Annotated in this window: 47 protein-coding genes and 3 tRNA genes; 20 read left to right on the plus strand and 30 right to left on the minus strand. The window is 41.2% G+C overall.

The genetic code is table 11. The features are described from left to right. Positions 1-189 precede the first annotated feature (189 nt). From EGC86_RS16130 to zwf, 5 genes are all read right to left on the minus strand, one after another. Positions 190-702 (minus strand): DUF1993 domain-containing protein, encoded by a 513-nt coding sequence (locus EGC86_RS16130; RefSeq protein WP_123778229.1) that lies wholly within the window; start codon positions 700-702, stop codon positions 190-192. Positions 703-970: 268 nt separating this feature from the next. Next, positions 971-1,615, minus strand: coding sequence for a bifunctional 4-hydroxy-2-oxoglutarate aldolase/2-dehydro-3-deoxy-phosphogluconate aldolase (locus EGC86_RS16135; RefSeq protein ID WP_011637357.1), 645 nt, complete (start codon positions 1,613-1,615; stop codon positions 971-973). A gap of 21 nt (positions 1,616-1,636) precedes the next feature. After that, positions 1,637-3,463, minus strand: a complete 1,827-nt coding sequence (gene edd, locus EGC86_RS16140; RefSeq protein WP_011637356.1) for a phosphogluconate dehydratase — start codon at positions 3,461-3,463, stop codon at positions 1,637-1,639. Positions 3,464-3,474: 11 nt separating this feature from the next. Further along, entirely contained in the window at positions 3,475-4,173 is a 699-nt protein-coding gene (gene pgl, locus EGC86_RS16145; RefSeq protein ID WP_123778230.1) for a 6-phosphogluconolactonase, read from the minus strand. A 9-nt stretch (positions 4,174-4,182) separates the two neighbouring features. Beyond that, on the minus strand, positions 4,183-5,652 hold the full coding sequence (gene zwf, locus EGC86_RS16150) for a glucose-6-phosphate dehydrogenase (protein WP_011637354.1): 1,470 nt from the start codon (positions 5,650-5,652) through the stop codon (positions 4,183-4,185). 337 nt (positions 5,653-5,989) lie between these two features. On the opposite strand from zwf, the gene EGC86_RS16155 reads away from it, so the two are divergent. Further along, positions 5,990-6,844, plus strand: coding sequence for a MurR/RpiR family transcriptional regulator (locus tag EGC86_RS16155; RefSeq protein ID WP_011637353.1), 855 nt, complete (start codon positions 5,990-5,992; stop codon positions 6,842-6,844). Between the two features lie 429 nt (positions 6,845-7,273). Then, positions 7,274-8,713, plus strand: coding sequence for a pyruvate kinase (gene pyk / locus EGC86_RS16160; RefSeq protein ID WP_123778231.1), 1,440 nt, complete (start codon positions 7,274-7,276; stop codon positions 8,711-8,713). 277 nt (positions 8,714-8,990) lie between these two features. On the opposite strand, the gene EGC86_RS16165 is transcribed toward pyk, so the two are convergent. Beyond that, positions 8,991-11,267: an acyl-CoA dehydrogenase gene (locus tag EGC86_RS16165; protein ID WP_011637351.1), complete on the minus strand. Its 2,277-nt coding sequence runs from the start codon at positions 11,265-11,267 to the stop codon at positions 8,991-8,993. Between the two features lie 11 nt (positions 11,268-11,278). Further along, complete coding sequence (psrA, locus tag EGC86_RS16170) at positions 11,279-11,920, minus strand: TetR family transcriptional repressor PsrA (RefSeq protein ID WP_059744853.1); 642 nt, start codon at positions 11,918-11,920, stop codon at positions 11,279-11,281. Between the two features lie 195 nt (positions 11,921-12,115). On the opposite strand from psrA, the gene EGC86_RS16175 reads away from it, so the two are divergent. Beyond that, positions 12,116-13,957, plus strand: a complete 1,842-nt coding sequence (locus tag EGC86_RS16175) for a M2 family metallopeptidase (protein ID WP_123778232.1) — start codon at positions 12,116-12,118, stop codon at positions 13,955-13,957. A 210-nt stretch (positions 13,958-14,167) separates the two neighbouring features. On the opposite strand, the gene smrA is transcribed toward EGC86_RS16175, so the two are convergent. Continuing rightward, positions 14,168-14,770: a DNA endonuclease SmrA gene (gene smrA / locus EGC86_RS16180; protein WP_123778233.1), complete on the minus strand. Its 603-nt coding sequence runs from the start codon at positions 14,768-14,770 to the stop codon at positions 14,168-14,170. Between the two features lie 125 nt (positions 14,771-14,895). On the opposite strand from smrA, the gene EGC86_RS16185 reads away from it, so the two are divergent. Together EGC86_RS16185 and EGC86_RS16190 are read left to right on the plus strand one after the other, a co-directional pair. After that, positions 14,896-15,483, plus strand: a complete 588-nt coding sequence (locus EGC86_RS16185) for a YybH family protein (protein WP_243638381.1) — start codon at positions 14,896-14,898, stop codon at positions 15,481-15,483. A 4-nt stretch (positions 15,484-15,487) separates the two neighbouring features. Next, on the plus strand, positions 15,488-15,979 hold the full coding sequence (locus tag EGC86_RS16190; RefSeq protein ID WP_123778234.1) for a YchJ family protein: 492 nt from the start codon (positions 15,488-15,490) through the stop codon (positions 15,977-15,979). 204 nt (positions 15,980-16,183) lie between these two features. Here the strand turns inward: EGC86_RS16190 and EGC86_RS16195 are convergent, their stop codons facing one another. The 4 genes from EGC86_RS16195 to EGC86_RS16210 all read right to left on the minus strand — a co-directional run bounded on the left by EGC86_RS16195 (position 16,184) and on the right by EGC86_RS16210 (position 21,899). Beyond that, positions 16,184-18,388, minus strand: a complete 2,205-nt coding sequence (locus tag EGC86_RS16195; protein ID WP_123778235.1) for a sensor domain-containing phosphodiesterase — start codon at positions 18,386-18,388, stop codon at positions 16,184-16,186. A 339-nt stretch (positions 18,389-18,727) separates the two neighbouring features. Then, complete coding sequence (locus tag EGC86_RS16200) at positions 18,728-19,015, minus strand: DUF406 family protein (RefSeq protein WP_123778236.1); 288 nt, start codon at positions 19,013-19,015, stop codon at positions 18,728-18,730. Between the two features lie 707 nt (positions 19,016-19,722). Further along, positions 19,723-20,682 (minus strand): amino acid ABC transporter substrate-binding protein, encoded by a 960-nt coding sequence (locus EGC86_RS16205; RefSeq protein ID WP_123778237.1) that lies wholly within the window; start codon positions 20,680-20,682, stop codon positions 19,723-19,725. A 728-nt stretch (positions 20,683-21,410) separates the two neighbouring features. Continuing rightward, a complete protein-coding gene (locus EGC86_RS16210) occupies positions 21,411-21,899 on the minus strand; it encodes a VC2046/SO_2500 family protein (RefSeq protein WP_123778238.1) in 489 nt (162 codons plus the stop codon). Between the two features lie 125 nt (positions 21,900-22,024). Here EGC86_RS16210 and EGC86_RS16215 point away from each other — a divergent pair. From EGC86_RS16215 to EGC86_RS16230, 4 genes are all read left to right on the plus strand, one after another. Beyond that, a tRNA-Tyr gene (locus EGC86_RS16215) sits at positions 22,025-22,109 on the plus strand. A gap of 73 nt (positions 22,110-22,182) precedes the next feature. After that, a tRNA-Tyr gene (locus EGC86_RS16220) sits at positions 22,183-22,267 on the plus strand. Positions 22,268-22,297: 30 nt separating this feature from the next. Beyond that, positions 22,298-22,382, plus strand: a tRNA-Tyr gene (locus tag EGC86_RS16225). Positions 22,383-22,729: 347 nt separating this feature from the next. Further along, complete coding sequence (locus tag EGC86_RS16230; protein WP_123778239.1) at positions 22,730-23,791, plus strand: PLP-dependent cysteine synthase family protein; 1,062 nt, start codon at positions 22,730-22,732, stop codon at positions 23,789-23,791. 94 nt (positions 23,792-23,885) lie between these two features. On the opposite strand, the gene queE is transcribed toward EGC86_RS16230, so the two are convergent. Continuing rightward, positions 23,886-24,554, minus strand: a complete 669-nt coding sequence (queE, locus tag EGC86_RS16235; RefSeq protein WP_123778240.1) for a 7-carboxy-7-deazaguanine synthase QueE — start codon at positions 24,552-24,554, stop codon at positions 23,886-23,888. A 210-nt stretch (positions 24,555-24,764) separates the two neighbouring features. On the opposite strand from queE, the gene queC reads away from it, so the two are divergent. Further along, the gene (gene queC / locus EGC86_RS16240; protein WP_123778241.1) at positions 24,765-25,472 is read left to right on the plus strand and encodes a 7-cyano-7-deazaguanine synthase QueC; all 708 of its coding nucleotides are present in this window, start codon (positions 24,765-24,767) and stop codon (positions 25,470-25,472) included. 185 nt (positions 25,473-25,657) lie between these two features. After that, on the plus strand, positions 25,658-26,287 hold the full coding sequence (gene rrtA, locus EGC86_RS16245; RefSeq protein ID WP_011637338.1) for a rhombosortase: 630 nt from the start codon (positions 25,658-25,660) through the stop codon (positions 26,285-26,287). A 122-nt stretch (positions 26,288-26,409) separates the two neighbouring features. On the opposite strand, the gene EGC86_RS16250 is transcribed toward rrtA, so the two are convergent. Then, positions 26,410-26,997, minus strand: a complete 588-nt coding sequence (locus tag EGC86_RS16250; protein WP_123778242.1) for a hypothetical protein — start codon at positions 26,995-26,997, stop codon at positions 26,410-26,412. Between the two features lie 254 nt (positions 26,998-27,251). On the opposite strand from EGC86_RS16250, the gene trhA reads away from it, so the two are divergent. From trhA to EGC86_RS16265, 3 genes are all read left to right on the plus strand, one after another. Beyond that, positions 27,252-27,935, plus strand: a complete 684-nt coding sequence (trhA, locus tag EGC86_RS16255; protein WP_123778243.1) for a PAQR family membrane homeostasis protein TrhA — start codon at positions 27,252-27,254, stop codon at positions 27,933-27,935. 116 nt (positions 27,936-28,051) lie between these two features. Then, entirely contained in the window at positions 28,052-28,396 is a 345-nt protein-coding gene (locus tag EGC86_RS16260; RefSeq protein WP_165872442.1) for an MGMT family protein, read from the plus strand. A gap of 75 nt (positions 28,397-28,471) precedes the next feature. Then, complete coding sequence (locus EGC86_RS16265; protein ID WP_123778358.1) at positions 28,472-29,431, plus strand: DUF3108 domain-containing protein; 960 nt, start codon at positions 28,472-28,474, stop codon at positions 29,429-29,431. Here EGC86_RS16265 and EGC86_RS16270 read toward each other — a convergent pair. Then, positions 29,417-30,193, minus strand: coding sequence for a class II glutamine amidotransferase (locus EGC86_RS16270; protein ID WP_011637333.1), 777 nt, complete (start codon positions 30,191-30,193; stop codon positions 29,417-29,419). The two genes, EGC86_RS16265 and EGC86_RS16270, sit on opposite strands and share 15 nt — an antisense overlap. 248 nt (positions 30,194-30,441) lie before the next feature. On the opposite strand from EGC86_RS16270, the gene fadE reads away from it, so the two are divergent. Then, positions 30,442-32,889, plus strand: a complete 2,448-nt coding sequence (gene fadE / locus EGC86_RS16275) for an acyl-CoA dehydrogenase FadE (RefSeq protein WP_011637332.1) — start codon at positions 30,442-30,444, stop codon at positions 32,887-32,889. 89 nt (positions 32,890-32,978) lie between these two features. Continuing rightward, complete coding sequence (locus EGC86_RS16280) at positions 32,979-33,407, plus strand: PaaI family thioesterase (RefSeq protein ID WP_123778359.1); 429 nt, start codon at positions 32,979-32,981, stop codon at positions 33,405-33,407. A gap of 224 nt (positions 33,408-33,631) precedes the next feature. Here the strand turns inward: EGC86_RS16280 and EGC86_RS16285 are convergent, their stop codons facing one another. The 4 genes from EGC86_RS16285 to dapA form a co-directional block, all read right to left on the minus strand. Continuing rightward, on the minus strand, positions 33,632-36,727 hold the full coding sequence (locus EGC86_RS16285; RefSeq protein ID WP_123778245.1) for an efflux RND transporter permease subunit: 3,096 nt from the start codon (positions 36,725-36,727) through the stop codon (positions 33,632-33,634). Then, entirely contained in the window at positions 36,724-37,806 is a 1,083-nt protein-coding gene (locus EGC86_RS16290) for an efflux RND transporter periplasmic adaptor subunit (protein ID WP_123778246.1), read from the minus strand. The genes EGC86_RS16285 and EGC86_RS16290 overlap by 4 nt, the downstream gene beginning before the upstream one ends. 519 nt (positions 37,807-38,325) lie before the next feature. Then, on the minus strand, positions 38,326-39,423 hold the full coding sequence (gene bamC / locus EGC86_RS16295) for an outer membrane protein assembly factor BamC (protein ID WP_011637329.1): 1,098 nt from the start codon (positions 39,421-39,423) through the stop codon (positions 38,326-38,328). Between the two features lie 4 nt (positions 39,424-39,427). Then, a complete protein-coding gene (dapA, locus tag EGC86_RS16300) occupies positions 39,428-40,312 on the minus strand; it encodes a 4-hydroxy-tetrahydrodipicolinate synthase (RefSeq protein WP_011637328.1) in 885 nt (294 codons plus the stop codon). Between the two features lie 283 nt (positions 40,313-40,595). Between dapA and EGC86_RS16305 the strand changes: the two genes are divergently transcribed. Next, complete coding sequence (locus tag EGC86_RS16305; protein WP_011637327.1) at positions 40,596-41,132, plus strand: glycine cleavage system transcriptional repressor; 537 nt, start codon at positions 40,596-40,598, stop codon at positions 41,130-41,132. Positions 41,133-41,218: 86 nt separating this feature from the next. Further along, positions 41,219-41,686, plus strand: a complete 468-nt coding sequence (bcp, locus tag EGC86_RS16310; RefSeq protein WP_011637326.1) for a thioredoxin-dependent thiol peroxidase — start codon at positions 41,219-41,221, stop codon at positions 41,684-41,686. A gap of 160 nt (positions 41,687-41,846) precedes the next feature. Here bcp and EGC86_RS16315 read toward each other — a convergent pair whose 3' ends face one another. From EGC86_RS16315 to EGC86_RS16340, 6 genes are all read right to left on the minus strand, one after another. Next, entirely contained in the window at positions 41,847-44,006 is a 2,160-nt protein-coding gene (locus EGC86_RS16315) for a cation:proton antiporter domain-containing protein (RefSeq protein WP_123778247.1), read from the minus strand. Between the two features lie 469 nt (positions 44,007-44,475). Next, entirely contained in the window at positions 44,476-45,645 is a 1,170-nt protein-coding gene (prpF, locus tag EGC86_RS16320; RefSeq protein ID WP_123778248.1) for a 2-methylaconitate cis-trans isomerase PrpF, read from the minus strand. 89 nt (positions 45,646-45,734) lie between these two features. After that, positions 45,735-48,326, minus strand: a complete 2,592-nt coding sequence (acnD, locus tag EGC86_RS16325) for a Fe/S-dependent 2-methylisocitrate dehydratase AcnD (RefSeq protein ID WP_165872439.1) — start codon at positions 48,324-48,326, stop codon at positions 45,735-45,737. 87 nt (positions 48,327-48,413) lie between these two features. Further along, on the minus strand, positions 48,414-49,538 hold the full coding sequence (gene prpC, locus EGC86_RS16330) for a bifunctional 2-methylcitrate synthase/citrate synthase (RefSeq protein ID WP_123778250.1): 1,125 nt from the start codon (positions 49,536-49,538) through the stop codon (positions 48,414-48,416). Between the two features lie 104 nt (positions 49,539-49,642). Further along, complete coding sequence (gene prpB, locus EGC86_RS16335) at positions 49,643-50,521, minus strand: methylisocitrate lyase (protein WP_011637321.1); 879 nt, start codon at positions 50,519-50,521, stop codon at positions 49,643-49,645. Between the two features lie 56 nt (positions 50,522-50,577). Further along, positions 50,578-51,222, minus strand: a complete 645-nt coding sequence (locus tag EGC86_RS16340; protein WP_011637320.1) for a GntR family transcriptional regulator — start codon at positions 51,220-51,222, stop codon at positions 50,578-50,580. Positions 51,223-51,574: 352 nt separating this feature from the next. Here EGC86_RS16340 and EGC86_RS16345 point away from each other — a divergent pair, with 352 nt between their 5' ends. Continuing rightward, positions 51,575-52,474: a LysR family transcriptional regulator gene (locus tag EGC86_RS16345; protein WP_123778251.1), complete on the plus strand. Its 900-nt coding sequence runs from the start codon at positions 51,575-51,577 to the stop codon at positions 52,472-52,474. A gap of 260 nt (positions 52,475-52,734) precedes the next feature. Here EGC86_RS16345 and EGC86_RS16350 read toward each other — a convergent pair whose 3' ends face one another. The 3 genes from EGC86_RS16350 to EGC86_RS16360 are packed head-to-tail and all read right to left on the minus strand — an operon-like array spanning position 52,735 to position 55,443. Further along, entirely contained in the window at positions 52,735-53,298 is a 564-nt protein-coding gene (locus EGC86_RS16350) for a LutC/YkgG family protein (RefSeq protein ID WP_123778252.1), read from the minus strand. Position 53,299: 1 nt separating this feature from the next. Further along, on the minus strand, positions 53,300-54,688 hold the full coding sequence (locus EGC86_RS16355) for a lactate utilization protein B (protein WP_011637317.1): 1,389 nt from the start codon (positions 54,686-54,688) through the stop codon (positions 53,300-53,302). Positions 54,689-54,696: 8 nt separating this feature from the next. Further along, entirely contained in the window at positions 54,697-55,443 is a 747-nt protein-coding gene (locus tag EGC86_RS16360; RefSeq protein ID WP_123778253.1) for a (Fe-S)-binding protein, read from the minus strand. A 389-nt stretch (positions 55,444-55,832) separates the two neighbouring features. Between EGC86_RS16360 and EGC86_RS16365 the strand changes: the two genes are divergently transcribed. Then, complete coding sequence (locus EGC86_RS16365) at positions 55,833-56,015, plus strand: hypothetical protein (protein WP_123778254.1); 183 nt, start codon at positions 55,833-55,835, stop codon at positions 56,013-56,015. A gap of 70 nt (positions 56,016-56,085) precedes the next feature. Here the strand turns inward: EGC86_RS16365 and EGC86_RS16370 are convergent, their stop codons facing one another. Next, positions 56,086-56,898, minus strand: coding sequence for a DUF3307 domain-containing protein (locus EGC86_RS16370; protein ID WP_123778255.1), 813 nt, complete (start codon positions 56,896-56,898; stop codon positions 56,086-56,088). Beyond that, a complete protein-coding gene (locus EGC86_RS16375; RefSeq protein WP_059746367.1) occupies positions 56,891-57,541 on the minus strand; it encodes a MarR family transcriptional regulator in 651 nt (216 codons plus the stop codon). The genes EGC86_RS16370 and EGC86_RS16375 overlap by 8 nt, the downstream gene beginning before the upstream one ends. Between the last annotated feature and the right edge of the window lie 130 nt (positions 57,542-57,671).

Genomic DNA, 57,671 nt, shown 5'->3' on the forward strand with positions numbered 1-57,671 from the left:
GAATGCGAAGCAATTTAAGTTGGAGGGTAAGCGAGAAAGAAGTTACCCGCGCTGCTTAAAAGTCAGTAAAAATGGTTATCCGGTCGCAAAAAGAAAAAATGCCGCTCACCTTAAGTGAACGGCATTAAGCTAATGCTGGCTTTATTGTTGCCATAAAATGGTGCTATCAATGCATAAACGTTTGGTTGTTTACGACTTAAATGGCATTGCACCTAAGTAATCTTTTTTACCCACTTCAACACCATTATGGCGCAAAATTGCATAGGTAGTTGTCACATGGAAATAAATATTAGGAATGGCATGTTCCAAAGCAAAATCACGCCCAGTAAGATATTTATCTTCCCAACGACGATGAGTAATTTTGCGAGTTTCTGCACCAGTAAAATCTTCGGCTGTAAACGTGGCTAAATAATCGACAACAGAAGCGATACGAGCTTGTAGCTCCGCTAATGTCGTCTCATTATCTTCATGTTTTGGCGCACTATCTTCTTGGCCAGTTAAACGCGCTACTGCTAATTTGGCTGTATCGCACGCAATTTGCACTTGGCGAGTTAAGTTAAATTGATCTGGGGCTAAACGTGAATTAAGTAGCACCGACATTTCAATTTTTTTAGCTTCTGCAAAGCCTTCACCTTTGACAAGGATTGAACTTAAGTTATTAAGCATTTTACTAAATTGTACAACCGTTAAATCATAAAGCATTGAGAATACCTCTTAATATAAATGGACTTGGTTTGTTATCGACTTAAACCATCAATAAATTCGTGTGAATCATTCATCATCATTTTATGGAATCGCGATGAATGGTGCTGCTAGGAAAAGTTTATCTCACATATCATAGTGATTAGTGAGTATTTTAGTAAGCGGCATCAATGTGCTAAACAGTATACGGTTTATAATAAAACACCAGTAAATGCTTATAAAAAAAACCAGCAGATGCTGGTTTTTGAATTATCACACAATAAAGAGATTACAGTGCAGCAAGCGCTTCTTTACACAGTTGGGTAATGCGATCCCACTCTTCGTTGTCTACTGCATCAGTAGGTGCTATCCAGCTGCCGCCAATACAATCAACATTCGATAGTGCTAAGTAATCTTTATAAGTCGCAGGGCTAATACCGCCTGTTGGACAGAAACGAATATCAGACAATGGTCCAGAGAATGATTTCAGTGCATTAACGCCACCAGAAGCTTCTGCTGGGAAAAACTTGAAGTGAGTGTAACCCAACTCCATACCCACCATGATCTCAGAAATACTAGCCACACCGGGGATCAATGGCACAGTGCCTTTCTTGGCTGCTTTTAGTAAATCAACAGTTGCACCAGGAGTGATAATAAACTGTGAACCAGCAGCAACCGCTTGGTTTAGCTGAGCTTCATTTAAAATAGTGCCTGCACCAACAAGTGCTTCAGGTACTTCTTTAGCAATCTTTGCAATCGCTTCAAGGGCGCAAGGTGTACGAAGCGTAACTTCAAGTACACTAATACCGCCAGCAACTAATGCTCTAGCTAAAGGCACTGCATGCTCAAGTTTATTAATTACCATGACCGGAACAACCGGGCTGCGTTTAAATACGTCTTGAGGTTGAAGCAACCAATTATTAGGCTCAATCATATAACCGACTTCCTTTTATTTTTAATATAATTCATCAATCGCATTAGTACTGCGAGCACCCGTTTCTGGGCTGCTTAAACTGTTACGTAGCGCGCCAAACAATTCACGGCCCATGCCATAACTTGAATGATGTAAATCCACTTTGCCTGCAGTTCGGCTTGCAAGTGTTTTCTCGTCAACAAATAGAGTTAACTCACCGGTTGTAGCATCAACACGAATCACATCGCCGTTTTCAACTTTGGCAATCAGACCACCATCAAGTGCTTCTGGGGTTAAATGAATTGCGGCAGGAACCTTACCAGAGGCTCCAGACATACGGCCATCAGTGACTAATGCCACTTTAAAACCTTTGTCCTGTAAGGTGCCTAAATAGGGTGTGAGCTTATGAAGCTCAGGCATACCATTAGCTTTAGGGCCTTGACCTCTAACAACCACAACACAATCTCTGTCAAGCTCACCAGCCTGAAATAGTGCATCGAGTTTGTTTTGATCATCAATCACAATCGCAGGACCTTCAATCACACGATTAGTATCAGGTACAGCAGACACTTTAATCACCGCACGACCTAAGTTACCTTTCAATAATTTCAAGCCGCCATTGCTTTGGAACGGCGTCGCAAGGTGGGTTAATACTTCTTTATCTAAGCTTTCAGTCACACCGTCAACCCACTTAAGTTCGCCGTCAAGCAAACGAGGTTCTTGGGTATAACGACGTAATCCAAAGCCAGCAACGGTATTGACATCTTCATGCAATAAACCGCCATCTAGTAACTCTTTAATCAACAATGCCATGCCGCCAGCAGCGTGGAAGTGATTAATATCAGCATGTCCATTTGGATATACGCGTGCTAACAATGGCACTGAATCTGACAAATCAGAAAAATCGTCCCAATTAACAATAATGCCAGCAGCACGGGCAGCAGCAACAATGTGCATGGTTAGGTTAGTAGAACCGCCTGTCGCAAGAATACCCACAATGCCGTTAACTACTGACTTTTCAGATACCACTTCACCAATTGGTGTATATTGAGTGCCCATAGACGTTAAACGACAAACTTGTTTAGCGGCCATTTTGCTTAATTCATCACGTAATGGATCGTCAGGATTAACAAACGATGAACCAGGTAGTTGTAAGCCCATGATTTCAAGCATTAACTGGTTAGAGTTAGCCGTACCATAGAAAGTACATGTGCCAGCACTATGGTATGACTTCGCTTCAGCTTCAAGCAGTGCTGCACGGTCAACTTGCCCTTGAGCAAATTGCTGACGAACACGCGCTTTTTCTTTATTCGGAATACCCGATTTCATTGGGCCCGCAGGCACGAATAGCATCGGCAAATGACCAAAGCTTAACGCGCCAATTAATAAACCCGGTACGATTTTGTCACAAATACCCAGCAGTAACGCACCATCAAACATATTGTGCGATAACCCTATCGCAGTAGACATTGCTATGACTTCACGACTCAGTAAGCTTAACTCCATGCCAGGTTGACCTTGGGTCACGCCGTCACACATAGCAGGTACACCGGCAGCAACCTGCGCAACACTGCCTACGTCCACACATGCTTGCTTAAGCATATTCGGGTACGTTTCGTATGGTTGATGCGCTGACAACATGTCGTTAAATGCAGTTACGATACCAATATTAGCTTTCGTTAGTTGACGTAAAGAGTCTTTGTCCGCTGGCTGGCAGGCCGCAAATCCATGAGCCAAATTGCCACAACTTAGGGCGCTGCGATGAACACCTTTTGCTTTGGCATCATTTAACGCTGTTAAATACGTTGAACGAGACTGTTTACTGCGTGCAATAATTCTATCGGTGACGGCTTGTACTACTGAGTGCATGGTAAAACTCCTTACGCGCTATAGAACACATCAACGGGCGTTTTACGCTGCGCTAATACTGCTCTAATGGGCATCTGGGTAACATCATCATTCTCAAGAGCCTGATGATAAACAGTTAATTTTGGTTCTCCAACAAGATGCAAATAAATCTGACGACTATTTAAAATGGCATCTTTAGACAAACTAATACGTGCATGTGGAGCCGTAGTCGGATTGACCGCAACACACAAAGCCTTAGTGGTTAATGCATTATCAAGTTCTGCACTGCAAGGGAACCATGAACAAGTATGTCCATCTGTACCCATTCCCAATATCACCACATCAAAAGGACGTGGGAAATTAGCCAATGATTCACTGGTCATATCGCAACCGGCTTCAGGGGTTGCGAACATATTTTTTAAACCACGAAACTTTCCACTGGCAGCTCTATTTTGCAATAAATGCTCGCGAACCAATCTTTCATTTGAATCTTTTTCATCAGCATTAACCCACCTCTCATCGGCTAAAGTAATATAAACATCACTCCAATCGACAAGTTTATGGCTTAATAGCTCAAATAATTTCAACGGTGTTGAACCGCCCGATACCACCAAGCTGGCTTTACCACGTGTGTCGACAGCATCCTGTAATTGCTTAGCAATTTTGTCGGCTAATTTAGCTTCTAAATCAGCTGGAGTGTCGAACGATTTAAATACAGTATCTTTAATCATGTGAGCTCCCTACTCGTCCCAAGAACGACCATCTTTGGTTATCAATGCAACCGATGCCACAGGTCCCCATGTTCCACAAGGATAAGGCTTAGGTCTTTCGCCACTTTGTTCCCATGACTGAATAATTCCATCAACCCATTTCCATGCTTGTTCAACTTCATCACGACGAACAAACAGGGCTTGATTACCTAACATGGCTTCTAATAACAAACGTTCATATGCATCTGCAATACGTTCATTTTTAAAGGTGTCACTGAAACTTAAATCAAGCTTGGTTGTTTGTAGACGCTGCTTTTGCTCAAGACCAGGAACTTTGTTCATCATCTGAATTTCAACCCCTTCATGAGGTTGCAAGCGGATGGTCAATTTGTTTGGTGGAAGATTACGCAAGCTTGCTCGGTACAAGTTATGCGGTGGGTTTTTAAAATACACCACAATTTCGCTGCTCTTGAACGGCATACGCTTGCCACTACGTAAATAGAATGGCACACCAGCCCAACGCCAATTATCAATATCAACGCGAAGTGCCACAAAGGTTTCAGTGTTCGACTGTGTATTGGCATCGTCTTCTTCAAGGTAACCAGGAACAGGCGAGCCTTTTAAGAAACCCGCACTGTATTGACCACGGACGGTATTTTCATACACATTGTCTTGGTTAATTGGACGCAGTGACTTAAGTACTTTTACTTTTTCATCGCGAATACTATCTGCATCTAAATTGACAGGTGGATCCATCGCAACCAAAGTTAACACTTGTAATAAATGGTTTTGGATCATGTCACGCATTTGGCCTGCGCCATCAAAGTAGCCCCAGCGCCCTTCGATCCCCACTTCTTCAGCTACAGTAATCTGTACATGGTCAATCGTGCGGTTATCCCACTTAGAGGCAAACAATGAGTTAGCAAAACGTAAAGCAATCAGGTTTTGTACTGTTTCTTTACCTAAGTAATGGTCGATACGGTAAACTTGGTTCTCGTTGAAGAATTCAGCCACTTGGTCATTAATCACATGAGATGATTCTAAATCAGTACCAATCGGCTTTTCGAGCACAACACGGGTGTCAGATTGAATAAGGTCTTGTTCATGTAAACAACGACATATGGCACCGAAAATCGAAGGAGGTGTAGCGAAGTAGTTCACCATGACGCGTTTACTTGGTTCAAGTAAATCGTGGAAGGCACTGTAACCTTCAGGTTCTGTAAAATTGGTACCGATATAATGACAACGACTGAGGAAGCGCGCTAACGTGGTTGGGCAAAGTTCATCTTTAACAAATGTATTTAGTGCTTTAGTAACGAGGGCGACAAACTCTTCTTGAGTAAATGCGTCTTTTGCTACACCGATTACCTTGGTTTCTTTATCAAGTAACTCTGCTTTGTCTAGCTGATATAGAGAAGGTAATAATTTACGCCTAGCTAAATCGCCTTTTGTACCGAAAAGTACGAAGTCGCAAGCCTTGGCTCCAATTGATTTGCCCATTGCTGAAAGCTCTCCTAATAATATGTGTGTGTCATGTTCGAATTCGGTCGATGAATAAAAGCACACTTTTGTTGTAATATAACAACAGAATTTAAATATTGCATCTTTAATTTGCATTTATTCTATTGTTGTTAATCTAGTCATGTGTATCTATTATCTGCTATGATTTTCTACCAATTACAAGGCTTGAGAACCATTCTACCGTGATCTATGTCTTGAAAAATAACTACAGATTACTGTCAAAGGTAAATAAATAACTTAAATCACGTAATTCCTGTAAGTTATGATATAAAATTACATTACCTACTTTTAGCTACTTTTTAGCGGATGCTTGCTTATGAATACCCTTGAAAAGGTTCAAAAAAGCCTTACCCAATTTAGTAAATCGGAACGTAAAGTTGCCGAAGTCATATTAGCCTCACCGCAAACAGCTATACATTCAAGTATTGCCACATTAGCAAAGATGGCTGATGTTAGTGAACCAACGGTTAACCGTTTTTGTCGTCGATTAGACACAAAGGGTTTCCCTGATTTTAAGTTACATTTGGCTCAAAGTCTTGCTAACGGCACACCTTATGTTAGTCGCCACGTTGAAGAAGATGACACGCCAGAGTCATACACGACAAAAATCTTCGAATCTTCAATGGCATCGCTCGATACTGCCCGTCAAAGTTTAGATACATCAGCGATAAATAAAGCGGTCGATATTCTCACTCAAGCTAAGACTATTTCGTTTTTTGGCCTTGGCGCATCAGCATCTGTAGCCCACGATGCGCAAAACAAGTTCTTCCGTTTTAATGTACCAGTGATATGTTTCGATGATGTGTTAATGCAGCGTATGAGCTGTATTAACTGTAATGAAGGTGACGTGGTCGTATTGATTTCGCATACAGGTCGCACTAAATCACTGATTGAAATTGCCCGTATTGCGCGTGAAAATGGCGCTGCCGTGATTGGCATTACCGCCCGAAATTCACCATTGTCTTATGAGTGCACTCTGCCTGTAACGATGGAAGTCCCTGAAGACACTGACATGTATTTACCGATGGCATCGCGCTTAGCACAATTGGTTACCATAGATGTGTTGGCAACAGGCTTTACCTTACGTAGAGGCCCTCGTTTCCGTGATAATTTAAAACGTGTGAAGGAAGTGTTGAAAGAATCTCGTGTGAACAAGGATTTGACCATCTAAATTGATGGGCGGTGAAATAAACATCTCTTACTGGATTATTATTAAACTGAGTAAATTGTTCGCTTTAGGCTGTGTAACGATAGAGCCTATACTCTATAAATTGATAGTTTTGCATGAAGCTTTCAAGATAACTGATAAATAATTACACAATTCAGTTATGTTTGATCGCGTAAAATTTCATCGACAGCAATCAAATATTGTTCACGAGGCCAAACGGATTAGTCTGTTTGGTTTTTTTTATTGTAAAAATCGCTGATCTGTCACATAAATTACATATTAAAAACGATCATTTTGTTGGTAACTTTACTACATTTAGTCAGAATGTCTGTTAATATAGTTGCATCATTTAAGTGCTAATATTGTTTGAGTACTTTAAATAACCAAATTCAATTTAACAAAAAATCTTTCTTATCCTTAACGGAGTATCTTATGTTCCGCAGAACTAAAATCGTTACCACACTTGGGCCAGCAACTGACCGCGATGACAATTTACGTAAAATTATCGCAGCAGGTGCTAACGTTGTCAGACTTAACTTCTCACATGGTTCACCAGAAGATCATTTAAAGCGTGCTACGGATACTCGTAGAATTGCTAAAGAATTGGGCAAACACGTTGCTATTTTAGGTGATTTACAAGGTCCTAAAATTCGTGTTTCGACTTTCAAAGATAACAAGAAAATCAAACTTAACTTGGGCGATACTTTCATTCTTGATGCTGACTTAGCAAAAGGCGAAGGCGACGAAACTCAAGTGGGTATTGATTACAAAGAATTGCCTAATGATGTTGTCATTGGCGATATCTTAATGCTTGATGATGGTCGAGTGCAGTTAAGAGTTGACCGTGTTGAAGGCAACAAAGTCTTCACAACGGTTACTGTTGCAGGCCCGTTATCGAATAACAAAGGCATCAATAAGAAAGGCGGCGGTTTAACAGCTCCTGCCCTTACTGAAAAAGACATGGCTGATATTAAAACAGCAGCCATGATTGATGTTGATTATTTAGCAGTATCATTCCCACGTACCGGTGCTGATCTAGATTTAGCTCGTGCATTAGCACTTGAAGCAGGCAGTAAAGCGCTAATCGTTGCTAAAGTTGAACGTGCTGAAGCAGTTGAAAGCGATGAAGCGATGGATGATGTTATCCGTGCATCAGACGTAGTGATGGTAGCACGTGGTGATTTGGGTGTTGAAATTGGTGACGCTGCACTTGTTGCCGTACAAAAACGCTTAATTGAACGTTCTCGCCAACTAAACAAAGCGGTGATCACTGCGACCCAGATGATGGAATCGATGATTACTAGCCCAATGCCAACTCGTGCAGAAGTCATGGACGTGGCTAACGCTGTGTTAGACGGTACTGATGCGGTAATGCTTTCAGCAGAAACCGCTGCTGGTGACTTCCCTGAAGAAACTGTTTTGGCTATGGCTAACGTTTGTTTAGGTGCAGAATTACACCCAAGTGTGAATGTATCTAAGCACCGCATGGATCAACGTTTCTCTTCTGTTGAAGAAACGATTGCGCTTTCTACCATGTATGCGGCTAACCATTTACCTGGTGTTAAAGCGATTATTTCGTTAACTGAATCTGGCGCGACAGCTAAGTTAATGTCACGCATCAGCTCTGGTTTACCTATTTTTGCATTATCTCGTCATCAAAAGACATTGGCCAGCATGGCAATGTACCGTGGTGTACAACCAATTGAGTTTGACTCAACGGCATACCCTGCTGATGAGCTAGCTAAAGAAGCATTAAATTGCATGGTGAACAGAGGTTATTTAGTCAGTGGTGATATGGTACTGATGACTAAAGGTGACGCGATGGAAACCATCGGTGGCACTAACACCTGTAAAGTGTTGATCGTTGCTTAAATAAGCCGAACATAACGAGCAACATTCACTAACGTACATCCAGTGATAATCTCGTTAACGATAAAGCCAATCTTCGGATTGGCTTTTTTATTGGTTATTTTGAACACTAACGATATACCGAAATTAAATGACCTTCAAAGCTGTTACAGTACCCTGCTTATCCGCTTAATCATTCGTCAGCTTACTCGGCTGACCATAAGGTGATGGATAAAAAAAGCCCCGACAGAGTCAGGGCCAATTTGCATCAAAGATTTACATCAAGGTAATCAACTGGAGCTTATAGTTCTTCAAAGTCATTCACGTTGATAGCAGCTAGACGTAATACGTCTGCTTCAACAAGCTGTTTATGTTCAGCTTCAGTAATAATGTCTTTTTCTAATGCCACGTCGAATAACTCAAGCATAGGAAGTTTAGATTTTATATGGCCGCTGCGTTGTGCTTTCTTAAGCTTCTTATACAAATCTTTCGCTGCATATTTAGCTAAGAACGCACTTTCAACTTCAGCAATACCGCTAGTGTCACCGTCAAACTCTCCACAAAGGAAAGTAATGCGGTCACGCGCGGGTCCAGGCTTAAGCATACCTTTGACTAAATCAACTGCATATTTATCACTAGGTGCATTGAAGTGGTTACCTAATGGGAAAATCAACACTCGTAGTAATACAGCAGCGATTTTACTCGGGAAATTACGAATCGCATCATTAAGCGCTTTAGCCGCTAAATGTAAACGTTCAGTCATCACATAATGCACGGCTGGTAAATCATCTTGCTGACGACCGTTATCTTCAAACAGCTTTAACGTAGCAGATGCAAGATATAACTGACTTAGTACATCCCCCATACGTGCAGATATCATTTCTTTACGCTTAAGATCCCCACCCATAATTAACATCGATAAATCAGTCATAATGGCAAGTGACGAAGAGATACGCGTCATGTCACGATAATACTGCTGCGTTGGACCGCTCACTGGTGCACTGGCAAAACGGCTGCCTGTTAGTGCACTACCAAATGAACGTAATGCATTACCCATCGCATAACCAATGTGACCGAGCAATAATGAATCGAAACGATCTAATGCAGAAGTTTCATCTTCCATTGCAGCGGCTTCCATTTCAGCCAAAACATATGGATGACAACGGGTTGCACCTTGACCAAAAATCATCAATGAACGAGTGAGGATGTTTGCACCTTCAACGGTAATTGAAATAGGTGTTGCCATATAAGCATGACCTAAATAGTTTTTAGGTCCTAACTGAATACCTTTACCAGACTGAATGTCCATTGCATCTTCTAACACATCACGGCCTAGCTCTGTCATGTGGTATTTTGCAATTGCAGTCACCACAGAAGGTTTAACTTTTAGGTCGATACCTTGTGTGGTTAAACGTCGTGCAGCTTCAAGCTGGTAAGTATTGGCGATAATACGCGCCATCGCTTCTTGTACACCTTCAAACAGACCAATAGGCATACCAAACTGCTGACGAACATAACTGTAGGCTGTGGTCGTTTTGGTACACACGTGGCCCGATGCGGTTGCCAGAGCAGGTAATGAGATACCACGTCCTGCAGACAAGCATTCAACCAGCATACGCCAGCCTTTACCGGCAAACTGTGGGCCACCAATAATCCAATCTAATGGAATAAATACATCTTCACCACTTGTTGTACCGTTCATAAACGCCATCATTAATGGGTTATGACGACGACCAATCTCAACACCTTTATGGTCAGTTGGGATCAACGCGCACGTTATGCCAATGTTTTTAACGTCACCGAGTAAACCATCTGGATCGCGCATTTGGAACGCTAAACCGAGTACAGTAGCAACTGGCGCTAAGGTAATATAGCGTTTGTTCCACGTTAGGCTTAAGCCTAATGTCTCTTCGCCTTCAAATTCGCGCAGGCAAACAACACCGATATCGGGTATTGCACCAGCGTCACTGCCCGCTTCTGGGCCTGTAAGCGCAAAACAGGGAATGTCTTTACCAACAGCAAGCGAAGGTAACCAACGCTCCTTTTGCTCTTGAGTACCGTAATGTGTCAACAACTCACCAGGGCCTAAAGAGTTAGGTACCATTACAGTCACGGCTGCACTGACACTACGCGTGGCAATTTTGGCTACAATTGTTGAGTTTGCATAAGCTGAAAACTCGCGTCCACCGTACTTTTTAGGAATGATTAATGCGAAGAAGCCTTGTTCTTTAAAATATTGCCATAACTCTGGCGGGAGATCTTTACGGTTATGGACGATATCAAAATCGTCAATCATGGTTAATGCGGTGTTAACTTGATTATCAAGAAAGTCTTGTTCATCTGCACTTAAGGTTGGTTTACCGTAACTATGTAAGGTATTCCAGTTTGGTTTTCCGCGGAATAACTCACCTTCCCACCAAACATCACCCGCTTCCATTGCTTCTTTCTCGGTAGTCGACAAAGGAGGCAACACTTTTTTGAAGAACGAAAATACTGGACGCGTGATAAATTGCATCCTGATATTACGCACGCCAAAGAGGACAATGATCGCTATAACTAGCAATATGACGATACTCATTTTATACCTTCTTAGTTTGTTAACACAGGGACAGCAACACCTGCTGCCATGTAGGGGATAACTTTACGTATAATGGCTTCAATATTGTTGTGTTCGCCATAATCTGCTGCAGCAATTTCATTTAGTGCATCTGCAGAAGCCATAGTGAACACTATAGTTCCTAGAGTAAAATGCAAACGCCAGAACATTTCTGCCGCAGGAATGTGTGGTGCACTTGCCGATACAGCTTGTACGAACGTCGCTAAATGTTCGCCATAATGTGTGGTAATAAACCAGCGTAAATGACCTTGGCTTTCAATATAACCACGACCTAACAACTGCAAGAAAATAATCGTGCCGCCGTTGCGTACTTTATTAAGCTCAAGTAACGGTTTAATTAAAGCAGAAAAAATCTCATTTAGTGACGCATTTTCAGGCGCATGATGTATACGTTTAATCTCTATCGCGGCGCTTGGCATAAACACATCTAAGTATCTTGCTAATACAGCACGAATTAATTCTTTTTTCGAACCAAAATGGTAATTAACAGATGCCAAATTGACTTCAGCTTTGCTGGTGATCAGTCGTAACGACGTTTCAGAAAAACCTCTTTCAGCGAACAACTTTTCAGCTGCATCGAGTATTCTTGTTTTTGTATCAGTACGGCTTGCCATTCCCAGACCCAAATTAATTTAAACACCTGTTTAAATTAATCATTGAGCGCACAGATGTCAATCGAAATTGTCAGCTTTCTTTATTAATCTAGACAACAGAAATCGTAACAACTGCACCAGATTGTTAACTTATATGCAATGATTGCTATTTTTCGGTACACTGACGCCGATAATAAAAACAAGGATGCAACCAATATGAACTTGCCTTTAAAACGACCGTCTCAAATTGCACTAATTGTCTCAATAGCATTAGGATTAAGTGCCTGTAATGACACTCAAGAGCCTGCTCCCGCTCCAGTTGAAAAAATTGATGCCACTGCAGCAATTAATTTCATTAACCAAGCAGAAGCCGATTTAGCGGATTTGTCGATTGAAGCTAATCGTGCGGAATGGATTTATTCCAATTTTATCACTGACGACACCGCGGCTTTATCTGCCGCAATGGGTGAAAAAGTCACTTCAACATCTGTGCGCTATGCAACAGAAGCGGCAAAATATGCCAATGTAGAACTTGATGCCGTTAATGCCAGAAAACTTAACAGCTTACGCAGTAGCCTTGTTTTACCTGCCCCGCTAGACCCAGCTAAGAACGCAGAACTTGCGAGTATCGCATCTGAACTCAACGGTCTATATGGTAAAGGAAAATATTGTTTTGCTGATGGTCGCTGTTTAACTCAACCAGAGCTATCAAACCTTATGGCGGAGTCTAAAGATCCCGCGGTACTTTTAGAAGCTTGGCAAGGTTGGCGTGAAATAGCAAAACCAATGCGTCCACTATTTGAACGTGAAGTCGAATTAGCCAATCAAGGCGCGCAAGATTTAGGTTACGCCGACTTATCTGAATTATGGCGTAGTCAGTATGACATGGAGCCAGAAGCATTCTCTGCCGAATTAGACCGCCTATGGGCACAAATTAAGCCTTTATATGATTCATTACATTGTTATGTGCGTGGTGAATTAAACCAGCAATACGGTGATGATGTTGCGCCTAAGACGGGCCCTATCCCTGCACATTTATTGGGCAACATGTGGGCTCAGCAATGGGGCACGATTTATAACAGCGTAGCACCTAAAGATGCTGATCCCGGATACAACGTTACCGAACTGTTAGCTAAAAATGGCTATGACGAAATTAAAATGGTCAAACAAGCTGAAGGTTTCTTCACTTCACTTGGCTTTGGCGAGCTGCCAGAATCGTTTTGGACTCGCTCAATGTTTGTTCAACCGCAAGACCGTGATGTAGTGTGTCATGCATCTGCGTGGGACTTAGATAATCTGGATGATATCCGCATAAAAATGTGTATCCAGAAAAACGCTGAAGATTTTACCGTCATTCATCACGAATTAGGCCATAACTTCTATCAACGCGCTTATAAAAATCAACCGTTTATCTTTAAAAACTCTGCCAACGATGGTTTCCATGAAGCCATTGGTGACACGATTGCGTTATCAATTACACCTAAATATTTACAAAAAATCGGATTACTCGAAACTGTACCTGATGCATCAAAAGACATTGGTTTATTGTTAAAACAAGCATTAGATAAAATTGCCTTTATGCCTTTTGGTTTAATGATTGACCAATGGCGCTGGCAAGTATTTAACGGCAGCATTAAACCTGATCAATATAATCAAGCTTGGTGGGACTTACGCGAAAAATACCAAGGTGTTAAAGCGCCAATTGAACGTACAGAAGCCGATTTTGATCCTGGTGCTAAATACCATGTACCAGGCAATGTTCCTTATACACGTTATTTCTTAGCACATGTGTTGCAGTTCCAATTCCACAAAGCACTGTGTGATATTGCAGGAGACACCGGCCCAGTTCATCGCTGTAGCATTTATGGAAATAAAGAAGCTGGGGCTAAGTTGAATGAAATGCTCGAAATGGGCGCCAGCAAACCTTGGCCGGAAGCACTGAGTGTTGTGACGGGTTCTGATAAAATGGATGCCAAGGCAGTATTAGATTACTTTGCACCATTGCAAGTGTGGTTAGATGAGCAAAATACCCAAGCTAATCGCCAGTGTGGCTGGTAACGCTAGTGATGACCAATTGTACTAATGATATGTACTAAGGGTTATAGCGATTGGTTGAATTAATAAATGCTGGGGCTGGATCAGTAGCTGACTCAAATAAATGGTCACTCAGAAACTAGCATTTTATCATCTAATTAATTCACCCTTAAAAAGGACGTCAATATAAATTGGCGTCTTTTTATTTATACCGATAATTAATTAGCTTAAAACCTACCTAGAACCGTGACCTTTTCTGTTCAGCTCGCTATTTTCAATTCTTTTTTGCTGTGATTTTTTTAGCATCACAAAGACAGCTCCTACCCCACCACTCTGTTTAGTGGCTGAATGGTATGCGATTACAGGCTCAATAGATCGTAACCAATGACAAACCGCGGATTTCATCAACGCTGGATAAGGTTTACTTTTATAGCCCTTACCATGAATAACCAATATATTACGTTCGCCGCGCTCATAAGCACTCAACACACCATTAACCAAACTATCACGTGCCTGTAAAAGTCGATATTCATGTAAGTCTAGTTCAGTGTGAACACGGTACTTTCCAAGTCTGAGTAGTCTAAAAACTTCGTCTTGAATGCCATCCATTTTGTAACTCACTACATCATCCGGCTTAACTGGAGTAAACAGAAAAGGCTCTGTAGGTAATAATTGTAACAACTCATGTTGTTCAGCAGCCGCTCGCTTTGCTAGTTGTGCATCTGTTAAACTTAATGGATTAAGCCATACTTGAGCGGATGTTGGCTGATGTTCAAACTTTAGAGGGGTCACATCGGCCATTTCTTGTAAAAATAATTCGTCATCACTTAATGACATATGTCACCTCCTACATACTTTGTAAAGATTCAATCCTTTAGCAAAGTTGATGAATAATTTATAGTTATGCTAACGGTATCGCTTGCCATTATTTGATTTACATTAGATAAAAAGAGAATCATTCCTTGAAAAGAATATTGACCATTTTGAATACACCATGGCTATCTTTATTGTTACTTGCTGTGAGTCTATGCGTAAGCACTTTGAATGTTTATGGCGCAGAGCCGATCCCCCACCAAACATTGAATACTAATTTTACAAAATTGACTAACGCTTTTGAACAACTTGATTTATCCGCTATGGAACAAATATACACAGACGATGCTGTGTATATTTCTGAAACACAAGATAGAGGAATTATTAGTGGCAAAGAAAGCATACTCAATCTTTACAGTCGATTTTTTAATAAAATTAAACATAAAAATGCCAAGCTTGAAGTCGATTTCCGTGTACTTGTACGTTATAGCGAGCCAAATAGTGCAACCGATATAGGTTATTATTTAGTACGTTTTCACCCGGGTAAAGAATCAGGCGAACCGGTCAGTGAGTTTGCGGGTAAATTTGTGACTGTGTTTACCAAAGACAGTAAGCAACAGTGGAAAATTAGTGTCGACTCTAATACTCACGCTGCGCCGCATTTTTACTATGATGCTAAACCAGTACCAAATCTTTACTATGGTCGACAATTTATCGCTGCTACATCACAAGAATGACCCGATGAACAAGAATGATTTAATAAACACCAAATCTACACTCTGCCCTTGTGGCAGTAAACAGCTCTACAGCAAATGTTGTAAACCCTATCATTTGAGTCATGCCGTAGCAGAACGACCAGAGCATTTAATGCGTTCGCGATATAGCGCCTTTGTGTTAAGACAATTTCATTACTTGATAACAACGCATCATGCTGACTATTTACACGGTTTGACAGAGCAACAGCTTGCTCAAGGTGATGTTCAGTGGTTAGGGTTGCAGGTGTTGTCGTCTAAACAAGAGTCTGACCATGGTGAAGTAACGTTTAAAGCGTGGTTTATTGAAGATAAACACATTGATGCTATTTATGAATGTTCGTCTTTTATCAAGCAGGATGGTTGTTGGTTTTATACTCACGGGCAACAAATGCAAACTCCATTACCTAGCCGAAATGATGCTTGTATCTGTTCTAGTGGCAAAAAATTTAAGCTATGTTGCGCTAAGCTTATGCGTTAGCATTTCTGCGCAACATGCCTAGGATATTATTGATTATTGATTATTGATGTCATTGCAGGCTCAGGCTTGGTATATCGGTATTGAACAATCACGAAATTCACGATTGTTCAATAAATCGGTTGTAACAGAGTCATGTGAAACAAAGCAAGATGAGCACGACAATGGACTATTATGACTAAACAATGAATCCATCACTGATATAAATTAGTGTTGTATTGTTTCATGTGCATTAATAAACAAGGCAAAATCATTAACGCGAATAGCTGGACTGTACAAAAATCCTTGAGCATGATGACAAGCACTCAATGTTAAAAATTCCTCTTGCTCTTTGGTTTCAACCCCTTCTGCAGTTAACGAAATATTCAATGCTTTTGCCATCGCAATAATCGCACTGACAATCTCACGGCTTTCGTGGCTAGAAGAAATATCCATAATAAATGAGCGATCAATTTTCAATTTCGAAATAGGAAACTGTTTAAGGTATTTCATCGAACTATAACCCGTTCCAAAATCATCAATCGCTAAACCTACGCCTAACTCTGCTAATTCGTGACATAAATTAATAGCATAACGAATGTCACCCATGAGTTCTGTTTCAGTGATTTCAAGGATCAAAGTCTTTGGTTTGATGTGATAACGGGTAATCAACCGCCAAACTTGTTCATACAGATTGCCGCTAAAAAATTGCCGCGCGGCTACATTCACATGCATCGCAATATTAACGTTTTTATGTTGCCACAAATTCAATTGTTTACAGGCCGTTTCTAATACCCACTCACCGATTTGATTAATCATTCCAGTTTGTTCTGCAATTTCAATAAACGCGCCAGGATATAACACGCCTTTTTTAGGATGATTCCAGCGAATTAATGCTTCAGCGCCAATATATTTATTATTTTGCAAATCCATTAAGGGTTGATAATACAACTCAAACTCACGACCACGGATCGCATGGTGTAAGTCTCGCTCTATTTCAGCATTGATAGTGAATGTTTCCAATAGTGCTTCATTAAAAAACTGGTAATGAGTCCCATTTTTCTTTTTTGCATATTGCAAGGTAATATCAGCACAAGATAACGGGGCAAACATCCCGACAACAGACTTAATATCGACCACTGCAATCGCAGGCTTAGGTTCAACTTTTTCTCGTGAGATAACTGATGGAGCGGCTAGATTCATATACAGCCGGCCGATCATTTGTTCTATATCCGTTTCCGGTAACATTGGCGGCAATAATATCGCAAATTCATCGCTACCTATTCTGGCAACATCAATAGCATTGGTTGATACGGCAAAGTGTTTTAGGCGCCGAGCAGTCTCAATTAATAAGCTATCGCCTTGTGCATGACCATTAGTATCGTTAAAGCGTTTGAAGCCTAATAAATCAATAAGAATCAATATCCCATCAGTGGCACGATCTAATTGAGGCGTAAAATGACTGCGATTGTGTAAGCCAGTTAATGAGCAATGCCATGCTAAACGCTCTAATTCTGCTTTGTGTAAATATTCAGCCGAATTGTCATAACTAGACACTAACGCATAATGCTTACCCTGTTCTGTTACGAACGGTGTTATGTGGTAATTCAGCCAATATTCACTGCCATCTATTCGCGCGAGTTTAAGATCACCTTTAACAATCTCACTATTACGTAATTTACTGATGATATGGTCGAGTAATTGCGGGGTATTTCTAAAAATATCAAGACTTGAAGCACTATGATGTTCAACCGTAGCGCGAGGTAACCCTGTCATTTTCTCATGTGCACTATTAACGTACTCGATGATTCGACTATCGGTATTCACCAGCATCACTACATGTTCTGATTGTTCGGTTGCATTGCGTAATAAATAAATTTGCTCATTACTATCATAGGTATAACGTGTAGCTAACGTCAGCGCTAATTGGTCAGCACATTGAATCGCAAACTGAATATCTGATTTTATCCAATTGACATCGGCGCAACTTTCAACCGATAACACACCTTCAATATGACCATTAATTCGGATGGCAATATCAATGCTGGTGATGATGTTATGATGTTGGTAGTAATCAGAAAATGTTTGAACTAGATTTATATGCGGATTGTCAGAAGATAAAATGTAACGGTGAGACCGTAGTTCATTGAAATACTGAGGATCTATTGTGATTTGTCTCAAATGAGATGAATGACTCAACTTTTCGTCAATCTTACTTGCAACTAAAGTATGCTCACAAATGAAATTGTCATCAGCAGTAAAGTCATCGTTATCGGTTTTACTGACCAGAGTCCAAACTGACACAAATGATGCAGTGAAATACTCACGCAGAAGTTGGCACACCAACTCTGCGGTTTTTGTGAAATCACCTTGTTGTTTAGCACTGGAATTTACAATTAATTCCAATAAGTGCTGTTGCTCTTTTCGATTCATTTACATCCCGAAATTGGCTTCATAACCCTAAATTTTTACATTATTAACTCAGTACACTTGTTTTTATTAGTTCTGACATTCAGAATTTGAGTGACAATGTAACAATAATACACAGGGAGTGAAGTTCGCGTAAAAAGCCTCAATAGCATTACATTACCATGAGCTACTATACCTTCAGTTAAGTAAAGCACATTACACGCGATACTCAAAAACAGCAATCCTTTACTAATATATTGTTACGCTTTATTTGGATAGTTGACACGCTCAGCTCACTCCCACAAAAAAGTGTTTAACAACAATTATATGACCGCTTTAATTTATAATACTAATGACTGAAGTCTACAGTTGATTTTCAAGTTGAAAAATCATTTTCTCTACGCTGAACGCAAAATCAAGCTTTAAAGAAATAGCACTATCTTCATCAATAATGTCAGCTTTAGTATCAGGAAAACGATCTTGAGCCACTTGCTGCATAGATTGAGCTTGCAATAAGGAATCGTCTCCTACAAAGCTAAGCTGTAATATCGTATCTTCTGCTTCCACAACAGCGCCAATATCTACATAACTGCCGCATTCAGTACAACTGTCACTGACATTACCTTGCTGCTGTTTAATTTGCTTAATCATTATGTCACCCCATCAGTTTGAACAACGTCAAACGGCAAATATAACTCAGTTTAGGCAGGCTTTTACTTACCATGCTCACAATTATCAAAAATTAATTGATTGTCTCAGGATAATAGACTGATATCTCAGCAGTTAAGCCAGTTGTAAATAATTGGCAGTATTTATAAACCAACGCTTAGTTGGGGCAAACGATCAGCAACAAAAGTGCGTGAATTCATGTCAGTGCGACTTTCATAGAAAAACCTAGGATTCTCAAAAAGTGTCAAGATACACTGGTGGACTTAGACTGCACTCGTGTAGAGCAAGAGTTAGTGAAATTAGCAAAAAATCAGACGAGACATAAGAATTAGATCGCGTAGATTCGCACATTTCAGAGTGTGTAACGGACTTTAAAATGCCGGAACTGTTCCCGTCGTTTAAACTTGATGATGCAAGAATTTAACTGTGAGGCCAAGACACTAAACTCAAAGCAATTAAAACCGATATCACCGGAGCTGTAGTAAAATGCAAAGTGTTAATCGAACAAGTACGCGAATAAGTGCAGAATATAGAGTAATATTCATCAAATTAATCTGACTTTATATTTTAATAGGATTTAAGCTTAGATCTGATTTTCACTAGTTAAACCAATAAAAAAATACAACTTAACATATTGTTTAATAACCGATTAATATTTATAGGCAAGTTTATAAGTGAGCTTAATACCATTATTTGAAATCAGGTTGGTACCATAATGATTTGTTAGATAAAGGTGTTAAAGGAGGAAGCCAAGTATTTTCTATGTTGATAACTCGTCTATTTTCTAGTTTTGCTTTTTTAATATTTTCACTATGATAGCGATAAAAAATCTCATCAAAACTACCATCAATTACCATCATTTCCAGTCCGGTCGTAATACGCTCTGCAAGCCTCGGATGAGTTTGGCTAATAAATAGATAAGATGGCGATGGTAAATAAATCACCAAGTTTGATTCAATGACAATATTAGGAAATTGATCATGATTTTTATCAAATTCAACAAATATTTCATTGATTCCACGTGGGAAATAATCAAATCTACCACGACTGAGCATAGCAAATAGGCCCTTATAGGTATTTCCTTTGACAATGGGGAAGTTGTTGGCTTGCATTAACAAAGTGGTTGTCCACTGTGGTTTGAGTCCGGCTTGTAGCTGCTTAAGCTGCTCTGCATCGATAATTTTATTAAACTTATATTGATCTTTGGCATTAATTAATAATAAACGATAACTAAGCAAACCTTTGAAAATTGGAATACGAATAGGAATAGTTTTACTTTCCCATTCTGAATTGGTTGCGGCTACAAAAGCATTAATTGTTTGCCCTTTTATTAGTTGCCTTAAAACACGATCCCTCGCCATGGGGTTATGAGATTGCTGGATACGATAATCCCCATAAAGCGGTTGGGTTTTCTTTAATGAGAGCTCTATTAATTCAGTAGTATAAAGGTAGCGCAGATCTTCCTTAGGGTGCGGTTGATGAAAACGTACAATATCGATGACCTCAGCATGGGCGTGATTAGTTGCCGCCAGCGCGATGGCAACTAATCCGATAGTAGAAAGCATGAAAGAGAACATTCCTGTCGCGATTAGAAGGCGCTTCAAACAGTAATTGATAACACTCATTGAGAAAAGTAGTAAAAATCCCATTATTGCTCCTTAATTGAGAATAACGATATCTCAGTTTGTTTTACGGAACTTATTGTTTTACGGAACTTAAAAATTATGATTTCGATTTAGGGTTACTGTAATCCGATTAAGGTGAGATCAGAGTTTGTAGGGCAAGGGGAAAAAATGCAAACGGTTATTACCTTATCAACATGTTAATTCAAAGATAAACGATTTTAACCTTACCGTGTAGTCAGTTTTGAAGTAAGAACACCTAGCTCCTGCAACATCGACTAGTAAGTGCTAATTGCTCCAGCTCAATCTCTGAACACTTAATTTAGTTCGATTGGTATTGCATCATCTTCAGCAAATAGAGCATCAGGTTTAGTTCGTAACTACAATGTCAAATAATTGGGATATACGCCCTAACCGAATACCAAAATAATCAGAAAAATTGTTGCGTATAGAACATAAAACAAAAAATTATTTTATGAAGAACCTTACACTGTTATTACTCTGCGACTAAGTATAGTTCAGACTTCAAAAAGGGTTAAAACGTGAAGTTTTTATGCACCTGAACATTCATTCTTTCGAGGTGATTTTTGAATATATGTTTGTTGGCGATGGTTCTTTTTGATCCAGATCTGCTTATTACCTACATTTATTAGCTGGTCTTTGAGAGTTATTTTTTGAATCTTACATTATACTTTAAAAATCAATAAGTTATCACTTGCATTTTTTTTAGGTGTACATGCGTTTTCTCTGCGATCTTAATTTGATAAAATTTTAGATATCTTACGTTGCGTGCTCAGTTGTTCTAAAAAGTGCATATCTTCTAACGGGGTATGTTGTTGGTAGGCATTAATCGCTTTATTTTTAGTTAGGTAGTCGCAGTTACTTAATACTTCAACCATAGAATCTGATTGAGAACCTCTAATCACTAATGCTTCGGGCGTTAATGCTTGTTGAAGTTGAAACTGACGTGCACCTTGTTCCTGAAATATCATCGCGTTATCGATAGTGTCTGGGTGAACAGAAATATCATCGACTAATAATTGAGGTTGAGGTACAGAAAATCGTTGTCGCAGTTTTTGTGTGCTATCTACATCATTATCTAATTGAAATTGAGCCATATCGCGAGCATCAATTGACAGCATAGCCAACAGCAAACCAAATTCACCGCGACGATTGTTTTCAATCGCAACGTTTAATCGGCTCCCTATTTGTAACTCATTGACTAATGTTGACTCAATTTGCATATAAAAACATCACCACTACTGCTCGATGCTATTTTATCGACCAAACAGTCATAAACTTTAGTAAAATATTCAATTATGTACTTTACATATAAAAGGTTTCTGACTACTATGGCGACCGCAATTGAGGAGGGGTTCCCGAGTGGCCAAAGGGATCAGACTGTAAATCTGACGGCTCAGCCTTCGAAGGTTCGAATCCTTCTCCCTCCACCATTTGCGTTGCTACAAAGTGTAAATTTAAAAGTGTTAAAGATGTAAAAAGATAGTAAGAAAAAAGAAAATATGTGGAGGGGTTCCCGAGTGGCCAAAGGGATCAGACTGTAAATCTGACGGCTCAGCCTTCGAAGGTTCGAATCCTTCTCCCTCCACCATCTTTCTTTTAATCTTATTTATCTTGCTGTGGAGGGGTTCCCGAGTGGCCAAAGGGATCAGACTGTAAATCTGACGGCTCAGCCTTCGAAGGTTCGAATCCTTCTCCCTCCACCATTTTACATCTCGAGCTTAGTTTATTGCTGCTTAGTTCAATTACTGAATGTTATTTCTATTGATTCATCTGACACAAAATCCTCGTTTATATTCTACAAACAACCTTTTCTTTGTTACAAAAAAACAAACCCACTAATACAAGCCGTAAACCTTATGTTATCCTTTTAATTCATTGGTATTTCTCACTAAATCATTTTCCGTACTACCTCGTTCTTCCACTTATTTTTATTAATGCAACTCAACATCAGCAATTTTAAAAATATATGTTGCTGATAGCGATAAACACTACTCTTAACTTTACATTTTAGTTATTATTTATTCCTTTTTGGAATAACGAGTATCATTGCATGTCATCTACTTGGGTCAATCAGGCCATCGCAAAAATAGAAGCCGATTATCAACGTTCCGCAGATACACATCTTATAAAATTAGATCTTCCGCAACTTGATGGTATAGACATTTATTTAAAAGACGAAAGTACTCATCCAACAGGTAGCTTAAAACATCGCTTAGCTCGATCACTATTTCTGTATGCGCTATGTAATGGCTGGATAAAAAAAGACACTCCCATTATTGAGTCTTCATCTGGGAGCACCGCTGTATCTGAAGCCTATTTTGCGCGATTACTTGGATTGCCCTTTATCGCTGTAATGCCAAAAACGACTGCTAAAAAGAAGATTCAACAAATTGAATTTTATGGTGCGCGATGTCATTTTGTCGATAATGGTAGCCAAATGTATGCTGAATCAGAAAAATTAGCCGCTGAGTTGCAAGGCCATTATATGGACCAATTTACGTATGCTGAGCGAGCCACCGATTGGCGAGGTAATAACAATATTGCTGATTCTATATTTATCCAAATGGAAAAAGAGCCCCATCCTATTCCAAGCTGGATTGTAATGAGTCCTGGTACTGGTGGCACCAGCGCTACCATTGGCCGCTATATTCGTTATCAGCAGCAACAAACGCAGTTGTGCGTCGTCGACCCCGAAAATTCTGTATTCTACGATTACTTTCACAATGGTGACGCGAGCATCATTAGCGATAAGAGCAGTAAAATAGAGGGAATTGGTCGGCCACGTGTTGAACCGTCATTTATTGCTGGTGTAGTTGACTCTATGATTAAGATCCCTGATGCCGCCTCAATCGCAACGATTCAGTGGTTAGAGCAACTCATAGGGCGTAAAACAGGCGCATCTACTGGTACTAACTTATATGGGGCGTTGCTGTTAGCAACACAAATGCGTAACGAAGGTCAAACAGGTTCTATTGTGACCTTAATTTGTGATGCGGGTGAGCGCTATCTTGATACCTATTACAACCCCCAATGGATAGAAGACAATATTGGCTGTTTCGAACACTACCGAGAAAAACTCGTCGCGTTTAATCAATCAGGTTTACTTCGTTAACCTGTTAAAATTAAAAAGCCGTTGAATATTGATTCAACGGCTTTTTTTGTTTCGTAAAAAACAAGTGGTCATAATGAACACTAAATAAACGCTTTTAGTCAATATTCAGATACTTATGTGTTTGTATCGATAAACGCCAGTTACGGCTAATACACACCTTCATGGCAAGTTCTGTTGCACGCGCCTTTTGACTAATAGGTTGTAAGCAAATGGTTTTATCGCTGACATCAATATTCAGTAATAATTTATCTAATTCATCGATATGGTGTTCTGTGGCGATAGGATGTTTAATTTCATTAGCACGATTTAATGCTTGTTCTAGTACCTTGTAGCCACCTTTCATATTGATTTTAGGTGATACAGTAACCCACACATCTGAATGACATTTTACGTCAAACGTGCCACTGGTTTCTATTTGTACCTGATAACCAGCCTCAAAAAAAATCGTGGTTAATTCAGTCAAATCGTACAAACATGGCTCACCACCGGTTAACACAATGTGCTTAGCAGTAAAGCCTTTATCATGAAATGCTTGCAGTAACGTATGGCCAGTATGATCAGCCCATCTGCCGATGGTGCCGTCGACCTGAATCACTTGCTCTGCGGTCACTTTGTTTTCGGGTAACACATCCCAGGTTTGCTTTGTATCACACCATGCACAACCTACAGGACAGCCCTGCAAGCGAACGAACAGTGCAGGAACACCAGTATATGTGCCCTCACCTTGTATTGTTTCAAATACTTCGTTAACGGGATATTTCATCGTTTACCTTACTTCTAGAGACAAGTATTGGCTACCTGGCTTATAACGGGTCGGCATTTATAGAGTATTTTAACGTTAGCTGCAAGTATTTACACCTATGACTTTGCAGTTGGGCCTGGCTTAGGTAACATATCAGTTCTATTTACCTGGACCACTAGGGGTTGATCACTCCGATCTTACCAGTCAGTTCAGTACGTTAAGAGTATATCCATGTCAGATGCAAAGCAAAACACGCCAACTAAAGCCCTTGTTGTTTTCAGTGGCGGTCAAGATTCAACCACTTGCCTTATTCAAGCCTTATCTCAATATGACGAAGTACACGGGATAACATTTGATTATGGCCAACGCCATCGTCAAGAAATCGAAGTGGCAAAATCCTTGGCTACTGAGTTGAAACTAGCTAGCCATAAAGTCATGGATACCACCTTATTAAACGAGTTAGCCATTTCAGCATTAACACGTGATGCTATTCCTGTATCACATGAGCTGATGAATAATGGTTTGCCGAATACTTTTGTGCCTGGACGTAATATTTTATTTTTAACTCTTGCGGGTATATATGCTTACCAATTAGGTTGCGATGCGATTATTACCGGCGTGTGTGAAACCGACTTTTCAGGCTATCCAGATTGCCGTAATGAATTTGTTCAATCAATGCAAAACTCATTAGCACTCGGAATGGATAAACCCCTTAAGATAATTACCCCATTAATGTGGCTCAATAAAGCTGAAACTTGGGCACTGGCTGATAAATATCAGCAATTAGCATTAGTACAACATCAAACGTTAACTTGTTATAACGGTATTGTTGGTAAAGGTTGTGGTGACTGCCCCGCTTGTGTCTTACGTCAACGTGGCCTAGAGGATTACTTGCAAAATAGTCAATCAGTGATGGACTCATTAAACAGTAAGCTATAACAATATCGATAACATACTGTAACTAACTGCAACGGTTTAATGCAGCTCTGCCGCAGCGCTATTTTGATGACGACACCAAAAATGCACACGGGTTAACGCTATGCGGCAATTTTGCGCTACAGTTAAGTTTAGTGTTTTTGGATAAATTAAATTGGCTTGTTTTGACGGTGCGCAAAGAGGATATTTTGCTAAATCATAAATCAAACACTGTTGGACTTTATCACTTTGTTGTTGTCATCAGCCTTATTTGTATTGGGCTGTTTGCAGCAGATATCCCTACGCCAGCATTTTTGCCTATTGATCAGTATTTAAGTTATCAATATAACGCCATTACTGATGGACAAATATGGCGATTAATCACCGGTAACCTGTTGCATACTAATTTATGGCATTTGCTGATGAATTTGGCAGGATTTTGGGTGATTGTATTTTTACATGAAGTCCATTACAAGCGTCATCCAGGCAAGTTGATATTACTGTTTCTCAGTTTATGTTTATTAGAAGGTATTGGTTTATATTTCTTTTATCCTAGTCTAAAAGCTTATGTAGGCTTAAGTGGATTGTTACATGGGTTGTTTGCTTTTGGTGCAGTAATGGACATTCGCAAAGGTTACCGTTCAGGTTATTTACTGTTGCTTGGCGTGATCATTAAAGTCGGATACGAGCAGGTATTTGGTGCGACGAGCAGTATTACCCAGTTAATTAATGCCAGAGTTGCCACTGAATCACATCTGGTTGGTCTTATTTGTGGAATATTGTGCGCGTTGTGCTGGTCAGCGATTGCCCATCGCTTCAAATATCACCACCTGCCTTAACGCTACACGCAAACTGTATTGACTTAAGCGTAGTTGTTTTAGCGCACATACTGGATAAACGGTATGTGCGCTTAATTGATTATAGGTTCTGCAGACTCTGACTCAATCTCTTGTCCATCCATTTACTCAGACATCCCTGGAACAGTCACTTTTTCAGATTCAGATTCGGTAGATAGAACTGTGGCATTTGATTGTGCTCGCTCAACTAATTTATCGTATTCAGCTTGAGTAATAAGATAACTTTTTAATGGCGGTAATGGTTTAGTCGAAGATTCTGTCACAGGAACTTCTGTCATACCACTGATATCAACTCGTCCAAATAGCAACGCAATAGTAATAACGAACACATGTATAAATATCACTATCAATGTTGTGTAACGACTTTTACTGACTACTGCTAAAAAACGTTGCCAAACATTGCCACTCATCATTGATTCGTTTGGCTGTAGTAACGATTCACTACTAGCAGGTTCAGATCCAATCGCACCCGTTAACTGCAACTGAATATTATCAGCGACTTGTTGTTGATGATGTTGTAATTCATTTTCATCTATCACTTCATCTTCTTTCTCAACAAAAGGTGTCACGTCTTTGTTAAATTCAATGTTAGCGTTTTCAACCCGCGGTGATGGCATGTTGCCCCAATGCGGAACAGCGCTATTAGTTGTAGTAGATTGAAGCGAACTCGACTGTTGGTTTTTTTCAGGCATATAGACTAACTCACCAAGAATGATCGGTTAAGTATAACGTTATAAACCTCATTAAGTAGCACCTTTTTATGAGGTTTATGGATGAATTGAATTAACAAATATTTACCCAATCGAGCGTTAAATTAGCATTATAAGTAACATAAATGGACACTTCACTTTCAGCTTACACGTGTTCACCTAAATATAGCTATTAAGTATTGAGACTGATAGACTAGCGGTGCTCAAAATCCAATCAGCACTATTTACAGGATATTATGAATTCATTATCAAACACTCTGGCATCTCAGCAAACAGTTATCGAATCCACTGGATCAGATTACTGTCAAGCGGAAGAAAAAGCCAATGCCCTTTCACATGCATTAGGTATTGTTGCCGGCATCATCGGCTTAATGTTAATGCTGATAAAAGCACCCGATCATTTAACCTTTGTGCAAATTACTGGTGTGGTAATTTATGGTATTAGTATTATCGCTTTGTTTCTTGCCTCTACATTATATCACTCAAGCAAAAGTGCATTGTGGCGCAAACGCTATAAAATGGCAGACCACTGTGCTATTTACACCTTGATTGCAGGCACTTACACGCCAATGATGCTAATCAGTTTACAAAGCACACAAGCCACTGTGGTACTTACTGCCATTTGGTCTTTAGCTTTGGGCGGGGTTATCTTTAAAACATTGTTTATCGGTCGATTTAAGGCCTTTAGTGTAGTGTTGTATTTAGTGATGGGTTGGTTATGTGTCACTGTGATGGGCGACTTAAAAACTCACATGAGTGACTTAGGCTTAAGCTTACTCCTTGTAGGCGGTTTATTTTATAGTCTTGGGGTGATTTTCTATGTTGGAAAACGCATTCCGTTTAATCACGCCATTTGGCATTTATTTGTGCTTGGTGGGGCATTCAGCCATTTTTTATGTATTTATCTCACCGTACTATAACGCTCTAAAGACAATATCACTTCTCAAAAAATTGCGGTTGTACTATGGCCGCAATTTTTCTATTATCTGTTGCTAATACACAGCTAACTCTGCTTAAAGACGCTATATGGAAACACATGACTAAACTGACGCCAATGGAGCGAATATGGTTTATTGTTAATATTATCCCTCAAGGCACTGTACTACTTTATGGAATTGTCGCTGATTTAGCAGGGTTACCTGGTCGTGCGCGTTATGTATCTAGAGCATTGAAATTAGCGCCTGAAACGCTTGCGCTCCCATGGCATAGGGTTATCAATAGTCAAGGTAGGATTTCCTTCGCAAAAAATACCGAACCTTTTCAAACACAGCAAGAATTACTAAGATTAGAAGGTATAACAGTGAACGTAGGCAAGATTTCGTTGTCTCAATATCAATGGAAACCCGATCTAGCCACCTTAGTAATGACATTACCGTTTTAATCTTAGCCTATTCAGAATTCTAAACTTTAAGGTAATTATACATTGGTCAATAAATTAACTCGCTTATTCACTCTGATGTTGTGCACTAGCCCTGTCTTATTCGTACAGGCCTCTGACAACCAACAACTCACTGCAGATACTGAGTCTACGGCTAAATTGACTGTGTCAGAAACTGCTGTGATTGCAGAAAAACTCGAGCAAATTGATGTCCCGGCCTCATTAAGTGCCATTGAACAGGCTGCTATTTTATCGCCATTAACAGCCCACAGTGCAAAATACAATGTGTTTTATGGCAGTTTCGAATTAGGCGAAGCAAATTATCGTTTACCTGCAACCGACAGCGGCTTTTACAGCTATCATTTCGACAGCGATGTCAGCTTATTAATGCTGTCTGATCAGCGTCATCTTACCAGCGAATTCACCCTTGAAAACGGCAAATTGGTACCATTTAGATACATACAAGAACGCACTGGAACAGGCAGTGATTACACCGAACAGACTGCATTTGCCAAAGCACAGAAATTTATTCACACCATTTATAAGCAAGAAGCATTAAAACTGTCATACGAAGAAAAAGTGTTTGATCCGTTAATGGTTCAATTACAATTCAGAATGGACCTCGCGGCCAATATACGCCCATTAGATTATAAAATGGTCAAAGAAAAAGAAGTCGATGACTATCAATTTAGAGTTATAGGCAAAGAAAAAGTCACAATAAAAAGCGGCACTTACGATACGGTTAAAGTTGAAGTGGTGCGTGACAGTACCAAAAGACAAACATTTTTCTGGATGGCGCCTGATTTAGCCTATCTACCTGTACGTTTAAGCCATTTTTCTAAAGGCAGTAAGCAACTCGATATTCAGCTAGCAAGCTACCAATTTGAACAACCATTGCCACCCATGACGCCTGTCGTCATCGATGGCCCTAAGCCTGAAGCTTCAACTGCTGTGGATGAACTGGTCTCAGAGGCTGAAAATGAAGCTGGTATTAGTGAGTCTGAATTAGACGAAATTAAACAGTTAGCCGTTGATTAGCTCGCCTTTACGGAATAACTTCCACTCACCCGGTTGTAAAACCACCCAATTTTCATTGTTGGTTAATGGTCGAGTCGCAATCACAGTCACCACATCATTCGGTGTGGTCTCCTGACTAAAATCGATGACAACATCAGTATCAATCAACGTTGCCTGTCCAAATGGAGCGCGGCGGGTAATATGACATAAGTTGTTAGTGCAATAAGTCATTAAGTCTATGCCGTTGCTTAACAACATATTAAACACACCTAACTGTCTTATTTCATCCGCAAGTTGGCTTATATACTGAAATACTTCATTCATGTTTTCAGGTTCAAACTCACCAAACTTATTAACTACAGACTCTAATATCCAGCAGAAAGCCAGCTCACTGTCAGTATCGCCAACAGGCTGAAAGCGTGATACTGAAAAGGTAGCTTGATAATCTGTTAATTGGCCATTATGCGCATAAGTCCAATAACGGCCCCATAGTTCGCGACTAAATGGGTGAGTATTAACCAACGATACACAACCTCGATTTGCCTGACGAATATGACTGATCACAATTTCACTTTTAATCGGATATGACTTAATAAGTTCGGCAATATGTGATTTGCTGCTAGGACAAGCATCTTTAAAAGTACGGTTACCTTTACCTTCATAGAAAGTAATTCCCCAGCCATCAACATGAGGACCGGTAACACCACCGCGTTCAGCTAAGCCTGTAAAACTAAAAACAATATCCGTTGGCACATTGGCACTCATCGCCAGTAATTCACACATTTGCCTTGCCTTTTCTGTTGATATGTTGAGCTAAACACTTTTGTAGAACGTATTGTATCTACTAAGCTTATTGAGTGGAATATTTCTGACACACAAATATTTAAACAATTGTTTGAAAAACACTTGTATTCGAGGGCTCATAAGGTTAACTTTTACGTGACACAGGTCTGACCACGCTCTTTCTTGTGAATGAGATCAATAATAAAATAAGCTATTTGTCTACTTAAATAGCTTTAAGGAGAAGTACATTGACCACCCTACTTTGGATCATCGCGATGATCTTTGTGCTCGGCGCCATGGCATACCTGCGGGTATCGTTATTATCTACAACAATTGCTGCGGCGATTGTGTTAGTTGTCGGTAGCACTTTGGACATTATTGGTGTAATTACATGGATTGTTTTCCTTGTCATTGCGCTGCCACTAAACATCAAATCATTCAGACAGAATTTTATCAGTCGTCCGCTGATAAAAGTGTATCGCGGTATCATGCCTGAAATGTCTTCTACTGAAAAAGAAGCCATTGAAGCAGGTACAACGTGGTGGGAAGCAGATTTATTTGCCGGTAACCCTAACTGGAGCAAATTACATAACTATCCTAAAGCGCGTTTAACCGCAGACGAGCAAGCATTCATAGACGGACCCGTTGAAGAAGTGTGTAAAATGCTTAATCAACATGAAGTGTCGCATGTGCTAGGTGACTTGCCACAAGATGTATGGCAGTTCTTAAAGGATCATGGTTTCTTCGCGATGATCATTAAGAAAAAGTACGGCGGGCTTGAATATTCAGCTTATGCTCAATCTTGTGTATTACAAAAACTTGCTGGTGTAAGTAGCGAACTTGCATCAACAGTAGGTGTTCCTAACTCGTTAGGCCCTGGTGAGTTATTACAGCACTATGGTACTAAAGAGCAGCAAGATCATTACCTACCTCGTTTAGCTCAAGGTTTAGAAGTGCCATGTTTTGCACTTACTAGCCCTGAAGCAGGTAGTGATGCTGGCTCAATCCCAGATTTCGGCGTTGTATGTAAAGGTGAATTCCAAGGCGAAGAAGTGCTTGGTATGAAACTTACCTGGAACAAGCGCTACATTACCTTAGCACCTGTTGCTACCGTACTTGGGCTTGCGTTTAAACTACGCGACCCTGATCACCTACTAGGTGATAAAGAAGAATTAGGCATTACTTGTGCGCTTATTCCTACTGACATTCCTGGTGTTGAAACTGGACGTCGTCATTTCCCATTGAACTGTATGTTCCAAAATGGTCCAACACGCGGTAACGAAGTGTTTGTACCATTAAGCTTCATCATTGGTGGTCCAGAAATGGCTGGTCAAGGTTGGAGAATGTTGGTTGAGTGTCTATCTGTAGGTCGTGGTATTACCTTACCTTCAAACTCAGCTGGTGGCGTTAAAACTGCCGCTGTTGCTACCGGTGCTTATGCACGTATTCGTCGTCAATTTAAATTACCTATCGGTAAGTTAGAAGGCATCGAAGAGCCAATGGCGCGTTTAGGCGGTAATGCTTATCTAATGGATGCAGTTGCAACATTAACCACTACCGCTATCGATTTAGGTGAAAAGCCATCGGTTGTTTCAGCCATCGTTAAATTCCACTTAACCGACAGAATGCAAAAGTGTGTTATTGATGCAATGGACATTCACGGCGGTAAAGGTGTGTGTTTAGGGCCGAATAACTACTTAGGTCGTGGCTATCAAGCTGCACCGATTGCGATTACTGTAGAAGGTGCAAACATTCTAACTCGCTCAATGATCATTTATGGACAAGGCGCAATTCGCTGTCATCCATATGTATTGGCCGAAATGGAATCTGCTTTTGATACTGACGCAAATCGTGGTTTAGCTAACTTTGACGCGGCTATCTTTGGCCATATTGGCTTTGCAACGTCTAACTTTATTCGTAGCTTCTGGATGGGCTTAACCTCATCTCGTTTCTCGAATAGCCCTTACTCAGATAAAACCAAGCGTTACTACCAACAGATGAACCGTTTCAGTGCTAACTTAGCATTATTATCTGACTTAGCTATGGCAACGTTAGGTGGCAACCTTAAACGTAAAGAACGTATTTCTGCTCGTTTAGGTGACTTATTAAGCCAGCTGTATCTAACTTCAGCAACGCTAAAACGTTATGAAGATGACGGTCGTTTAACTGAAGATTTACCTTTAGTTCAATGGGCGGTTGAAGATTCATTATACAAGTTACAAGATTCGTTAGATGACTTACTGAACAACTTCCCAATGGGATTAGGCATTGCACTTCGTGCCGTTATTTTCCCATTCGGTCGTCCGATTAAGCGTCCTAGTGATGTATTAGACCACAAAGTGGCTAAGATTATGCAAACGCCTTGTGCTAGCCGTGACCGTTTAGGTAAAGGCCAGTTCTGGACTGCATCTGAGTTCAATGCTGTAGGTATCCAAGAACAAACGTTTAAAGATATCCTTGCCGCAGAGCCACTGTACGACAAAGTCTGTAAAGCTGCTGGTAAGCGTCTGCCATTTATGTGGTTAGATAAAGTTGCTGCAGAAGGTAAAGCGCTTGGTGTGTTAAGCGACAGCGAAATCGCTTTACTTGAACGAGCTGAAATTGGCCGCTTAAAATCAATTAACGTTGATGATTTCGATACCGATGAGCTTCGTGCGCAACTAGCACCTAAAGCTAAGCAAGAAAAAGCAGCCTAGCTGCTAGGTTAAAACCTAAAATAAAAAGGGTAAAGCGCAAGCTTTACCCTTTTTCATCTCTACAGTTTAATGATGTTAGAAGGATAATGATGAAACAGTTAAGCGGATTACAATTGATGCAAGCCATGTTAAATGGCGACATACCTGCCCCTTCTATTACTCAAACAATACCGATGAAAGCCATTGAAGTCAGTGAAGGCGCTGTAACGTTTGAAGCGCATGCAGATGAACGTCATTTAAATCCGATGGGCGGCGTACACGGTGGCTTTGCAGCAACGGTTATGGACACAGTAACAGCTTGCGCGGTTCATTCAGCACTCCCTGCTGGGGTAAGTTATTCAACCATTGATTTGAACGTTAAAATGGTTCGCCCTGTGCCACAAAACCAGCGATTAATAGCAAAGGGAAGCTTAATGAACTTATCAAAGTCGTTAGGCATATCTGAAGGCACCTTAAGCACTGAAGAAGGTAAGTTACTCGCTACAGCTACAGCGACCTGCCTTATTCTTCGCCCTTAGATAGTAGGCTAAACTGTACTTTGCACGACTAGATGAAACGGGATCATAATACTCATTCCATTAGTGATGTCATTCTGTGTTGTCACTGAGTTTAGAGATTGTATTGAATCAAAGGTTGTTTGCGTAGAAAACACAGCAACAAAAAAGCCAGTCACTTACATGACTGGCTTTTGTTTATCCCAATTTCCGGTTATTTCAAGGCTTGCACATCAATGTTGACGCGATTAGCCTTCTTTTAACTCTATCTCTAACTGCTTAGCGACCGCTTCTGGTGAGCTGCTATTACGAGCAAACAAGCTATAAGCAACAGGAATAACGACTAAGGTAAAGAAGGTTGCCAGTAAAATGCCTGATAACACCACTACACCAATAACAAAACGAGTTTCAGCCCCTGCACCACTGGATAACACTAATGGAATAGCTCCAGCCGCAGTCGTAATGCCGGTCATTAAAATAGGCCGTAAACGTTGGGTCGAAGCCTGCAAAATCGCTTGTTGAAATTCAACACCACGGTCTCGTAATTGATTGGCAAACTCAACGATTAAAATGCCGTTTTTAGCCGCTAAACCGACCAGCATGATAATGCCAATTTGACTGTAAATATTAATACTTTGACCGGTAAACCATAACCCAATTAGCGCCCCTAATGTTGCTAACGGAACGGTTAACATGATCACCATGGGGTGAACATAGCTTTCAAACTGTGCCGCAAGCACTAAAAACACAATGCCTAATGCGAGTAAAAAGACAAAGTTCATTGAGTTACCTGACTCTTGGTAATCTAACGATGGCCCCTTATAACTTATCACTGCTTCTGCAGGTAAATAAGTCGCCGCAAGCTGGTTGAGATAATCTAACGCTTCACCCAACGTATAATCATCGGCCAAATTGGCTTCTAAGGTGATAGAACGCATACGATTGTATCGATTTAACGAGCTAGCATCGGCAAACTCTTCAATCGAGACTAAGTTCGATAACGGGATCAGTTCTTGTGAACGATCCGAACGAACGTAAAGATTCTCCATATCTGTAGCGGTACTTTGATTGTCACGATTACCTTCGACAATCACATCATACTCTTCACCATCGCGCATAAAGGTTGTCACCAAGCGCGAACCAAGCATCGACTCTAAGGTTCGACCAATATGAGCAATTGATACCCCTAAATCTGCTGCACGTTCACGGTCAATCACCACTCTCAACTGAGGTTTAGTTTCCTGATAATCGTGATCTAAACCAATGAGCTTATGATTTTCTTTGGCTTTCTCGAGCATAATGTCACGCCAATCAGCCAATTCTTCGTAACTTGGGCCACCAATCACAAACTGCACCGGCTTACCTACACCGCGACCAAAAGCTTGGCGCATAATCGGGAATGCACGAATACCGGCTAAATCTGATAAACGATTGCGGATATCAACAATAATTTCATTGGCACTTCTACGTTCAGCCCAATCTTCCAAAACGATAATGGCCATACCGTTAGAAAAGTCTGATGCGGTGCCAAAGCCACGAGGAGCGCGGATCAATAAGCGCTTAATATCACCACTTTCGACCAAAGGCATTAAGCGGCCTTCAACTTCATCCATGTATTTTTCAATGTATTCAAAGCTGGCCCCCTGAGGCCCATTAACCATTAAAAACATCGAGCCACGGTCTTCTTGTGGAGCAAATTCTTGAGGGATTTTATTCAGTAAAAAACCACTTAATGCAAACGAGATTAAAACAATTAATGACACTAAAATAGGTCGCTTAACCCCTGCCTGTAAGCTTATTAAATACCAGCCCGATATCTTGCTCATCATTTTATCGATTTGTTTAACCAGCCAAGGATCTTGTTCTGCAGGTTTTAATAACTTTGAGCACATCATCGGGCTTAGTGTTAGCGCCACAATACTGGAAAAAATAACTGCCGCACTCATGGTCACAGCAAACTCTTTAAACAGCTTGCCTAAATCGCCCTCTAAGAAGGTAATAGGCATAAATACAGCTACCAGCACCAAAGTGGTCGCAACGATGGCAAAGCCCACTTCACGCGCACCTAGAAAGGCTGCTTTTAGCGGAGAATCACCTTCTTCAATCCGTCGATGAATATTCTCTAACATCACAATGGCATCATCAACCACCATACCAATCGCAAGGATCATCGCTAAGAGGGTCAGTAAGTTGATGGTATACCCTAGTGCATATAGCACTATAAACGTCCCCATTAAGGATACGGGCACTGTGATGGCTGGAATTAACATCGCTCGCACAGAACCTAAAAACAAGTAAATAACGATAATCACTAACACCATGGCGATAAACAGTGTTTGATAAACCTCATCAATAGAAGCTTCAATAAACACCGAGCTGTCGTATGAGCGTTTGATCTCCATGCCTGCTGGTAATGTTGGATTAAGTTTGTCGACCAATGCATTAGCAGCGCGCGCCACTTCAAGGGTGTTAGCGGTAGATTGCTTACTGACCCCTAAACCAATCATTGCCTCTTTGTTACCGCGGAAAATAATCCGCTCTTCCTCTGAGCCAATTTCAACCTTGGCGACATCACTTAATTTGACTAAGTAACCATCATCACCTTGCTTAATGACTAGGTTAGAAAAATCTTCTGCCGTTTTAAATACTCTGTCTAAGCGCACCGTAAAGTGACGCTCTTTCGATTCTATAGAGCCCGCAGGTAACTCCACGTTTTCAGAACGTAATGCAGCTTCTACGTCAGACACAGTTAGGTTGCGCGATGCTAATGCTTGGCGATCGATCCAAATTCGCAGCGCATAAACTTTGCCGCCCCCCAAACGTAAGGTTGACACCCCATCGATGACTGAAAATCTATCTACTAAATAACGATTAGCGTAATCAGTAAGCTGCAAGATATCCATTTGGTCAGAGACCAAATTGAGCCACATAATGACTTCATCACTGCCGTTGGCTTTGTAAATAGAGGGAGCATCAGCTTCTTCTGGAAGCTGTTCTAATAAACCTGAAATACGGTCACGAACATCATTGGTTGCGGCTTCAATATCACGATTAATATCAAATTCAATGGTAACGCTTGAACGGCCATCACTGCTTGACGAACTAATATGGCGGATGCCTTCAACGCCACTTATTCGGTCTTCGATAAGTTGAGTGATTCGGCTTTCAACTACTGAAGCACTGGCGCCGCGATAACTGGTCTCGACTGACACTATAGGCGGGTCAATGTTTGGGTATTCCCGCAAGGGTAATTTATCGAATGAGACTAACCCTAAAACAATCAGCAAGATACTGATAACAGATGCAAAAACAGGCCGTTTAACCGATAAGTCAGTTAATATCATGCTGACTTCTCCATACCTTCTACTTGAGCAAACTTAAAGTTTTCGGCTTGTTCAACTTGAACTTTATCTCCTGGTCGAACTTTTAAAATCCCGCGAATAATCACTTGTTGGTCAACCTTAAGCCCATCGGTTATTTCAACCCAACCACGTGTCCGGCTGCCTAAAGTAACTTGTTGCTGTTCGACAACATTTTCAGCATTTACTACATAAACATAATGCTTGTTTTGAATAGGAATAATTGCAGCTTCGGGTAATAGTAATGCTTCGCGACTTTGCTTAATAAGACGCACTTTCATCAGCATGCCAGGCAATAGCTTATAATCATCATTAGGCATTACCGCGCGCACAACCACCGCTCGAGTATCTGGGTTAACGCGGCTATCAATCGAAGTAACAACGCCTTTAAATATCCGGTCTGGATAAGCAACAGCTTTAGCTTCAACGAGTTTGCCGGGTTGTAATTCTTGGATAAAACGCTCTGGCACAGAGAAATCTAATTTAATTTTACTGACATCATCTAAGGTACTAATTTGCTCACCTGGGGTCACTAAGCTGCCCACACTCACTTGGCGCAAACCTAATTTACCTGGAAATGGGGCTTTAATTGCGCGGTCTTCAAGTGCAGCTTTAGCCTGAGCCACTTCTGCACGAGTGGTATCAATTAAACTTTGTAAACGGTCGCGCTCTAATTCTGCAATCGTTTTGCTGGTAACCAATGATCGAATACGATCTAATTCGCGGAGATTTTCAACTAACTTAATTTCGGTAACGGCTACTTTGGCTTTATGTTCGTCATTTCTGAGTTGTACTAATAGCGCGCCTTTTTTAACTAAATCGCCATCATTGAAATTAATACTGGTGACAATTTCAGTAACTTTAGAGGTAACGATAATAGACTCATAGGCTTTACCCGTACCTAATGCTTCGACTTCATCACGAATAGGCATAATAGCCACCTTGGCAACCACCACATTAGGTATTGGCCTAGGACGTTGAACTATCGCTTCTTTAGGAGCCAGTAAATAGTAAGCCGACAGTGCCGCTAGCACTATGGCAATCAGTACGATTATCTTTTTCATTTCGAGTCCGTAACCATCAAAGGTTGAATGAATTATATCTATGATTTTTTTATCTAAAGTAATTGTACTTCGCAATACATTCACATCAAGTTGTTTTACTTTTGCTTACAAATTACGAACAGATTAAACAAATAGTTCACCCGCGCTAAATATGCATTTAATTCACATTATTAGCAGAATTTATGCATACTTTATTAGCTTTACTCATTATTTGAATATTTAAACAATGGACATCCAAACTGTTCGACACATGCTGTGACAAATAGTGTTGGGCTTAAGATTCCGTCGCTGCTCAGATTAAGAGTGTTCACTGTTGAAATGGGCACTGCCTAATATTGTGATTACTCAACAATGAAGTCAGTATGTTAGGAATACTACTTGTAAATGGTTAATTCAAACTGAGTTTATAGGAGCTGAATAGTGTCCCATTGAATAGGATAACAATTGTTGTACAAGTGAACAAAATAAAAAGAGACGCTCGATGCGTCTCTTTCATGCTTAATAACTTAATTATAAACCTTAGCGAACTTTACGGTCTTCTTGCATTAAGTCAGAGATAATCTTGTACACTTCGGTAATAGACTCATCCGATAATGGCTTGTCTTCTACATCATGTAACAATATTTTAGTCTGATTAACATCATCAGTTTCTTTAAGTAGTAAACGATAATTGCCTTTTTTCAATGACAACTTTTCTTCGCTCCACAAAGAGCTCCAGAAACCACCGCTTTCTTCTAAATTAATATAAAACAGGCCTTTGCTGTTATCAGTATCAACAACATCAAAACCCATTTCCGGTAATACTAAGCGTAAACGCTCCCATACCGACTTATAATTTGCTTCGGCCAACCAATAAGCAGATTCAGTAGCATTAGTCACTAAATCAACTTTAATACCAAGGCTTTGCTCAATACGTGCAGCACGGATAGCTTGATCACGTTTAATGCTCATATAAGCAATAGCATTGTTAAGCATATCAGTGGTGTAACGACGTTTGTCTTCACCGCTTAATAAGATTTTTTGATCTTTATCATCGTAAAACTCTTGATGCTCAACTAAATCAATTGACACAGAACCAGAGCGACCATGTGGCTTCACATCCACTTGGTAACGGTAACGTTGACGCAGTTGATAAACTTTGTCACTGCCCCACCAATTAGATTCGATGATTTCATCATTTTCAATCCAATCAGTTTCAATAAAGCCAGCGGTAAGGTCTTCGCTACGAACAGCTATATTATTTTTGTTTAGATAGCCATTGATGACATCAAAGATTTCTTGTTTTAAATCAGTAGTGCTTTCAATCGATTCAATCACGACACGAATACTATCACTGCTTTCTTCGATGTGTGTGCCTTCAGCCATTGGCAATACTTGTAATGGCGCACGAATATCAAGATTCTTGCCTACAAGCTGCTTATTTACGTTATTACCTACAACAGGAATGTCATATTCTTTGCTGTAAGTAGGCGTATTCAAGCCCTGTGGGATCGTCAATAATGGCGTTGTTTCAGCATTAACGAAATCATCATTACCATTGGCCTGACGGCGATCTAATGGCGTACTGCAAGCTGAAACAGCTGCAACAAGGAGTAACGGAGTGACTTTCTTTAACATGAATTTATTTTACCTCAATATGAGCTTGTTTCATTGTTTCTATTAACAGACCATGAAACTGCTCAGAAAGTTCAGTTAAAGGTAAACGAATATGACCATTAGCTATCAAACCCATTCTATGAACAGCCCATTTCACTGGAATTGGGTTGGCTTCACAAAATAACGAGCGATAAATACCCGTTAATGGTTGATCGATTGTTTCAGCTAATTGTGCATTTTTGGCTAACGCAGCATCACACATGGCTTTAAACGCATGTGGAACGATATTATTTGCAACTGATATAACACCATTACCACCGAGTAATAAAAACTCACGTGCTGTGGCATCGTCACCGCTGTAAAGTAAGAAATCTTCACCACACAGTTCACGCAAACGTGCAACGCGGCTTAAATCACCCGTGGCTTCTTTTACACCAATAATATTACTGACACTTGATAATTCAGCCACAGTTTCTGGTTTCATATCAACAGCAGTACGACCTGGCACGTTATAAAGAATTTGAGGAATGTCAGTACTTGCAGCAACGGCCGTATAATGGGCAATTAATCCCTTAGGCGTTGGTTTATTGTAATAAGGGGTTACGCCAAGCATGGCGACAACACCTGATTTTTGCATTGATTTGGTTAATTCGATTGCTTCTGCTGTGGCATTGGCGCCATTACCACCAATGACAGGAATACGACCTGATGCAAACTTAACAGTTTGGCAAACAACGGCCGCATGTTCTGTCATAGGCAAAGTTGCAGACTCGCCTGTAGTACCGACCGCGACTATGGCATCAGTACCTTGTTCAATATGGAACTCAACAAGTCGTTCAAGACTTGCATAATCTACTGTGCCATCACTATTCATTGGTGTGATTAAGGCTACGATGCTTCCGTTTATCATCTATCTTCCCCACGGTTTCAGGATTCGCTATGTTACTGATGCCAACCACTAATGACAAGCTCTTCGGTAACCATAATCTGAAATAAGTCATTAATGCTATTTAATGCAGCGTAACCTAGCATCTTTGAAGCCATAGCGCTAAAAAATAATCACATTTATGTGAGTGATATAGGTTACTATATTGAGGTGTTTTAGTGAAAAATGATAGCATTAGCACCCGCACAAAAACTGACATGCTTCGGCATAAGTTTTCGCTCTACGATATCAAAAGTGAGGAAAATCCATGACCAATTATCTGGTCGTTACGGCAATGGGCGCTGACCGTCCAGGATTAGTAAGTCGTTTAGCGCGTTTAGCAAGCGAATGTGATTGCGATATAGTCGACAGTCGTATGGCATTATTTGGTAATGAATTTACCCTAATTATGATGATATCTGGCTCTTGGTCAGCTATAACAAAAATAGAAAGTTTATTACCGGCGCTGAGTGTTGAACTTGAACTAATGACCGTCATGAAGCGAACATCGAAACATACTCCCAAAAACTTTGTTTCTCGTATTGAAGTGATATTCAATGGTGAAGACCAACGCGGAACCATGAAGAGTATTACTCAGTTTTTGGCCGAAAGAGGCCTCGACTTAGCGGCAGTGCGCTCTCACGCTGATGACAACGACAACCTTAAAACTCAGTCTATTTTATTAGCGATCAATATTCCTGATAAAATCAATCTATTGAAACTTGAACAAGGTATTCATGAGCTGGCAGAGTCTATGTCTCTAGAGTGCACAATTAAGCGTATGCAAGGCATTGCAGCGCCATAATAATTACTACAGTCACCTCTCATTGATGTGAACCTTGTACGTGCTAGTCACGTAATATCCACATCACATTTGATAAAGGATCAATCATGAACACATTAAACGTTGGTGATACTGCACCAAACTTTACCCTGCAAAACCAAGCAGGCGAAGCGGTATCACTGCAAGACACATTGTCTAAAGGCCCTGTGCTAGTGTATTTCTACCCTAAAGCATCAACTCCTGGTTGCACAGTGCAAGCACAAGGCCTGCGCGATATCAAAGCACAACTTGATGGTTTACACGTGACCGTATTCGGCATTAGCCCAGACCCTGTTGCTAAACTGGCTAAGTTTGCCGACAAACAACAGCTCAACTTCGCTTTGCTCAGTGATGAAGACCATGCGGTTGCTGATGGTTTTGGCGTATGGGGACAGAAAAAATTCATGGGTAAAATTTACGATGGCATTCATCGCTTAAGTTTTATCGTGGGTACAGATGGCAAAATCAGCCATGTGTTGAATAAATTCAAAACCAAAGATCACCACGAAGTGGTTCTGGCCACGTTAGCTGAGTAATTGAAGCAAGGCGAACACCTTGCCTATACGCTTATGACGTAATAATAAAAAAGGGCTTAGCAATAAATTGCTAAGCCCTTTTTAGTAAACTATTAAGAAAAATCGTTAACGCCTAAGCGCTAACGTTCACACTATTTTAGTCTCTATGCCGTTTTAGAATCTATACCGTTTTAGTGTCGCTTGGCTGCTGTGGTTTTTCTTCGTCGGCTGCAGTCTCTACATCACTCGACTCGATTGTAGCGCTTGCAACTTGTTTAGCCTTTTCTTGTGCAGCTAACTCTTTAGCTAGCAATGCAGTTTCTTGCTTAACTAATACAGCCTCTTCGTCAGCTAATAAGCGGGCTTTTTCTTGTTGTTCAAATAGCGCTAACTCTTCTTCTTTACGGCGTGCTTTTTCAATGGTGCGTTGCTCAGCCTCTTCTGCTTCGCGAACAGCCCTTGCTTCAGCGGCCGCTTTGGCTTCAGCATCTGCCACTATCTTGGCTTGGCGATCAGCTTCGTCATCTAATGCACGCTGAATAACAGCTTGATCTTGTGCTTCTTGTGGCAATAAGCTAATTAACTCTATGCCCACAGGTAGCACAATTGCTTCAACGCCAGATATAACTTTAACCTTGCCTTCTTTGGTTAAATAAACCAATGGCATTGCAGTGTCACCATAACGCTTTTTGAAATCATCATACGTAAAGTTCTCAGTTATATTGGTAATTTTCAATACCGCGCCTTTAGCCATTAAAGTAGCAATTTTGGCGTAAGATATATTCTCACCAAACAAACATAAGCGCTTAAGATAAGATTCAGACAACTGATGACGAGCACTGGCGCTGTCAGCATTGTTTAAACCATACACTTTTTCAGTGCCCATTAAATCTTGGAAGTGGAATGTCACCAACGGGTTTAACTGACGGTAAGGCGACATCACAAGCACTCGGCCAATACCACTTAAATCCATAAAATTAGATGCATGCTCTGATGCTGGGTTACCAAAGTACACCGGAATATTTTCCATGCGCGCTTGGCGAATACTGTCCCAGTTGTTGTCCGCTAGAATAACCTTAATATTTTTCGAGATTAAAATAGAAGCTAAATCACGTGAGAATTTAGACGCACCAAAGATTAACACCCCTTGATTAGAGCCCTCTTTCACACCTAAAAACTTAGCCCAACGACCGGCCGTTAAGCTTTGAATTACCACGGTACCAATAATAATTAAGAATACTAACGGTACAATCGAACTGGCACCTTCTAAGCCAACCGACTCTAGTTTAATGGCAAATAATGATGAAATGGCTGCTGCAACAATACCGCGAGGCGCAACCCAACTTAAAAACCACTTATCTTTTGACGACAAATTGGTGCCTAAGCCTGAAATCCAAATGCTTAATGGACGTGCGACAAACATCGCCACTAATAGCACCCCTACACCACCAAATCCTAGGTCCAGCATTGCACCAGAATCAAGGCGTGCGGCCAACAGAATAAATAGCGCTGAAATCAGTAGTACGGTTAAGGTTTCTTTAAATTCCAAAATGTCGGCAATATCAACGCCGCGCATGTTCGCTAACCAAATACCCATTACCGTAACCGTTAACAAGCCAGACTCTTCTTGTAAAATGTTAGAGCCAACAAAAATGCCCAACATAATGGTTAATACTGCGGTGTTACGTAAGTAATGTGGGAATAAGTTTTTACGGATAGCTAAACCCGTTAAGTAACCACCTGCAGCACCTAGACCAAAACCAAGCACTAAGGTTAAGCCTAATGCTGTCAATACGTGCGTGGTCGGGTCGGCCGTAACGGCGATATACTCAAATACTAGTACCGCTAACAATGCACCGATGGGATCAATAACGATGCCTTCCCAGCGCAATATACTGGCTAAATTGGATTTTGGTTGCACCGTGCGTAACATAGGCACAATCACGGTTGGCCCTGTCACCACCACTAATGCGCCAAATAACATGGCAATTGCCCAATCAAACCCAAGCAAAAAATGCGCTGCTGGTGCAATACACGCCCAGGTAATAAATGCGCCGATGGTGACAAGGTGGGTCACCATTCGTCCATGTTCTTTAATTTCTTTAAAGTTAAGTGTCAGCGCACCTTCAAACAGGATGACCGCAACACCTAACGAAATAATAGGAAACAATAAATCACCAAAGATTTCATCTGGGTCTAATATCCCTAATCCTGGCCCTAACAGTAAACCACATAATAAAAGTGGTAAAATTGCTGGTAGACGTAATTTCCAACCAACCCATTGACACAAAAGCGATAACACACCGATTAATGCCAGCATGCCTGTAATGTGTTCAACCATAATTGTTTCCTTTTGTATTGCTATCATTGCTAATGACTAACTTAATAAGCAATGCGACTCACGTTAATATTGTGCTCTAAATGCATTCAACTTGACTGTTTACAACAACTTAATCAGCCAAATCATTCATTGCGATTAATCTATTTTTGTTAATCGATAAAACTTACTGATCTTTCTTTTTATTTCATCATAGGGACATAGTTAACTGATGCATATATGTTTGAGCCCATTAAAAACAGCTGACAAAATTTTGCATATAACATACTAATTTAACAGTAGGATCAAGACTTTTTTTGACCAATATCACATTTTATACCTTTTGCATATTTTTAACATATACATCTGAATTACTTCAGCAAATGGCAACATTGATTTAGACTCTAATCGATTGTTTTTTATCTATTAATTATCTAAAAGCAAAAACCTCAGCAAAAGCTGAGGTTTTATTAATAACATACATATAACGTAATTATTGTGGAATGCTCACCTTACCTTCCATTAATACTCGCGCACTTCGGCTCATAATGGCTTTTTTAACTTGCCATTGACCTTGTACTAATGCTGCTTGCGCACCTACACGTAAAGTGCCAGATGGATGGCCGAAACGAACTGCACTCAGCTCACCGCCGCCAGCAGCTAAATTAACTAATGTGCCAGGAATCGCAGCAGCAGTGCCAATCGCCACCGCAGCAGTGCCCATCATCGCATGGTGCAATTTACCCATAGACAATGCCCGCACGACCAGATCGATATCATCAGTATTAACCGCTTTGCCACTGGATGAAATATAATTCGCAGCAGGTGCCACAAAAGCCACTTTAGGGGTATGTTGACGGGCTACCGCTTCATCAATATGCTTAATTAAGCCCATTTTTACTGCACCATAAGCCCGAATGGTTTCAAACATGGCTAACGCTTTATCGTCATTATTAATGTCATCTTGCAACTCAGTACCTTGATACTGAATATCGGCAGCATTAATAAAAATCGTTGGAATGCCCGCATTGATCATGGTGGCTTTAAAGGTCCCTACGCCAGGTACGTCAAGTTCATCAACCACGTTACCAGTAGGAAACATAGCGCCATCACCATCAGCAGGATCTAAAAACTCCACTTGCACTTCTGCTGCGGGGAACGTCACACCATCAAGTTCAAAATCACCGGTTTCTTGCACTTCGCCGTTGGTAATAGGGACATGAGCAATAATGGTTTTATGAATATTGGCTTGCCAAATACGCACGATTGCGGTGCCATTTTCAGGCACTCGGCTTGGATCAATTAAACCATTACTAATGGCAAATGAACCCACCGCTGCAGTTAAATTACCGCAGTTGCCGCTCCAATCAACAAACGGCTTATCAATCGATACTTGACCAAATAAATAGTCAACATCGTGATCAGCTTGAGTACTTTTAGATAAGATAACCGTTTTACTGGTACTTGACGTTGCTCCACCCATCCCATCGGTGTGTTTACCGTAAGGATCGGGACTGCCAATAACCCGCAATAATATTGCATCGCGGGCTGCGCCTGCCACTTGAGCAGCCGCAGGCAAGTCAGTCAGGCTGAAAAATACTCCTTTACTGGTGCCGCCGCGCATATAAGTCGCTGGAATTTTCATTTGTGGTAAATGAGCCATCACATATTCCTAAAATAACAAAAGACCAAACCGGCAACCTAGCAATAAGCTTATAAGCTGCCAGTTAAATAAGGCACAAAATCAAATAATTACTTGGTTTCGTTAGCTAAAAAGTCCTGAGCAAAACGTTGTAATACACCACCCGCTTCATAAATTGACAACTCTTCGGCAGTGTCAACACGACATTTAACCGGAATGGTCACTTGCTCACCATTTTTACGAGTCATAATCACATTTAACATAGCGCCCGGTTTGCGTTCGCCCACCACATCGTAGGTTTCCGTGCCATCAATATGATAAGTATGACGATTATGACCTGCAGTGAACTCAAGCGGTAACACGCCCATACCCACCAAGTTAGTGCGGTGAATACGCTCAAAGCCTTCAGCAACAATCACTTCAACCCCAGCAAGGCGCACGCCTTTTGCAGCCCAGTCACGTGACGAACCTTGACCGTAATCTGCACCAGCAATAATAATCAGTGGTTGCTTACGTTCCATATAGGTTTCAATCGCTTCCCACATGCGAGTGACTTGGCCTTCAGGTACTATGCGCGCAAGTGATCCTTGCTTAACCTTGCCATTTTCCTGCACCATTTCGTTAAACAGTTTAGGGTTAGCAAAGGTGGCACGCTGCGCAGTTAAGTGATCGCCACGGTGAGTGGCATAAGAGTTAAAGTCAGCTTCAGGCAAGCCCATTTTGTATAAATATGCACCTGCGGCACTGTCGAGCATAATCGCATTTGATGGCGATAAATGATCGGTGGTGATGTTGTCACCGAGTACGGCTAATGGACGCATACCTTTCATGGTGCGCTCACTCGCCAAAGCTCCGTCCCAATAAGGTGGTCGGCGAATATAAGTGCTTTGTGGACGCCAATCATATTGCGGATTTACGTGGCTACCATACTCGACTTTAATGTCGAACATTGGCTCATAGACTTTACGGAATTGCTCAGGCTTAACGCTTGCTTTAACAACTGCATCGATTTCTTCATCGGTTGGCCAAATATCTTTTAACGTGACAGCTTGACCTTGGTTATCGATACCTAAGATATCTTTTTCAATATCAAAACGAATCGTACCGGCAATGGCATAAGCAATGACCAAGGGTGGTGATGCTAAAAATGCTTGTTTAGCATAAGGATGAATACGGCCGTCAAAGTTACGATTGCCCGACAACACTGCTGTGGCGTATAAGTCGCGATCAATCACTTCTTGTTGAATAACCGGATCAAGCGCGCCGCTCATGCCGTTACACGTGGTACAGGCAAAGCCGACAATGCCAAAGCCTAAGTTTTCAAGCTCAGGTAATAAGCCTGCTTCTTCTAAATACAATTGCACTGCTTTAGAGCCAGGCGCAAGCGATGATTTCACCCAAGGTTTACGTAATAATCCACGGGCATTGGCATTGCGAGCCAATAAACCGGCAGCAATCATGTTGCGTGGGTTACTGGTGTTAGTACAACTGGTAATCGCAGCAATAATCACTGCACCATCGGGCATTTTACCGGGTTCGTTTTCAACCACGCCACTAATACCACGCGCCGCTAATTCAGATGTCGGTACACGACTGTGTGGGTTAGACGGGCCTGCAATGTTACGACCAACAGATGACAAGTCAAAGTGTAATACACGTTCATACACAGCATTCGTTAACGTATCAGCCCATAAACCCGCTTGCTTGGCGTAGGTTTCAACTAGCTTAACTTGCGCGTCGTCACGGCCAGTTAACGTTAGATAATCGATAGTTTGTCTATCAATATAAAACATCGCCGCGGTGGCGCCATATTCAGGCGTCATATTAGTAATAGTAGCGCGATCGCCAAGGGTTAAATGGGTGGTACCTTCGCCATAAAACTCAAGATACGATGACACCACTTTTTGCGCACGTAAGTATTCCGTTAACGCCAGCACTATATCGGTAGCGGTAATGCCAGGTTGCGGCTTACCGGTTACTTCAACACCAACAATTTCCGGTAAACGCATATAAGATGCACGGCCGAGCATGACGCTTTCAGCTTCTAAGCCGCCCACACCAATGGCAATAACACCTAATGCATCTACATGAGGTGTATGGCTGTCGGTGCCAACCAAGGTGTCAGGAAACGCCACACCATTTAGCGAATGTACTACAGGCGACATACGCTCTAAGTTAATTTGATGCATGATGCCGTTACCCGGTTGGATAACATCAACGTTTTTAAATGCCGTTTTGGTCCAATTGATGAAATGGAAACGGTCTTCATTGCGGCGGTCTTCAATGGCGCGGTTTTTCTCAAACGCGTCTTTTTCAAAACCAGCATGCTCAACCGCCAGCGAGTGATCGACAATCAATTGAGTCGGTACTACTGGGTTCACTTTTGAGGGGTCGCCACCTTTTTCAGCAATCGCATCACGCAGGCCCGCTAAGTCGACTAATGCAGTTTGACCTAAAATATCATGACAAACCACACGGGCTGGATACCACGGAAAATCAAGGTCACTTTTGCGTTCAATCAGCTGCTTTAACGAATCAGTAAGCATGTCAGGCGAACAACGACGTACTAAGTTCTCGGCAAACACACGAGAACAATAAGGTAGTTTGGCGTAGGCACCAGGCTCAATCGCATCAACAGCCTCTTGGGTGTCAAAATAATCTAATTGGGTGCCAGGTAAGGCTTTACGGTATTGAGTATTCATAACTTCATCCACAATAAACATGAAAGTAAAAAGCGCTAATCTAAATCGAAAAAAGCCGAGTCATCATTATGATGCTCGGCAAGTTGATTAACGTTGACTAATAGGCGCCACTTTACGAGGCTCACTGCCCACATAATCTGCACTTGGACGAATAATGCGGTTGTTTGAACGCTGCTCCATTACATGTGCAGCCCAACCGGTTAAACGTGAACAAACGAAGATTGGCGTAAATAACTTAGTTGGAATACCCATAAAATGATAAGCAGAGGCATGGAAGAAGTCAGCGTTACAGAATAACTTTTTGGTGTCCCACATAAACTCTTCACACGCGACAGAAATGTCATATAGCGAGGTATCACCGTTTTCGTGAGCCAGCTTTTCAGACCACTTCTTAATAATCACATTACGTGGATCAGACACGCTATAAATAGCATGGCCAAAGCCCATGATTTTTTCTTTGCGTTCTAGCATCAATGCCATTTGCACTTTAGCATCAGCTGGCGAGCTGAACTTTTGGATCATATCCATCGCCGCTTCGTTAGCGCCACCGTGCAGCGGGCCACGTAATGAACCAATCGCACCAGTAACACAAGAATACATATCCGATAATGTTGAAGCACATACACGCGCGGTAAAGGTTGATGCGTTGAACTCATGCTCTGCATACAAAATCAACGACACATCCATTACACGGCGATGTTGCGCTGACGGCGTTTCACCGCGAAGCAGTTTAAGAAAATGTCCACCCAGAGAATCTTCATCGGTGGTGCAATCAATTTCTACACCGTCATGAGTGTAACGGTACCAAAAACACATGATGGCCGGAAATGCGGCTAATAAGCGGTTCGACGCTTTGTGTTGCTGAGTAAAATCGACTTCTGGCTCAAGGTTACCTAAAAACGAGCAACCAGTACGCATAACATCCATTGGATGAGCATCAGCAGGAATTAATTTTAATACCGCTTTTAGTGCATCAGGTAAATCACGCTGCGCTTTCAATTCTGCTTTATATGCAGTTAGCTGAACCTGGTTTGGTAACTCGCCGTTAAATAATAAATAAGCGACTTCTTCAAAGGTAGCGTTATCGGCTAAATCAGAGACATCGTAACCGCAGTACGTTAGGCCTGAACCTGATTTACCGACTGTACATAATTTTGTTTCGCCAGCACTCTGACCGCGTAATCCTGCGCCTGATAATTTCTTGTCTACCATGATATCTTCCTTCTTATGCTTTTCACGATTTAGCCATGCTAAATCGCGATTGTAGGGTATTGTTATTTTAGTTGTAATCGAGTCTTGCTGTCGTACTGAGGCCGTTATTTATTTTTACCTTCGGCAAATAAGCTGTCTAATTTTTGTTCGTAATCGTGATAACCCAAATAGTCGTATAAATCCATACGAGTTTGCATGGTATCTACCACTGCTTTTTGGTCGCCATCGGTTAAAATTGCACTGTAAACATTTTCAGCCGCTTTGTTCATTGCACGGAATGCACTCAATGGGTACAACACCATTGCCGCGCCCCACTCGCCTAATTGTTGCTTATTCCATAATTCAGTTTGGCCAAACTCAGTAATGTTAGCCAAAATAGGCACATCTAATGCTTCAGCAAAGGCGCGATAATGTTCTTCTGTTTTAATTGCTTCGGCAAAAATACCGTCAGCACCCGCTGCCACGTACGCTTTAGCACGTTCGATAGCGGCTTCTAACCCTTCTTGAGCAAACGAGTCAGTACGCGCCATGATGAAAAAATCTGGGTCGGTACGGGCATCAACCGCCGCTTTAATACGATCGACCATTTCTTCTACTGGGACTATTTCTTTATTTGGACGATGACCACAACGCTTTTGCGCCACTTGGTCTTCCATGTGGACCGCTGCAGCGCCGGCTTTTTCCATGTCACGAATGGTCTTGGCAATATTAAATGCCCCGCCCCAACCCGTATCAATGTCCACCAGCAAAGGTAAGTCACAGGCTGAAGTAATTCGTTGCACATCAACCAGTACATCATTGAGTGATGTCATGCCTAAGTCGGGTAAACCATAAGAGGCATTAGCCACTCCGCCACCAGACAAGTAAATGGCTTGATGACCAATTTGCTTGGCCATCATGGCGGCATAAGCATTAATGGTACCGACAATTTGCAGTGGTTTGTTGTTAGCTAATGCTTGACGAAATTTTTTACCTGCGCTCATGATATTTTCCTTATATGCAATTATGACCGTGGGCGTAACACGCCACACGCAAGACATTACGATAATTTGTGTTCGATATTATTTTTAGAATACATAATATGGCGACGCATCAGCATTTCAGCTAATTCTGCATCACGATTTAAAATGGCCTGAACAATGTGTTTGTGTTCATCATAAGCGGTGGTCACACGCGGACCCGCCATGCCAAGTTGTACGCGATACATGCGCACTAAATGATAAATGCCATCAAACAGCATTGAAATTAGGTGTTTGTTTTTACTGCCTAAAATAATCCGATAATGAAAATCAACATCACCGGCTTCTTGATAATAAGACTCGCCGCCTTTGACCTCGTCAAAGTGGGATTGTAATAAATGGTTCAAATCAGCGATTTCATCATCAGTCATGTTCTTTGCCGCTAAACGTGCCGCCATGCCTTCAAGTGATTCACGCACTTGATACAGCTCTATCAACCCTTGTGGAGATAACGCCACCACACGAGCGCCTACGTTGGCTTTACGCTCAACAATATGGCACGACTCTAAGCGGTTAATGGCTTCACGGATCACGGCTCTACTCACGGCATACTTTGTCGACAATTCAGTTTCGCTCAATTTTGAGCCGGCCTGAATACGACCTTCGACTATATCGTCTCTAAGGGCTACAAAGGTCTTATCTGCAGAAGTAATCGGCTGGATCATATTCATACCTTGGATAATAAAAACTGACATTAAAAACAGCTACACAAAACAAGTTGTCGACAATATAGCACCTTTAAATCGTATAACAACCCCAAAAGGCACTTTTTGTCGACAATTATTCCATTTCATCATAAAGCGTTAGCTATTACCAATTTATGACACCACTCAATAAACCTTAAGTCAGCCCATGCTAATATTAGCCGCCACAGTATGACTCATCACGCCATTGTGGTTCGATGATTACTCAGCTATCTGTACACACTATGTTGGGTTACACTCATCTTTATAAAGTGATTGAGACATCGATTAATCCAACAATAAATAGAACAATAAATACAATAAGGGTCTCTTGATGAGCCAACATTTAGCCTGCCAACTTGAATTGATCCATTTGTTTGTCCATGTCGTTAATGCCGGTGGGTTTTCACCTGCAGCACAAGAGTTAAAGTTGCCCATTGCCACTGTTAGCCGCAAAATTAGCAAATTAGAACAAAGCCTCAATACTCAGTTGATAATGCGCAGTACCCGTAAACTTCGATTAACTGAAGAAGGTGGTGCGTTATTTGACCGTTATTATAATGTGGTGGCGCAATTTGATCGTATTTGTGGTCAAACTATTGATGAGCCGCAAAGCACCCTACGAATATCGACACCCGTTTCGATAACCTCGATGATATTAATTGAGGCCATCAATGACTTTTCCAAACAACATCCGCACATTCAACTGCACATCACCCAAAATAACAGCACCATTGATTTGATAGATGAAGGAGTCGACGTCGCCATTGTCGGTGGCGCGCAACCGGACTCATCTTGGGTATCAACATCGTTGGGAGTATTAAATTACGGCCTGTATGCATCACCTGAGTATGCCAAGCAACTCATTGAGCTTCGCCACCCAAAGCAGCTGGTTGGTTATCAGTTAATTAAAGTGTGGCCGCTGTTTAACTGGACCTTAAAACATCACAGTGGTGAACAATATTATTACGATGGACCCGCTAAATTAACCCTAGGGGATTTACACGGCGCAATACGGGCAACTGTCGGTGATGGCGGGATTTTATATGGGCCAGAATTATTTGTTAAACCACAACTATTGAATGAAGAACTAGTGCCTGTGTTAGCGGATTGGGCTGGTGAGCATCGACGTATCAGTATTTTGTATCATCAACGTCGTCAACAACCCTTAAAAGTAAAATTGTTTATTGAGTTTATTCAGCAACGTGCTGCCACTATCTTCGACTTGTTCTAATCGATTCGATTTTTGAGACTTAGATGCTTAGAGTTTGAAGTGAAAGTTAAATCTACATTCGAAGTTGAATTGGAATTGGAATTGGAAGTTGAATTTTAATTGGAATATGAAACTGAAAATTTTGATTAATAGCAGATTACTCTAACTTAAACGGTTAGATTAATATCGCTATAGGTTAACGTGATGCCATCAACTGAAACACTCAGTCAATGACATCACTGGCAACTAACAGATGGCGACTAATAACTAGCCACTAATGCCTAGTATAAGTACACATTTAAACTACAGGCACCATGAGCCCCCACCACTAATGCTTGCTCAATATCAGCGGTTTTAGACGGGCCCGCAATAAATAATCCTAATTCGCCTGGCTGTAGTGCCACTTGTTTAACCGCTTGGTGCATGTTGGCGACAATATTGTCTTTGGCCAACGCCAATATTAGATTTTCACAAATAAAAGGCGTCACTCGATGACTGGGTTGATTAACCCAAATAGCACCGTTTTCGGCTACACCAAGCTCGCCAGGGATCACGGCGTAATCGATATCAGCCAGATCGTGAGCGGTCTCAGGCACTTGGCGATTACCTTTAATACCGTCCAATAACGAGATCACCTGCATATTTTGTTGGATCAATTCATCTACTGCCTGTTGTAACGCTGCTAAACCGCCTTCACTATGCAGCGTGCCCGCTACTGTGTTCAAACTTGCATTAAATTGGCCGACAAGATCATCATTATTAGCAACAACATCCATGGCAGGCATAGCATGTTGATCCAAAGCCGATTGCTTTAGTGCAGATAAAATAGTGTGTTTATTCGTCATATTAACGGCTCCGATTCTTGTTATACCAGCTGGCAAAGCTTGACTCTGGTGCGACAGGCAACTCGCGATATTTACCCCATGCACCACTAAACGGCTTGAGTAAACTCCCCGGTAATACTCGCAGTGCTAATCTTGCTGCAGACATAGAGGTATTCATTAAGGTTTCATTAGCCATAAAACGGCCCACTAACGGCATATAGCCACCTTTGCCATACGGCAACCTCTTAGCTTCTGCTTTCAAACGACGATGATGGGCAATAATTTTATCTAACGGCACCATCGTTGGGCACACATAAGTACAACTGCCGCATAACGTACAGGCCCAAGGAATTGAGTTGGTATCGTCATGCTTAGCACCTACCGCAATACCAATAGGACCAGGAATCGTGTAGTTGTAGCTATAACCACCTGAACGGCGATACACAGGACAGGTATTTAAACAGCCGCCGCAACGAATACACTTTAACGACTCAGCTAAAATTTTGTCTTTCATCATCTCAGTGCGACCATTATCAACAATGATCACATGCATCTCGCCGCCCTCTTGTGGGCCACGGTAAAACGATGAATAAGTGGTAATAGGTTGCCCTGTGGCATTGCGGGCTAACGTGCGCAACAACACCCCAACAGAATCCATATCAGGAACCACTTTATCGATGCCCATTGAGTGCAATTGCAACTTTGGCAAGTTAGCGCCCATGTCTGCATTACCTTCGTTGGTACAAACAACAATCGCACCTTGGTCGGCTATCGCCATATTGACACCGGTCATGGCAGCATCTGCAGTAAGGAATTTCTCTCTTAAATGCGCGCGAGCAGCACGGGTTAAATACAGCGGATCAGACTCACCCGCTTTAGTGCCTAACTGTTGATGAAATAACTCGCCCACTTCCTCTTTTTTCATGTGTATAGCGGGCACCACAATATGCGAAGGTGGCATATTGGCGAGCTGAATAATTCGTTCACCTAAATCGGTATCAACCACTTCAATACCGTGGCGTTCTAAATACGGATTCATGTGGCATTCTTCGGTTAACATCGATTTTGATTTAACCAGTTTTTTAACCTTATGTTTCGCTAAAATCCCATGAACAATTTCATTGTGTTGCTGGGCATCGCTAGCCCAATGCACCTTAATGCCATTACTCAAGCATTGTTGTTCAAATTGCTCAAGGTACTGGGCTAAATGGCTCAAAGTATGCAGTTTGAGTTGCGAGCCAAGCAGCCTTAGTTGTTCCCATTCAGGCAAACTGCCTGCAGCGCGATCACGTTTTTCACGTAATGCCCACAGGGCTTTAGAATGCCAATCAACTCGGGTTTCATCGCGACAAAAAATATCAGCTTTATGGGCATGCACCTTAGAACCCGATGCGGTATATAGTTCGGTCATAGTGGCTCCTATAAAGCATCATTAATGATTTGGGCAATGTGACGGGTTTCAATCGGTAATTTTTGACGACGGATCATGCCATCTAAATGCAGCAAGCATGAAGGGTCAAACCCCACGACATACTTAGCACCCGTTGCCGCATGAGCTTGGGCTTTATCTTTACCCATTTTGGCCGACACCGCGCCTTCATCAACGGCAAACGTGCCGCCAAAACCACAACATTCATCAATACGAGCAGGATAGACAATCTCGAGCCCGGCAATGTTACCCAATACCGCTTCCACTTTATTAAAGCGTTGTTTACCCATTTGCTCTGTCGGCGTCGCTAAATTAAGCATACGAATACCATGACAGCTCATTTGCATGCTTATTTTGGCCGCTACAGGGCGGGCAAATGCTTTAATCGGGGCAATATCGTGTAAAAACTCCGTTAACTCATAAAGCTTACTAATAACTTCTTGGGCTTCTTGGCTGCCATCAAACTCATGGAAGTTTTCTTTAGCCGCCACCAGACAACTGGCTGCAGGGCACACAATGGCATCACAATCGACACCTTTAAAAGCGTTGAGTAATTTAAGGGTGGTGTTTTTTGCTTCATCAAAGCAACCCGAGTTTGTCATCGGCTGACCACAGCATGTTTGACCCTTAGGAAATATGACTTGGTGGCCTAACTTTTCTAATAATGTCAGCGTTGCAATGGCCACTTCTGGCATCATTTGATTCACTAGACACGGTATAAATAGTGCTATTTTCATAAGTTGGTATTATCCCCAGGCGCGTTATTACACATCATCTGAGTGAGTTTAAAATCAACTCAGCAATGGCTAACGACTCATTATCGAGTTATCAATGTATGCCTATACCCTTATAAAATGTAGTGCTAATTAAGCAAATATCGCGGCAGACTTTTCCACTTTTGATCTGAATACGCTTTCATCAGCACCAAAAGCTCACATCAATAACGACAAAAACCGCTGCTCACAGATGAATCAGCAATAAATAAGTGCAACACCATGGTATACATCGATGAATGGCAACCAGTAGTTAACATTGTTCATTAATTCAAGTCAGTAGCCTGCGACATTGTGTCGCAGTTTGGTGTTTTTATATTGTCAGAATGGTTGAGGTTAAGCACACTCATGTGATGGATAACGTCGGAAACATCCCCCGTTTTAATAACTTATATCTAACTGACGTTATCGATTTTTGGTACATACTTTGGCGTTGTTTGGTTGATGGCTTTGAGTCGCAATCAAATGTCTACTCAATGCTTGGTGACTTTACTCAGCCTCTATCTGCTATGGGAATGGGGATAGCGGCTGATTAAAGGTATCACTTTAAATCTGAATAAGATTATTGGGCCTCTATTGATATAGAGGCCTTTTTTTATGGTTATTTCACTTAAATTTTATATCTACACCCAATGAGACTAGCGCCCCAATTAAGGTTGTGATGACAACAGAGATCAGTGAGCCAATCAGTACATACTCAGTCATGCTTCGGTTGGCTGATTGATTTAACTCACCAAATCTGAATATCGACTTAGCGGCTAATACAAAACCCACTGCGGCATAGCTGCCCACCAACATAAACGTCAGTATTAATAATCGCTCTAGGTAACCAATCAACTCGCCACCCGCAACAAGGCCGCTCACATTTGCTGTCTTATCACTAACAGGATCTGTAATAACATCTGTGTCGGTAACGGCGTCAGTGTCCATTACTGAGTCAACGATGGGATACTTATTCAACACAGCGCCAATTACAATTGAAGTTGGCTTTAGAATGAGTACATAAGCAAACACCACCAACACGCCATCGGAGAAACGTTCATGCTGTAACACTGCCTCCATAGATGCGCCATCTGCAACATGAAAAGCAATCGCTGCCAATACCGAAACATGCAAAGCCTGATCAATAACAAAGTAAGCTAACTTATCTCCCTTTGGTGTAGTGACCTTCCATAAATCGATAATAAAATGACTTACCGCAACAATAACGATTAAGCAAACCGTTGAACGCCAATCAATTCCTAGTGCCATTGCAGGCAGTAATAATGCAACACCTTGTAAAGCCGCGTGAAGGTACAACTCAGGTGAACGGTAAGTGTGAGCTTTTTTAGCTTCTACCCACCGATCGGTCTGAAGATAAAAGTCACAGATGGTGTGAATTAATAAAAATGGAATGAGCACGCTGAAAAAATCAAACATACTTGAGCCCCGCGACTTTCTTTATAAACCGACAATTTAACTCATGGATCAACGGCCAACCAGACGCTTTAAGTGACTTGCTGACAGTGGCTGTAGCCACATCAAGCATGTCAGCTAACTCACTAATCGACAAATCCTCATTGGTTCGAAGCATTGGCAACATCACTTCACATTGGCGCGCAGTTAAGTCGTTAAGTTGCTTATCAAGGTACTTAAACAGTAAGTCAAAATACTCAGTGAGAGCGATGCTATCGGAGCTAAACAATAATCGGTCATTCTTAAGGCCACTGAGTCCGCGGCCAGACAGCACAAATGCTTGCCCCATCGACTCCGACACCGACTCACGTAAATCGGCATTTGCCGCAATTGCAAAACTAATCCGGCTATCAAATGCTTTACCAAGCGCCTTAATACCAATCCGGTATATAACGGTGTATCTCAACGCATTTTCAATATCATGCACGACAGACTGAAACTCATCACCGCGCTCAATACTGTGCGCATTTTCGCTATGCCCCTCGCTAATCCATGTCTGGATAGATTTGATCCGTTTAAGTAGTTGCTCAAACTGCGCAGAAGTTAGCTTTGTTGAGTCAACAACATCGCCAACAATCACGGCTATAGGTTTATTGGTAGGCTCCACATAACGCTCCTTTGTTTGCAGACTTAGACCAATTTAGCCAAAAATGGCTAATAATGCAAGTTTAGCCATTTTTGGCTAATAACGACTAAGAGCATTGATAGCACACAGGCTGATTTAGCCGTTTATGGCT

Origin of the sequence: Shewanella frigidimarina (assembly GCF_003797125.1) — a bacterium.
Classification (GTDB): domain Bacteria; phylum Pseudomonadota; class Gammaproteobacteria; order Enterobacterales; family Shewanellaceae; genus Shewanella; species Shewanella frigidimarina.

Coding starts and splice junctions, on each gene's coding strand:
- EGC86_RS16130 (WP_123778229.1), bottom strand. CDS start 702: ATGCTTTATGATTTAACGGTTGTACAATTTAGTAAAATGCTTAATAAC.
- EGC86_RS16135 (WP_011637357.1), bottom strand. CDS start 1,615: ATGATTGAGCCTAATAATTGGTTGCTTCAACCTCAAGACGTATTTAAA.
- edd (WP_011637356.1), bottom strand. CDS start 3,463: ATGCACTCAGTAGTACAAGCCGTCACCGATAGAATTATTGCACGCAGT.
- pgl (WP_123778230.1), bottom strand. CDS start 4,173: ATGATTAAAGATACTGTATTTAAATCGTTCGACACTCCAGCTGATTTA.
- zwf (WP_011637354.1), bottom strand. CDS start 5,652: ATGGGCAAATCAATTGGAGCCAAGGCTTGCGACTTCGTACTTTTCGGT.
- EGC86_RS16155 (WP_011637353.1), top strand. CDS start 5,990: ATGAATACCCTTGAAAAGGTTCAAAAAAGCCTTACCCAATTTAGTAAA.
- pyk (WP_123778231.1), top strand. CDS start 7,274: ATGTTCCGCAGAACTAAAATCGTTACCACACTTGGGCCAGCAACTGAC.
- EGC86_RS16165 (WP_011637351.1), bottom strand. CDS start 11,267: ATGAGTATCGTCATATTGCTAGTTATAGCGATCATTGTCCTCTTTGGC.
- psrA (WP_059744853.1), bottom strand. CDS start 11,920: ATGGCAAGCCGTACTGATACAAAAACAAGAATACTCGATGCAGCTGAA.
- EGC86_RS16175 (WP_123778232.1), top strand. CDS start 12,116: ATGAACTTGCCTTTAAAACGACCGTCTCAAATTGCACTAATTGTCTCA.
- smrA (WP_123778233.1), bottom strand. CDS start 14,770: ATGTCATTAAGTGATGACGAATTATTTTTACAAGAAATGGCCGATGTG.
- EGC86_RS16190 (WP_123778234.1), top strand. CDS start 15,488: ATGAACAAGAATGATTTAATAAACACCAAATCTACACTCTGCCCTTGT.
- EGC86_RS16195 (WP_123778235.1), bottom strand. CDS start 18,388: ATGAATCGAAAAGAGCAACAGCACTTATTGGAATTAATTGTAAATTCC.
- EGC86_RS16200 (WP_123778236.1), bottom strand. CDS start 19,015: ATGATTAAGCAAATTAAACAGCAGCAAGGTAATGTCAGTGACAGTTGT.
- EGC86_RS16205 (WP_123778237.1), bottom strand. CDS start 20,682: ATGGGATTTTTACTACTTTTCTCAATGAGTGTTATCAATTACTGTTTG.
- EGC86_RS16210 (WP_123778238.1), bottom strand. CDS start 21,899: ATGCAAATTGAGTCAACATTAGTCAATGAGTTACAAATAGGGAGCCGA.
- EGC86_RS16230 (WP_123778239.1), top strand. CDS start 22,730: ATGTCATCTACTTGGGTCAATCAGGCCATCGCAAAAATAGAAGCCGAT.
- queE (WP_123778240.1), bottom strand. CDS start 24,554: ATGAAATATCCCGTTAACGAAGTATTTGAAACAATACAAGGTGAGGGC.
- queC (WP_123778241.1), top strand. CDS start 24,765: ATGTCAGATGCAAAGCAAAACACGCCAACTAAAGCCCTTGTTGTTTTC.
- EGC86_RS16250 (WP_123778242.1), bottom strand. CDS start 26,997: ATGCCTGAAAAAAACCAACAGTCGAGTTCGCTTCAATCTACTACAACT.
- trhA (WP_123778243.1), top strand. CDS start 27,252: ATGAATTCATTATCAAACACTCTGGCATCTCAGCAAACAGTTATCGAA.
- EGC86_RS16260 (WP_165872442.1), top strand. CDS start 28,052: ATGACTAAACTGACGCCAATGGAGCGAATATGGTTTATTGTTAATATT.
- EGC86_RS16265 (WP_123778358.1), top strand. CDS start 28,472: ATGTTGTGCACTAGCCCTGTCTTATTCGTACAGGCCTCTGACAACCAA.
- EGC86_RS16270 (WP_011637333.1), bottom strand. CDS start 30,193: ATGTGTGAATTACTGGCGATGAGTGCCAATGTGCCAACGGATATTGTT.
- EGC86_RS16280 (WP_123778359.1), top strand. CDS start 32,979: ATGAAACAGTTAAGCGGATTACAATTGATGCAAGCCATGTTAAATGGC.
- EGC86_RS16285 (WP_123778245.1), bottom strand. CDS start 36,727: ATGATATTAACTGACTTATCGGTTAAACGGCCTGTTTTTGCATCTGTT.
- EGC86_RS16290 (WP_123778246.1), bottom strand. CDS start 37,806: ATGAAAAAGATAATCGTACTGATTGCCATAGTGCTAGCGGCACTGTCG.
- bamC (WP_011637329.1), bottom strand. CDS start 39,423: ATGTTAAAGAAAGTCACTCCGTTACTCCTTGTTGCAGCTGTTTCAGCT.
- dapA (WP_011637328.1), bottom strand. CDS start 40,312: ATGATAAACGGAAGCATCGTAGCCTTAATCACACCAATGAATAGTGAT.
- EGC86_RS16305 (WP_011637327.1), top strand. CDS start 40,596: ATGACCAATTATCTGGTCGTTACGGCAATGGGCGCTGACCGTCCAGGA.
- bcp (WP_011637326.1), top strand. CDS start 41,219: ATGAACACATTAAACGTTGGTGATACTGCACCAAACTTTACCCTGCAA.
- EGC86_RS16315 (WP_123778247.1), bottom strand. CDS start 44,006: ATGGTTGAACACATTACAGGCATGCTGGCATTAATCGGTGTGTTATCG.
- prpF (WP_123778248.1), bottom strand. CDS start 45,645: ATGGCTCATTTACCACAAATGAAAATTCCAGCGACTTATATGCGCGGC.
- acnD (WP_165872439.1), bottom strand. CDS start 48,326: ATGAATACTCAATACCGTAAAGCCTTACCTGGCACCCAATTAGATTAT.
- prpC (WP_123778250.1), bottom strand. CDS start 49,538: ATGGTAGACAAGAAATTATCAGGCGCAGGATTACGCGGTCAGAGTGCT.
- prpB (WP_011637321.1), bottom strand. CDS start 50,521: ATGAGCGCAGGTAAAAAATTTCGTCAAGCATTAGCTAACAACAAACCA.
- EGC86_RS16340 (WP_011637320.1), bottom strand. CDS start 51,222: ATGATCCAGCCGATTACTTCTGCAGATAAGACCTTTGTAGCCCTTAGA.
- EGC86_RS16345 (WP_123778251.1), top strand. CDS start 51,575: ATGAGCCAACATTTAGCCTGCCAACTTGAATTGATCCATTTGTTTGTC.
- EGC86_RS16350 (WP_123778252.1), bottom strand. CDS start 53,298: ATGACGAATAAACACACTATTTTATCTGCACTAAAGCAATCGGCTTTG.
- EGC86_RS16355 (WP_011637317.1), bottom strand. CDS start 54,688: ATGACCGAACTATATACCGCATCGGGTTCTAAGGTGCATGCCCATAAA.
- EGC86_RS16360 (WP_123778253.1), bottom strand. CDS start 55,443: ATGAAAATAGCACTATTTATACCGTGTCTAGTGAATCAAATGATGCCA.
- EGC86_RS16365 (WP_123778254.1), top strand. CDS start 55,833: ATGGATAACGTCGGAAACATCCCCCGTTTTAATAACTTATATCTAACT.
- EGC86_RS16370 (WP_123778255.1), bottom strand. CDS start 56,898: ATGTTTGATTTTTTCAGCGTGCTCATTCCATTTTTATTAATTCACACC.